This is a genomic window from Ercella succinigenes (genome assembly GCF_900002895.1).
The window spans coordinates 173,015-230,568 of sequence record NZ_CDHP01000008.1; the positions used below are offsets into that span (position 1 = coordinate 173,015).

The following is a 57,554-nucleotide window of genomic DNA, read 5'->3' on the forward strand; positions in this document are numbered from 1 at the left end:
TTTACAATATTGCAGTTGAAATACTGACAAGCTTGTCTCCTGATAAGCTTTTAAATATTTGTCAGCAGATTGAAAAACAGTTTCACCGTGAACGAAAAGTCAGATGGGGGCCAAGGACTATAGATATAGATATAATTACTTATGAAAATCTTAAGATAAATACTCCGGATTTGACAATTCCGCATCCTAGAATGTATGAACGTGAATTTGTTCTTCTTCCGATAAAGGAGCTCGAAACTGGCGAAATCCAGGTTTCTGAAAATGTCAGACCCATTTACAGTCACTGGTATTAGCCTTGATATAACATTTTGATTTAATATGATAACCATACTTTATTGATTTTTGACCGGGAGGTAGTTCTTGATGAATCAGGAAAATAATAATAAGACAGACGCAAAACCTGCTGACAATAAAACAGCGAAAAAACAACATTATAGGGAAGTGCTAGGCGATTCTTCAAATAATATGCCAAATGCACAAAATGGCAATCGTAATAATAAAACCAGATCTGCGGATGGCAGAAATAACCGTAATGATTTATCTGCCAATGGTACGAGGCAATATGCTAACAATCGTCAGAACACAAGGCATAAAAAACCTCGTGGCAGAAAACCTGTTCAAACTAATATTGGTTCAACCGGCCCGGTTGAAAGAAATAATCAAAAAAATGTAAGTGAAAATAAGAGAAATAATGAACGGGTAAATCAGCCTGCAGAAGCAAGCAAAAAAGCAAAAGACGTAGCAGTTGAACAGATCAGTGTAAAAAATAATTCTGATATTAATGCAAAGACACAGCCGAAACAAAACAGAAATGCAAGAACAAGAAATCATAATCCTAAAACTGCGCGTTGGGAGAAAAAAATAAGGGCAGAAGAAACCTACGAAGATATTCGCCGTGATAATGAAAGAATAGAGAAGGAAATATGGCTTGAAATAGCAAGTATCCATACAATAAAACTGGATTTTTGATTATGGTTTCTGATAGTAATCAAGCAGCCGACTTGCTAAGCATTGCAAAATCTCTGGAAAAGGAAATGCCTTTGTTGGCCGCTTTGTTGCATTTAAATGCTTCAGAGCGGCTGTCTTATCATATGCCCGGGCATCGGAACGGCAGACAGTGGCCTCAATGGTTGAGAGAAAATATAACATATTTAGATACTACGGAGCTTTTAGGAAGTGATGATTTGCTTGCCCCTTCTGGTCCTGCTCTTAAGTCGCTTGAAATGATTTCAAAAACATTTGGATCAGGATGGTCACGTTTCCTTACTGCAGGAACTACATCTGGCATATTGTCTTTGCTTGCCACCTGTCCCGGCAGAGGTGGCAGACTGATGATGAGTAAAGTTTGCCACCAGTCGGTGCTTCATGCAGTGGCTCTCCTTGATATAGAAGTTATTTATGTTAAGCCAACTCTTTTTGTTCAAAATAAATCTGATGGTTGTGATGATGTTTTATTGCCTCAGATTAGCTGTGCAGATATTCAAGCAGCTTTTAAAAAATATGGTGCATGTGATGCAGTTTTTATAACCTCTCCCGATTATTATGGCAGCTGTGCAGAATTAGAATTGATAGCATCTTTTGTTCACGACAAGGAGTCTATTTTGTTAGTAGACGAGGCCCATGGTGCCCATTTAAGTATAGATTCGTCTCACATGCCGGTATCAGCAATGGTTGCGGGTGCAGATGCCTGCGTGCAAAGTGTCCATAAAACCCTACCTGCTCTTACATCTGCCGCTCTTTTGCATGTATCAGCTGAAGCTATTGAAAAAAATAGACTTGATCTGGATAGGTTATCTTCAATGATCAAGGTGTTTCATACATCTAGCCCTTCCTTTGCGATTGCCGGTAGTATTGAATATTCTCGATTTTATTTGCAAAGCTATGGTTCTGATTTGATAGACAATTTACTAAAAAATATTGAATACTTAGCAAAAAATCTGCCCTGGCAATTACGAATGGTCAGATGCTTGGATAATAAAACAAATAATGAAAAATCCATTACAAGAGATCCTTTGCGAATAGTCCTTTGTCTTACAGACCCTCGATATAGTGCTGGGGAGTTAAGTTTGTGGCTGCAAAAAAAAGGAATAGATATTGAGATGGCGGATTTATGTAGATTGGTGCTGATTCCTTCTCTTGATCAACCCAGAGAAGATTTTGAAATTTTGTCATTCTGGTTAAGAGATTGGTTTACCTTATCTGACAATAAATTACACTATAGTATTAATTCTAAAGTAAATAAAAATTTATATGAACTGGATAAAGTCTGGAAAGATTATCTGACTGAATATCCTTCTTTAAGAGAAAGTTCTGGTGAGATTATTTTTAAAAAAAGCAAAAAAAAGCTTGTTAGCTTTGAACAGGCAGTAAATTGTATTGCTGCTCAGGCAATTATTCCATACCCTCCAGGGATTCCTTTGATTTGGCCTGGAGAAATTTTGACAAAGGAAAAGCTTGATTTTATAAGTTTAATAAGTGAAAATGGTTTAAATATTACCGGTATTACTAATAAATCTTTATTTGTTATCGGTTGATAAGTTTCCATCAGGAGAGGTTATGATGTATAATAATGAGTGTAAACCATTAGGTGATAAGTTTGAAAAAACTAAAAAAGGAGTTTTTCTAACACTTGAAGGGATTGATGGTAGCGGTAAAACCACTCAGATTCAGAGAATTATTGATTTTTTGCATCAGGCTGACAAGGAAGTAGTATCTTTAAGAGAACCTGGCGGAACAGTAATAGGAGAGAGCATACGAGAAATTTTACTTGATAAAAAAAACACTTGTATGTCTTCAGAAACTGAGCTTTTGCTTTTTGCAGCTGCTAGAGCCCAACTTGTAAAACAAGTCATTAAGCCGGCTCTGGAAAGGGGTGCCTGGGTTTTATGTGATCGTTTTATGGATTCTACTGTGGCATATCAAGGATATGGAAGAAACATAGAACTGGATATGATTGATAAGCTAAATAGGATTGCGGTAGGTAATTGTAGACCAGATATAACTTTGTTGTTTGATGTAGAAGTACCTTTAGCGGTAAAAAGACTCACAAGCAGGTGCGGTAAAGAAGACAGACTTGATTTAGAAGATAAAAGTTTTATGGAAAAGACCAGAAAAGGTTATTTGAATTTAGCGAAAAATGAACCGGAAAGATTTCGTCTGATAGATGCGAGTCGATCAGAAGAAGAAATACAATATCATATACAGTGTATTTTAAGGGAGGGCACAGACCTATGAAACTAATTTATGCGATCGTTCACGATGAAGACAGTCCGCGATTGATGGCTGAACTCAATCGCTCAGGTTATCGCGTAACTAAACTCAACTCAACAGGTGGTTTTTTAAGATCAGGCAATACCACTTTGATGATAGTGGTTGATGATGAACAACTGGAAGAAGTTTTAGGCATTGTTCGTAAATTCTCCAGTAGTCGTCAGGCTGCAATTAATACTAATGTTACGCCTTCTTCTATGGGAGGATCTTATATTCCTTACCCTGTGGAAGTAATGGTCGGCGGTGCTACTGTTTTTGTTCTTAATGTTGAACATTTCGAGAAGATGTAATATGCCTTTTCCCGAATTGGTTGGTCAGGGTCAATTAAAAAAAAGACTTGATATGGCTCTAAATGATTCACCAGGACATGCTTATCTTTTTTCAGGATCGGCAGGTTCAGGAAGACATTCTTTTGCCAAAGCTTTTGCTAAAGCTTTATTATGTCAACAAATTGATGATAAAGGTGCCTGTGGACAGTGTGATGCCTGCAGGCATTTTGAACTTGGAGTTCATCCTGATTTCAAAAAGTTGACAATGTCCGACAAAGAAAAAAATATCAAAGTTGAAAGAGTCCGACAATTGTGTTCTGATATACATCTGGCACCGCAATCCGGTAACAGAAAAATATATCTTATAGATGCTGACTTTTTGAATGAGCAGGGACAAAATGCATTGCTTAAATCTTTGGAAGAGCCTCCAGAGTATGTTGTTTTTTTGCTGACTGTAGCAGGTATTGAGCACTTGTTGCCGACTGTATTGTCTAGAGTCAGCGTTTTAACTATGCAAAGATATTGTGAGGAAGATTTGATCAAAATCCTGCAGTTTTCAGGATATGACAACACCAGTGATTTAGCTTTTCTGGTAAGATATGCAAATGGCCTTCCCGGTAAGGCTCTGGAGCTTGCGGGAGATGATCATTTTGGGGTTTTAAGAGAAACAGCAATAGATTTTTATCTGGAACTTGCGGAGAAAAGCCGTACCGAGCTTCTCAGTGCCGGGTATGCCTATTTTGATGAAAAAAAAGAAGATATTTCGTTTTTGCTTTCTGTTTTTGCAAGTCTGATTAGAGATCAATTGTTGATAGCTGCTACTGATAAAATGGATATAATTGTTAATCAGGATATGATTAGTCGTCTAAAAGAGGCTCTGCCGGCAAAAGATCCGCAAAAAAAATTGTGGAAATGTTATGATTCTATTCTTGCTGCAAATCGGGCTCTTTCACTTAATGCAAGTTTTGAAGTTCTGATTTGCCAATTATTGCTTTCTTTACGAAAGGAGCTAAATAATGCCTAAAGTCGTCTCAATTAGATTTCATGGTGCTGGTAAAGCCTATCATTTTGATCCTGTAAATTACGAGTTGCATCAAGGCGATGCAGTAATCGTAGAGACTGTACAGGGAATTGAATTAGGTATAGTGGCTGATGAAATAATGGAAATAGCAGAAGAGAAGTTAGTAGCTCCTCTGAAACCTGTTTTAAGAAAAGCAGATGAGGAAGATTTATCCCATTATGAGGAAAATCGTGTTAAAGAATCTGAGGCTTTTAAAATTGCTTCAGAAAAAATTGCTGCGCGTGATCTGGAAATGCATTTGGTTGACGTGGAGTATACTTTTGATAACCGTAAAATAATTTTTTATTTTACGGCAGATGGGCGTGTTGATTTTAGAGAATTGGTAAAAGATCTTGCTGCAATATTCCGAATAAGGATAGAGCTGCGACAGATAGGTGTTCGAGATGAAGCAAGGATGATCGGAGGCGTAGGCATCTGTGGTCGTGAATTATGCTGCTGTTCATTTCTAAATGATTTTGTTCCGGTTTCAATAAAAATGGCAAAAGAGCAAAGTCTTTCAATGAATCCTGTTAAAATATCAGGTATATGTGGACGTTTAATGTGCTGTTTAAAATATGAGCAAGAGGCTTATGAAGATGCTCATTCTCGTATGCCTAAACAAGGGCATCAAGTATCTACACCAGAAGGTATAGGGTATGTCGAATCGATAAATCTTTTAAAAGAAACAGTCACAGTAAGACTCGATCGGGGAGGAGAAAACGATCTGATCGTGTTCCCGAATGAACAGATAACTGTTATAGGTGGCAAAAATGCTAAAAAATGCCCGCATGGCGGTTGCTCCGCGCATCATCAGGATAAAAACAGAGGAAGGGCTGCTACTGCCCCTATGCTTGAACCTGAAGATGATTCAGCATGGCCAAAATTGGATGCTGATGGCAATATGCTCGCTGATGATGAAGCAAACAATACAATAGTTAAGCTTGATGAGCCTGAATTGTGTAATCTTGCCATTGCAGAGCCGGAAGATTTTTCTCCAGCTAATAAAGCTGAAGAAATTTCCTCAGAAAGTACAAATAAAGAAAAAAACAAATCTCAGATAAAACAAAATGACAGCAGAAGTAATAATGCAAGAAGAAGCAGGAAAAACCGAAAAAATCCCGGTAACAGAAGTGGTTTAAATAATAATAGGAAACAACAATTTTCTGAATCTGACCAGAGTCATGATGGCGATGCCGTAAGCAAAAAAAATCATCAAAGAGGGCGTAATTTCAAAAATAAATCTGCAGATGCGAAGCGCCGGGGAAATTTCGGGAAAAACAATCAGAACGAATCAAGCTCTGAAGGACAGGGGAGAAACCGACCTGTTGAACGTAAATAAATGGTAGTTATGATATAAAGACTTGCTCAGTTTGGCTGGTAGTGTTAGAATTAATTCAGCTTAAGACGCTAAATAAACCTAATAATGGAGGTGTGCACGATGGCATATGTCATTACCGATGCTTGCATTTCATGTGGAGCCTGTGAATCTGAGTGTCCTACAAGCGCAATATCAGCAGGCGATTCACTTTACGTAATCGACGCAGAAAGTTGTATTGATTGTGGAGCTTGTGAGCCAGTTTGCCCTACACAGGCAATTAAACCTAACTGATTTACAAAATCAAAAATCTTATACAAAAAGGGAAAGCGATAGCTTTCCCTTTTTGTATAAGATAAAAATAAATTCAGGAGTATACTAAGTGACACAAAAAAACACAATTAGCAGAGCAATAAAGCTATATTCAGACGAAACTGTTGAAGATCTGCAAAGATCAGGTTTCAGACTCATACAGCCTACATACGGATTTCGGTTTGGAGAAGATTCCGTGATGCTTGCAGCTATTGCTTCAGATATTTGCCAATCCAAATACAGAAGCAAGACGATAGCTGATCTTGGTGCTGGAAGTGGTGCAGTAAGTTTTTTAATGGCGGCTAGAAATCCGTTTTTTAATTTTGTTGCGGTAGAATACGATCAACACCGTTTTAATTGCCTTAGTAGAAATATAAAATTAAATAAACTTGAAGAAAGAATGATTGCTATTGAGGCCGATATTCATGATTTAGCATATAAAGCAGAAAATAAGCAAAAATGGCCTGAGTTACTGATTCCTAAAAGTTGCGATTTTGTAGTCATGAATCCACCATATCGGCTTGCTACAGACAAAAGCAAATTACAATGGGAAAAAGGAGATAGACGTATCTGCAGTAGTTTGCTTGCTGCGGAAGAAATTGGGTTGACTCTTGCTGATTTAATGAAGGTTACTGCCAGACTGCTTAAGCCTTATGGCATAATGGTAATGGTGCACCGGCCGCATCGATTGCCAGATATAATAGAATGTATGAGAAAATATAAAATTGAACCGATTGGTTTACAACCACTTGAATCGATATCTGGAAGAGTGCCTTCGCGAATTATTGTAACTGGAAGACTTCATGGCAAAAGCGGAGGATTCAAGTGGCAACAAGCGATTGTTATTTGCAATAAAGCTGGAGAATACACCGAAGAAGTTAAAAATATGTACGGTAATGAACCTGCTATGCCTGAAAAATATTTGTGGGAAGGCCTGGAAAATAAATCAGATAATTGGCAATAGACCAGTATGGAGGGAAATTTGTTGCAGTATGATTTTTCAAATCAGAATAAAGGGAATCTTTTTTTAGTAGCAACTCCAATAGGCAACGATGGAGATATATCACTAAGAGCTATTGAAATTCTAAAATCGGTAGATTTAGTGGCTGCAGAGGATACAAGGGTAACGGCTATACTTTTGTCAAAGCATAATATACATAAGTCACTGGAAAGTTACCATGAGCATAACAAAGCAGCAAAAGGCAGTAAATTGATTAACTTGTTAAAAGATGGATTAAATATAGCACTTGTTACCGATGCTGGAATGCCTTGCATTTCGGATCCTGGAGAAAGTCTTGTTCGTCTTTGCCATGAAAATGATGTTGCTGTTACAGTTGTCCCTGGAGCAAATGCTGCACTGACGGCTTTGTCAGCTTCTGGTTTAGATACTTCTCGTTTTGTTTTTGAAGGGTTTTTGCCTGTAGAGTCAAAGGATAGGAAACAACGCTTAACAGAAGTTTCTACTGAGAAAAAAACAATAATATTGTATGAAGCACCACATAGACTAAAAAGAACTTTGGATGACTTATCTGCCGTTGGACTGGAGGATCGTAAGATATTAATTGCCAGGGAATTAACAAAAAAGTATGAAGAATGGAAGCGCTTAAGCATTTCAGAAGCAAAAAAAATGTATAGTTCTGAGAAAACCCGCGGAGAATATGTAATTGTGATTGAAGGTGACGATGAATATCAACGCAGATGTCCTCCGGATAAAAATCAAATACTAAAAGAAGCTGAAGAGGAAATAAAAAAGATGTTGGAACAGGGTATTTCAGTAAGCAGAGCAGCAAAAATACTTGCAGAAACAAGTACAATGAAAAAAAATGAACTTTATCAACTTGGGCTTGATTTGCAGTCTCGATTAGATTAGATATAATAACAAGGATAGAGACCGGAATTTTTTCGGCAGCAGGAGGGAATGGAAATGAAAAAACAACCATATTATATTACAACACCAATTTATTATCCAAGCGATAAACTTCATATTGGTCATTCATATACAACGGTAGCAGCTGATGCCATGGCCAGGTACAAGCGGCTTAAAGGCTATGATGTGATGTTTCTGACAGGAACGGATGAACATGGTCAGAAAATTCAAAGAAAAGCCCAGGATTCCGGCGTATCTCCTCAGGAGTATGTTGATAACATAGTAGCAGGCATTAAGGATCTCTGGAAGCTTCTTGATATTTCGTATGACAGATTCATTAGAACAACCGACGCTAATCATGAGGCCGCTATACAACATATTTTCCAAAAATTATATGATAAAGGTGATATTTATAAAAGTGAATATGAAGGCTGGTATTGTACGCCCTGCGAATCATTTTGGACAGAAACACAACTTGAAAAAGGCAATTGTCCTGATTGCGGACAGGAAGTAGAAAAAACCAGAGAAGAAAGCTACTTTTTTCGTTTGTCTAAATACCAGCAAGCTTTAATTGATTTATTTGAAAATAACCCCGAATTTATACAACCTGCTTCAAGGGCGAATGAAATGTTAAATAATTTTCTGCGTCCCGGGCTTGAAGATCTTTGTGTTTCCCGCACTACTTTTGATTGGGGAATAAAAGTACCTTTTGATCCTAAGCATGTGGTGTATGTTTGGATAGACGCTTTATCGAACTATATTACCGCTATGGGTTATCCTGACACCACAGGCGATCTGGCTAGATACTGGCCTGCTGATGTACAGCTTGTAGGAAAAGAAATTGTGCGGTTTCATACAATAATCTGGCCTGCTATGCTGATGGCTTTGGATTTGCCTTTGCCTAAACAGGTTTATGGACATGGCTGGTTACTTTTCAGAGATGGGAAGATGTCAAAATCAAAGGGCAATGTTATAGACCCTGTAGTTTTATGTGAAAAATATGGCGTTGATGCAATCCGGTATTTTCTTTTGCGCGAAGTTCCTTTTGGTTCAGATGGCAATTTTTCAAATGAGGCGCTGATAAACAGGATAAACAGTGATCTTGCAAATGATCTGGGTAATTTGGGAAGCAGAACTGTCGCTATGATTGAAAAAAATTTCCCTGATGGATTGCCTCTGGAAAAAACGACCGGCGATTTTGATGAAAGTCTATTAAAAATGATTACAGAATTGCCTGATAAGGTTGAACAAGCAATGGAAAAATTGCAATTCAGTCTGGCTTTAAGTGAAATATGGCGTCTGGTTGCAAGAAGTAATAAATATATTGATGAAACACAGCCTTGGATTTTAGCAAGAAATGAAAGTGATAAGGGAAGATTGGCCGCTGTTTTATATAATCTTGCGGAAGCATTAAGAGTTATTTCTATTTTATTACAGCCTTTTATGCCTTCGACAAGTAAGAATATTCAAATGATTCTAGGAATTAAAGATGAGTCGGTATTAACTTGGGAAAACAGCAAAAAACTGGGACTTTACCAATCTGAAAACCTGGTTTGTAAAACACAGCCTTTATTCCCCAGAATTGATTTAGATAAGGAAATCGCTTCCTTAAATGATCTTTTAGAAGCACAAAAAAATATCGTGCCGGAGGAAAATACCACCGAACAAGAGGAGGTAGTTTCTGAAGCAAAACCTTTGATAGAATTTGATGATTTCCTCAAGATGGATTTAAAAATAGGAACTGTTAAAGCTTGCGAAAAAGTAAAAAAAGCAGATAAGCTTCTTTGCTCACAGATAGATATGGGAACGGAAGTAAGACAGGTAGTTTCCGGTATTGCACAATCATATACCCCAGAAGACATGATAGGAAAACAGGTTGTAGTCGTAACTAATCTTAAGCCAAGAAAAATAAGAGGACTTGAGTCACATGGCATGATTCTTTGCGCATTGACATCAGAAGGATATAAGGTTCTTATTCCAGATGATGAGGTTCCTGCAGGCTCAGAGGTAGGATAATGCGGTGGTTTGATACACATGCGCATCTTCAAGATGAAAAATTCAGTACCGATTTCGAAAAAATTATCAAAAGATCGCTCCAGGCAGATGTACTAAGAATACTTTTGCCTGGAGCAGACTTAGAGAGTTCGCAAAGAGCTGTCGAATTATCTGTTAAGTATCCAGATGTTTTGTGTTGCAGTGTTGGTATACATCCGCATGATGCATCACAGGCTGACGGTAATTCCATAGAGATAATAAAAAAACTTCTTGATGAAAAACAGAAAAATAGAATTGTTGCTGTAGGTGAAGTCGGGTTGGATTATCATTATGATTTTTCGCCAAGAGATATTCAAAAAAAAGTTTTTCAACAATTTATAGAGCTAGCCTCTGTATACGATCTTCCCTTAATTATACATAACAGAGAATCTACGGAGGATTGCATTAAGATTTTAAAAAAAATGAAAGACAATGGAATTTTAAGAAATATTCCCGGAGTTTTTCATTGTTTTTCTGGTAGTCCTCAGACTGCTGAGATTTTGCTGGATATGGGTTTTTATCTTGGTTTTGATGGGCCTATAACTTTTAAGAATGCAAAAAAGGCAGCAGAGGTGATCAAGCTTTGTCCTAAAGAAAGACTTCTTATTGAGACAGATAGCCCTTATTTGACACCTGAACCGTTTCGTGGCAGACGCAATGAACCCTCATATCTAAAGTATGTGGGAAACAAAATGGCAGACATACTACAGATGGAGCCTGAGCAAATTGCTGAATTGACTTTTAGAAATGCTCTTTGCTTATTTGATTTGCGATAATTTGTTTCTCAGTTTTTTGTTGATCTGTCATTTGTAAAAAGTGATTGATTTATTATTTAAAAAAATATTTGTATTTTTGAAAAAAGATTGTTGACAAGCTAGTCTGTTTCTATTATACTTTCACTTGCACTCAGGAAACGCGGTGCACACGAGAAATCGTGATTTATGGGAGCTTAGCTCAGCTGGGAGAGCATCTGCCTTACAAGCAGGGGGTCACAGGTTCAAGCCCTGTAGTTCCCACCATAAATGGCGCAGTAGTTCAGTTGGTTAGAATGCCAGCCTGTCACGCTGGAGGTCGAGGGTTCGAGCCCCTTCTGCGTCGCCATAATTGCCGGTCTTTATGAGGCCGGCAAACATATGCCCAGATAGCTCAGTCGGTAGAGCAGTGGACTGAAAATCCACGTGTCGCTGGTTCGATTCCGGCTCTGGGCACCACGATAGCAGTAGCTTTTTATTTCTAGAGTTATTGCTATCTTTTTTTGAAATTATATAGCTTGATTTATTATTTGCTGACTAATCAAACTAGCAGAAACACTTGCGAATAAGAGCCAGGTGTGATAAAATCTGTTTCACGTGTTTATGACGGAGGTAAAAAAATGCAAACAGTAACAATAATAGTTGCAATTATAGATATTCTTCTTTGCATAGGTCTTATTCTTCTTGTTATATTTCAGGAAGGTAACTCAAAAGGTCTGGGAGCCATAGGTGGTGGAGCTGATACTTTTTTTGGCAAAACAAAGGCTCGCAGCATGGATGCTTTGCTTAAAAAACTTACAACTGTTGTAGCTGTCGCTTTTGCTGGTTTCACGATTGCTTTATATCTGTTGACCGGACGTGGCCTTTGATTTTGACTAAGTTTTGATTTCTATATAGAATTATATTGAATTTTGATAAAGCGCTTCCTGTATTGTGCGGGGGCGTTTTGTTTTGCCCAAGAATCTTTTTGGCTGTGAAAATTATGCAGCAAATGCTATCATTAAAGAGGAGGTAACTATAATGCAAAATTATGTTGGAATTCTACAACAAAATAACAGAGATGGCCTATTAGTTTTGGATCGTCCTGATCAGGTTGTTGGTCGCGAACTTTTTATACCTTCACGGTTTTTGCATGGGGCTCCTTTTGGGATGAAAGTAGTTGCTCGTCTTGCAGGAGAAATGCCTGATAAAGGATTTTCTCAAATAGGCGAAATTGTCGAAGTTCTTGGTGATCCTCAAAGACCAGACATAGCAATTTTGGGTATAATAAGACAGCATGGATTGTCGGAAAATTTCCCTTCAAAAGTTCAAAAATTTGCAGAACAATTTGATATTAATCCAGATGCTTCTGAGATAAAAGCTGAAATTGAAAGAGGCAGAAAAGATTTAAGAAGTATAAATACAATTACAATCGATGGAGAAGATGCACGCGATTTAGATGATGCAGTTAATATTAAGAAAAAAGAAAATGGCGGATATATTTTAGGTGTTCATATTGCAGATGTCAGCCATTATGTAAAAGAGAACAGTTTGCTGGATAAGGAAGCCAGAGACAGAGCAACAAGTGTTTATCTTTCTGATCGAGTTTTACCAATGCTTCCACCTCGCCTTTCAAATGGAATTTGCAGTTTGAATCCTGAAGTCGATAGATTGACATTAAGTGCGATCATGGAATTTGATAATAATGGTGAAATTATTTCTGGTGAAATTATTGAGAGTGTTATTAATAGTAAAGCAAGGACTTCATATAATGAAGTAAAGCAAGCATTGGAAGATGGAACCGTCCTGCCTGGAAGATATCCAGGTTTTTTGGAAGACTTAAAAATTATGCGTGAGCTTTCAGATAAATTGTTAAAAATAAGAAAACAAAGAGGATCGATAGATTTTGAATTCCCTGAAACTCATGTTGAACTTGACTCTGAAGGTAAACCTGTAGATATATATCCTTACCCTATAAGCTTTGCAAACGGAATTATTGAGTCATTTATGATAGCAGCAAATGAGTTTGTTGCCTTAAAAGCGCATACTAATGATCTTCCTTTTTCGTATAGAGTGCATGAACTTCCAGATCCTGAAAAACTTGAAAAATTTGTAAAACTTGCGAATCTCTTTGGTGTACCGGTAAGGTTGCGCGGGAACCCGACACCAGGAATGCTTGCGGTTGCTTTGGATAAAGTGAAAAAAGAACCATTTGGACTTACTTTGTCACAGCTATTATTAAGATCACTTGCAAAAGCTCGTTATTCTTCGGATAATCTGGGACATTTTGGTTTGGCTTCAGAAAATTACTGCCACTTTACTTCGCCAATAAGAAGATACCCGGATTTATTTGTTCACAGAGTTTTAAAAGGTTGGATAAATAACAATCTTCCAAGGAAGAAATGGAACAGACTTGCAGATTCTATCAGTGATCACAGTTCAGATATGGAAAGAGTAGCTATGTTGGCAGAACGTGATTCGGTTGATCAGAAAGCAGCAGAATATTTGAGTGAACATCTAGGTATGTCTTTTGAAGGAGTAATATCTGGTTTTAATCCAGCAGGTTTTTTTGTTCAGCTTGAAAACACTGTTGAAGGAATGGTTCCGTACAGAACTTTGGATGGATATTATGAATACATTGAAGAACGCTTATGCGCAATAAATAAAAGAAGTGGTCGTCAACTACATTTGGGTGATCGTGTAACAGTGCAGGTTGCCCAGGTTGATATAATAAAACGCAGAATAGACTTTGAGTTATCAGATCACGAGGCTGCTCAGGGCAAGCATGTAACAAATCTTGCAGATAAAATTTCAAATGAGAAAAAAGAGAAAGGCGGAAGAAGGTCAGGAAGATCAGGATCGAGATCTTACAGACAACTTCCTGAAACAGAAAGAAAAAGCAGAAAATATAAAAACGGTGGAAAAGGCGGCTCAAAATCCGGCAAAAGAAAAACCAGACCTGATAAGAGGTCTGGAAAGTCGAAAAAGAAAAAATAGACTTTATGAAGGCAGTTCAAATACTTCAGCAACAAATTAAATCATGAACTGTTTAAGTTTATCTTCGAGATCCTGACCGTTACTGCTGTGTATCTCAACATCAATAGGTTTTGCCAGGTCGAGACTGAAAATACCCATGATCGACTTGGCATCAACTATATATCTGCCTGAAGCAAGATCAACATCATAGGGGAATTCGTTGACAATTCTTACAAATTCTTTTACATCGTTGATAGACTTTAGATGAACTGTAAATTTACGCATAGACTTTTCTCCTTTATAATCAGGTTTTATAAACCAGTATCGGTTGCTACAGTTTAGCTGTTCTAATTGTGCAATAATCGCACATGGAATGTCAACTAATAAACTGTATCATATTTTTAAAAAAATTTAATTAATCAGATAAGGTGAATGATGAAAAAATACAAAATTGCTTTTCATACTTTGGGTTGTAAAACAAACCACTATGAGACAGATGCAATAGCCAATCAGTTTATTATGCATGGGTATGAGAGAGTAGCCTTTCAGGAAAAAGCAGACGCCTACATAATTAATACATGTACTGTAACGGGGGAAGCTGATCGTAAATCAAGGCAAATGCTAAGAAGAGCATCTCAAAAAAATCCACAGGCGATTGTGGTTGCTATGGGTTGCCATGCAGAACTCTCGGATACTTCAAAATATGCTGATTTGTGTATAGGTACTCAAGGAAAAAGCCAGGCTGTTGCTATGATTACAAAAGCTCTAAAAGCTGGAAAATCAACGAATATTAATTTTGTTCAGGAGAATGAAGATAATGATAAGCATAGTTATGATGTTTTGACTGAGTATGAGGAATTGGGAATATCAGAAAAACAGTCAGAAACAAGAGCATATCTTAAAATTGAAGATGGTTGTAATGCGTTTTGCAGTTACTGTGCGATCCCTTTGGCTAGAGGAAGAGTAAGAAGTCGTGAAAGAGATCAGATTATTACTGAAGCAAGATCTCTTGTTAAAGCAGGATATAAAGAAATTGTTTTAACCGGTATACACCTTTGTTCTTACGGATTTGAAAGAGGAGAGCCTGAATATGCTGTAGCTTCTCTTGCATATGATTTAAGCAATATAGAAGGCTTGAAGCGAATCAGACTGGGTTCGTTAGAACCGCTATCAGTTACAGATAAGTTTTTAGAAATAATTAATAAATCAGATAAAATATGTCCCCATTTTCATCTTTCCCTTCAAAGCGGCAGTGATCGCATTTTAAAATTAATGAATAGAAGATATGATACAGAACAATTCAGAGCGGTTGTAAATAATATACGCTGTATTTGGCCGGAGGCTGGTATTACTACTGATCTGATAACTGCTTTTCCAGGTGAGTCTCAAACAGATTTTGATCAGACTTTGGATTTTTGTAGAGAAATGCAGTTTTCTCGTATGCATATATTTCAATATTCTGCGAGAGCAGGAACCCCTGCAGCATCTATGCCTGATAGAATTAGCCCGCATATATCTTCTGCCCGTAGCAAAAAGATGCAAAATTTGGCAGATGAGATGGCATTAAGCTTTCATAAATCGCAAATTGGAAAAAATACTTTGGTATTAACGGAACAGCAAAGAGATGATGATAAAATAACAGGATATACCGAAAGTTATATTCCTGTTCTAATAGATAATACAGATGATAAAATCAAAATAAATGATATCGTGAGAGTAAAGATTGTGTCAGCTGACAAGGATTATATGTATGCACACGCTATCAAACCTTAATAATTCATGATAAGATAATAGCATCGAAATTTCATTTGCAGGAGGTGTCGACATGGTTGGCAACGAAACTACACGTTTTGAATTAGGCGAGGATCATAGCCGGGAAGCTCGGGAAATTATGAGCCAGGTTTTAGCTTCGTTAAGGGAAAAAGGCTATAATCCAGTAAATCAACTGGTTGGCTATTTTCTGTCGGGAGATCCTACTTATATTACCAATCATCAGGGAGCCAGAGCTGTTATACGCAGAATGGAAAGAGATGAGCTTTTGGAGATAATGATAAAAGACTATATTTCTCGATTATAATTATTGATACTAAATAATAAAAATATGAGGTTCTGATTATTATGGATAATACTGGATTGCGTTGGTTGGCAGTCGACTATGGTGAGGTGCGAGTAGGTATAGCCATCAGCGATCCGCTTGGTTATACTGCCAGAGGGTTGGAAACAATCCGCTGGAATGGTAAAGACATGGATAAAGTTCTGGACAGAATTTGTGAATTGGTTTTACAGTATAATATAACAGGGTTGATCGTGGGAATACCTCGTAGAACTGATGGTAAAGCTGGTGTTTCAGAAGATAATGCTCGGAAACTAGCAATTTCTCTTAAAGAAAAAACAGGCATCGAGCCTGACCTGAGAGATGAACGATATACTACCGTTATGGCTTCAAGATTGATGAGAGAAGTTAATGTTGATAGAGGGAAACGAAAAGGTATAGTTGATCAGATTGCTGCTGAAATAATATTGCAGGAGTATCTGGAAAGTCGTCGCAAAGATTTCTAATGATATGGTATAATATCAGCAAGTTTATAATGAATTAAAAAGTATTTTTACTTATGATCAAAGATCTATTTAAGGAGGATCTGTTAATGTTTTATTACGATGAGAATTGTTGTTGCAGCTCTGACACTGAAGAAGATGTATGCTGCTGTGAAAGTGGCACTGAAGAGAATTGCAACTGTGATGATGAGGGCTGTGACTGTGGGCATGATCATGCTCCTGCCACAATTGTTATGACTGATGCAGAAACCGGTCAGGAATATTCTTTCATGATTGCGGATGATTTTCCTTTTGAAAATGAACATTATTGTGTTCTTATAACAACAGATGAAAATGATCCTGAAATGGTAATTACAAAAGTTGTTGCCATGGAAGATGGTTCAGAGGGTCTTATGAGTCTTGGTGAAGACGAATATGATAAAGTTTATGCAGAGTATGAAAGACTCTGCGAGGAAGAAGATTATGAAGACGAGGACGAAGAATAATAGAATTCCGTCCAGACCGGTTAAAGATGACCGTGCCTCTAATGAAGACGTTCTTGCTGTAATAGTTGATATTAACAGCGGCAGGGAATATTATATGTCATTTATTGATTCTTTCAGGTTTAAGGATCGGGACTATGTTGTTATGTACAATTATGAGCCAGATGACGGTAACCATAAGGATCCGGAAATAGCAATAATGAGATCTGAAAGGCACACCAGTGGAGAACAGTATTTTAAGTCTATCCGTAATAAGAAAGAACTTGATGCAGTTTTCAATGTTTTTTTTAACAGGTTTGAGAATAATTCTGAATAATTAAATACATCAGCAGATAATCAGGAGCCGGGTCGTTTTGCGGCCCGGTTTTACTGATATTATTGAAAGAGATTTTTATGACAGATAAAGAAAATAATTTTAATAAATATCAGAATGAAACAGACTCAACCATTCATCAGGAGCAGGAATATGTTTATGCACAGCCTGGTAATGTAATCAAAAGTGTTGGTGATAAACAAGGCAGAAAGTTCAGACCACGTACTGTTTTGATACCACTGGGGTTTATGATTTTACATGTTCTGATTATTAATATAGTCGCAATAATTTACCTTTTGGGATTTGTTTTTATCAAATCGATCATACAGGCAAATGGATTTAATTCTGAATTGCTTATGGACGCAGAATATCTTAATCAGATGCTTATGCAAAACACTTCGCAGATAGCAGTTTTTTATGCGTTGGCATTATTGCCGGTTTATTTGATATATCTTCATTTTGCCGGCAAAAAAAGAACCGATGTTGTCTGGTTGAATAAAACAAAAACTTCTAACTGGTTTGCTTCAATAGCATTAATAATAGGTGCAATGGGCTTAACAAATCTTTATTTTATTGTTCTGGATTGGGCAAGTTCAAAATCAAATTTTATATCTGGATTGATGAATGATTATATAGAACTTTCTTCTTCTGCTTTTTCAACCGAAACTAATTATATCTGGTTAATTCTCGGAATAGGAATAGCTGCACCTGTTGTTGAAGAATTATTGTTCAGGGGAATAATACAGGGAGAGTTAAGAAGAGCCATGCCTGAGTGGTTGGCTGTCGTTATACAGGCTCTGGCTTTTGCCATTTTCCATATGCAGCCGGTTCAGTCTGTTTATGTATTTATACCAGGATTGTTACTTGGTGCTGCATACTCTTGGACAAAATCCCTTTGGGTACCGATAGTAATGCATATTTTTTTCAATCTTCTGGGAAGCCTGGTACCCAGTCTGCTTCAGTCAGACGAAATGTTGCAGCAAATTGTTGTTATAACCGAGATGGCATTTATTCCTGTAGCTATTGCAGCAGGAGTGTTTATGTATTTGAATAGATTTAAAACAACACAGCCTAACAAAAGTGAAGGGGAGGTTTTATATGAATCTTCAATATAAAAATAATTTAATGCTGCCAGAAAAATATGAATCTCAGCTTAATCTTAGAGAAACAGAATTGGCAATTAAGCATATAAAAGATCATGTTGAAGGGCAACTTGCTGATACTCTTAATCTTACAAGAGTCTCTGCGCCTTTGTTCGTAAAAAGAGAAACCGGTTTAAATGATGATCTTAATGGTGTTGAAAGACCGGTTAGCTTTGATATAAAAGATATCAAAGCTAATGTAGAGATTGTTCATTCGCTTGCAAAGTGGAAGAGAATGGCTTTAGGAAGGTATAAATTCCATCCAGGTGAAGGTATTTATACAGATATGAATGCAATAAGGCGGGATGAAATTCTTGATAATCTTCACTCTGTTTATGTAGATCAGTGGGATTGGGAAAAAATTATTGCCAGAGAACAAAGAAACATTGATTACCTTAAAAATGTAGTAAAAGAAATTTTTTCATGCTTCAAAAGGGTAGAAAATCATTTATCCAGACAGTATTCTTGCCTAAAGCGTAAATTGCCTGAAGAAGTTTATTTTATAACAGCAGAAGAACTTGAGGAACTCTACCCGCAATTGTCAGCAAAAGAGCGAGAAGACAAGATTTGTGCAGAGAAAAAAGCTGTTTTTGTCATAGGTATAGGGGCTCCACTTAAATCTGGTAAAAAACACGACGGCAGAGCACCAGATTATGATGATTGGCAGCTTAATGGAGATCTTTTGTTCTGGTATCCTATGCTTAATCGTGCTTTTGAAATTTCTTCGATGGGTATTCGTGTTGATGAAAAAAGTATGCAGGAACAACTAGAAAAAGCGGGCTGTATTGAAAGAGCTGAATATGATTTTCACAAGCAGGTGCTTAATGGAACACTTCCGTATACAATAGGCGGAGGCATAGGTCAATCAAGACTATGTATGTTCTTTTTAGACAAGGCACATATTGGCGAAGTTCAGGCTTCGGTTTGGCCTGTTGATATGATAATGACCTGCGAAAAAAATGGCATTAATCTTTTATAATCTGCAAGGTTTGAGAAATGTCTGAATTATTTGCCGGCTATAGAGTTAAGAAGCGCACATTTGCAGTTGCAGGACTGGCTTTTCTTGTCAGTCTTGTTACTGCTGTTATGATAGGCTTTTATGCTTTTTCCCTGATAGGCTCAGATGTGCTTTTCCGTTTTCAGTTAAAAGAAGAGCAACAACCTATCAATCTGCCGGGCAGTGGTATAAATATAAGTGATTTTAAAAGCAGTAATATGATAGTAGACGGTTCTTTTGAGCCATTTTATTATCGGCATTTTCTAACTGCTTATGATGGTGATGAAAGTTCTTTAATAGTTTCCTCGGAAGATGCGAGCAGATACTTTTATAAAGATGAGTTTTTTACAGGTGCTGATATACGTGTTTATGGACAAACGACTGACGGATTACGTTTGAAAAAACAGGGTAAAGTAAGCAGTTATGGCTTAAATCAAGTAGGTGTTTTTCAATCTATTAGAATGCCTGCAGATATGCAGCAGGAGTTTTCTCTTAGTGCCTTAACCTCCTGGCAGAACAAGTTTTTGCTTGTCGGAGGAAGTGATGGTCTGGTATTAACGGTTGACAATAATCAGGTGATTGCACTTACAGATACAGGAATAAATGAAGAAATTACTGATATCTGTACTTTTGAAAATGAAATTTTAGTTAGCAGTGCTAATGGAACACTTGCATTTTCTAATGATAGTGTCAGCTGGCAGGAATGGTATCCAGGAGGAATAAACAACTTAAATTCCATAGCTGTAAATAGCAAAGGTATGTACACGGCTGTAGGAAATAATGGATTTGTTATTAGTGGTAGAGACGGTGTTTTTTTCAGGTCTTTCCCTAAAATTGATGACAATCTGGTATCAGTCGAAGCATTGGGTGACGGCTGGCTTGCCGTAGGCGAAGCAGGAACTATTATTTATTCTGAAAACGCAATATCATGGGAAATAGTCAATGAAAAAAGCAGTCAGCTTACCTGGAGTTCTATTAGCACCTTTGAAAATGGCGCTTTGATAGTTGGAGGCAATGGTAAATCTGCGATTTATAGAACAGATATGCAGAACAAATTACAGATAATTTCAGAAAACTTTTTTTCTCACGATTTAGTAGATATTATAAAAGTTACTGATGCACAATTTATTGCTATAGATAGTTCAGGATTATTTTACATAAGTAATGATGAAGGAGAAACCTGGACATCTTCAGATATAAATTTGGAAATAAAAGCTAAGCGTCTGGCAATTTTAGAAAACAAAATCTATTGTATTGATGGAAATAATAAGTTAGGCAATGCATCTCTAGTTGCCAAAATAAAAATTGATTCTCCACTTCAGGACGGTTTGTTTCAGGCTGGAGACTTAATCTTTATGGAGCTTGACCATTATCAGTTGAAGTCGACAGTAACCCATGACGATCTTATAACTTTTACTAATACAGATGATTCGTGGCATATCTCAGGGAATACAGAGATTGAAAGAATGAAAGACGAATCGGCACCTTCAGGCGAAGGATATTTAAGATTAACAATTGATAATGAGGGCTTTATATATCAAAGCCTTAATTCTTCAGATTTTATTGATCAATCCGATAATGTAATTTTTAATTTTAGTGGTTGGTTTAACAGTCAGGAAACTTCCAGAACAATTACTGTACAGATTACCGGACTAAAACAACCGGCAGAAATAACCCTTGAGATTGCGTCTGATGACTGGCGCAGATACTCTGGTAATTTTATTATACCTGCTAACTGGATTGATCCTGAAGCAGATATTTTTATTAATATCGGTTCAAAGGATCGCGGCGAAATATTAATAGATGAACTTTTACTTGTATCTGCTCTGGATGGGCAAAAAGCTTATACTTCTGATTTTATAAAAACTATAACCGGTATTAGTCCTCAGGTTATAAGATTTGCAGGTATACCTATTGGCAAAATTACTGCTCCACCTGAGTCATGGGCTATGCATGCAGGTCAGGACGGTTTTGTGCTTGCTCAAAATGGTTGGCATAAAAATCGCGAAAACTCCTTAACTGAAGCCCTAACGATAGCAAAAAACACTCATTCTGAACCATGGCTGGTTATAGATTCTTTTACTAGTGAAACTGAAATAAATAATTTGATGGAATATCTTGCCGCACCTGTTTCAGAAAAATATGGCAAACTGCGAATGGAACAAGGATCGGCTGTGGCCTGGACAGATTATTTCAGCAGGTTTTATATTGAGATTACTGATGAAAATAATTTATTTAAGGATGATAGGATAAAATCTTCTTATGTTGACTGGGTAATAAATCAAATATATGAATCTCCTTATTATTTGAAAATAAAAAACAGCCTTATTTTTATTGATGGTATGAAATATGATCAGGGAATAATGCTTTCATCCGCAGACTATTATGCAACCGACCTTCAGATATCAGAAAGAATTGATAAAGTTGATAAGTTAGAAAAGATCTATCTTGATTACTGGAGTAGATTGCCAAGAAATCCTGAAAAAAGCACACAGTCATGGCCATCAATGATAAAAACCGTTAATTATGACAAAATATTATCAATACAGAATAATAATATAAATTTGGCTTCTCTTGTTGGTATGCTTACTTATGATTTAGGACAGCAGACAAGTCTTATCATGAATGATTTAGATTCTAAATATCAGTCTGATAATCGTTTTGCACAAATTAATGAAAAGGCTGCAGAAATAATTTCTGCAGCTTCAACCGGGGAAGCATTCAGAGTAGAACGTCTTGCAGCCTCTGATGAGATTTATCTTTTTGCAACCAGAAAAAATAACTCTGTAAAGGTTGTAATTTGTAATGCAGGTGAACTACCTGCAAATTGTCAAATTGTAACGGATTTTGATATTTCTGGAGCTAATATAATAAAATACGATGCAGAAGGAAATGAAATAGGTACGGAAAAATTAAGAAAGAATGAAAGCCAGATAACCATTCTTCCAGGTGGAGTAGTGTATCTTGAAAAACTTGACAGTTGAATTTAGTATAGATATAATAATCAGGCGCTTGGGTGGTTAGCTCAGCTGGTTAGAGTACTTGCTTGACATGCAAGGGGTCGTTGGTTCGAGTCCAATACTACCCACCAAGTAAAAGTCCCTGAGACTGTGAGGTCTTGGGGGTTTTTTGATTATCAGGGAGATGTATTGCAATGTGTGCAACAATAAAAGAAAAATTTGAAAATAACGATGAGCAAACAGAAATAAGTTTTTTTGATATAGGCATGTCTGAGAACATGATTCAGGCTGTCTCTAAAATGGGATTCAAAAAACCTACCTCTGTTCAGATAAGAACTATACCGCCAATGCTTAACTGGAACGATATTATAGCTAAGGCTCCTACAGGTACGGGCAAAACCAGTGCTTTCGGAATACCTGTTCTAGAACATCTGGAAGATAATTCGCAGAATCCACAGGCTTTAATATTGGCACCAACCAGAGAGTTGGCAGTGCAAATAAGTCAGGAAATGCAAGATTTAGCCAGTGAAATTAAAAACTTCAGAATAGCTACTGTTTATGGTGGCCGAAGAATAGATCAGCAGATTGCTCAAGTTAGAAAAAATCCACATGTCATAGTTGCAACTCCAGGTCGTCTGATTGATTTAGTAAAACGTCAAGTTGTTAGACTTGGTTCTGTTCATACTGTTGTCCTTGATGAGGCTGACAGAATGTTGGATATGGGTTTTGTAAGTGATGTTAGATATATACTTGATAAAATGCCGCGAGTTTCGCAGATAGCTTTGTTCAGTGCTACTATGTCGAGGTCTGTTATGGATATAAGTTGGATATATCAGCGTGATCCTGTGGAAATTATAGTTGATCCCGAAAAAGATAATAGACCACAAATAAAACAATATCAGATTGAGGCAAATGGACCGGAAAGGCTTAGGACATCAGTCAAAATATTAAATAACAATGATTTTGAAAAAGTAATGGTTTTTTGTAATACAAAGCAAATGACAGAAGTAGTTGCTGAAAAATTGCAAAAATCAGGTATAAAAGCAGAGAGTATTCATGGCGATATCAGACAAGCTAATCGAGAAAGAATAATTAAAGGATTTAGAACAGGTAATATTAAGGTTCTTGTTTGTACTGATGTTGCAGCTCGTGGGATTGATGTTGATGGTGTTGAAGCTGTGATTAATTATGAAATTCCTAATGAAAATGAGCATTATACACATAGAATAGGAAGAACCGGCAGAGCTGGGCGGCAAGGCATAGCATATACTTTTACTTCTCCAGTGCATCAGGCACGATTAAATAGTATAATCAGATATACACGAACAGAGATGGAACTGTTGGATATTCAGGGAGGTAATGATGAGAGACGTTAAGTGCAGTAATTGTAATAAGGTTTTTCAAATAGATGAAAGTGCAGAAAAGGCATTTTGCGTATATTGCGGGCAGTCTAATGAAATTATTGATGCCGTAAATATTGAGTATGAAAATGTTACAGATGAAGTAAATGATGAGTTTTTTGAATGGAAAAAGCAGATTGAAGCTGCAAGATTCAAAGTTTATGATAAAAGAACCGGAGATCGTGGAGATACTTTCATTGGTTTTTGGACTATGCTAATGTTTCATGGCAGAAACAGTAGAGGTTTTTTTGGGCTAAAAAGAGCAAGGAAAGAAGCAGATAAATTTTGGCAGCAATCAGCTATGAGTAAAGTTATTGATGCAGCTGGTGATCAGGCAGAGAAACTTGTTTCAGAGCAATTATATGATTCGGCCAGAGTTTTTTACCAAACCTGCAGGGAAGACAGACATTATGGTTCAAAAATGCTTGATATGGTCAAACTAAAACCGGAACAGATTGCTGAAAAAGCCGCAGGCGAAGTATGTAATCTCATTTTTCAATATTGGCTCAATTTTGAGCCTATTATGTTTAGAGATCAAATTTTCAGGGCAGCATGGTACGCCTTTGCTCCTTCCTTCCCAGACAAGCCTTCAGCACTGGAGCAAAAAATAAAATCGCTTTCTGAGGAGGAACAGAGCACTTTAAGACAAATATTAAAATTGTAGTTTCAGACAGACAACAGTCAAATACTTCACAGCTTTGAATATCCGTAGCTGTTTACAATTGCTTCGAGTCTTTTGCCGGCTTTGCAAGACGTACAATCTATTGGCAGATGTGCTTCATAATCAGGGATATCCTGATTGCTGAAAAGTGAATGAACCGTTTGATTGTCTATATGTTCAACTGCACTGAAAACTGCTGCTATACTGCTTATTCTGCCATTGTAATAATGTGCACACTGAATTGCCTGCGCAAGAGTGTTACCAGTGGTAGCGGAGGCTGCCATAATAAGTATTTGTTTGTTGCTGATTTTCTTTTGAATATTGTCGCGAAAAATAAACTGACCGCTGCTGTTAAACTCAGGTATTATGACATTAATGCTGCTTCCTGACATCATGTGTTCATTGTCTGACTTACAAAGCTCAAGCGCCAGATAAGCTGCTATAATTTCTGTTCCATCAAGACATACGATTGTTTCTACAGGCGTGCTGTTTTTTAGTTGCTCAGCAAAAGCTGCACCGGCATCAAAAGACATAGTATGATTACACTTGATTTCTGTCATATCCAGATAATAATTAACATGCGAATGCCTTGTAGCGAAATGTCCGGGCATAATATCTAGATGCAAAGATGGATAGATAGACGAATAAATTGTTTTTATCTTTGTTTCCATGGTCTCACTCTCCTTATCATTATATACTTCAGGAAAATGTTCTGGCCTGTATTTTGTCGGAACCAAAGCTGCCTGATTTCAAGCAGGTTCAAAACACTTGTATAAAATCATTATACGATTTGAAGTCAATTTAGTGAAGAGTAAATATTATTTCAAATTCTGAATTTAGCAGCATTTTTACCAGCCAACCAGCCTGTTGAGAAAGCTGCCTGCAAATTATAACCGCCGGTATCGGCATCAATATCTATTACTTCTCCGGCAAAAAAAAGATCCTTAATAATTTTAGATTCCATTGATTTAGGATCTATCTGTTTGAGATTTATACCTCCGGCAGTAACCATTGCCGTTTTAAAACCTCTGCTTCCATAAATATTTACAGGTAATCCTGTTGTGATTTTGGCCAGATTTATTAACTGATCACTATTTATTGCTCCTGAACGTGATTTGGGATCAAGATTAGCAAGAATAATTAATACTTCCTGCAGACGAGAAGGTAGAGGGCCGCTCAAAGCATTGATAAGATTTTGATTGCTGGCAGCTTTTATATCTGCTGCCCATTTTTCTGCTAACTCGGAAACTGAAAACTGTGGGCAAAGATTTATTTTTAGCATGCACTCAGCATTTAATTTGTCTGTCTCTTTATTATATGGTAAATGTCTTGAAATTCTTAAAATTAACGGGCCTGACAGTCCAAAATGAGTAAAGAGTAATGCTCCTTTATCTCTTTTGATTCTTTTTTTGTTAACAAATAGCTGTAATTCTACATCTTCGACACTGATTCCCTGAAGATCTTTAATCCAGGATTCATTTGAAAGCAAAGGCACAAGAGCCGGTTTAACAGGTATAATCTGATGTCCCAGACTTTGTGCCAGAAAGAAACCATCTCCGGCAGAGCCTGTATTAGGGTAGGAACTGCCACCGGTTGCAATTATTAGAGCATCTCCTGAGATAGTTTGATTCTGTGAAGAAACAGCACAGAAACAATTGCTTTCCCTATGTACTTTTTTTACAGAAAAATCAGTCAATATCTTGACTCCTGCCTGGGTATTTAGAGAGATAAGTTTTGCCAGAATATCCGATGCATTTGACTGATCAGGAAATATTTTACCATTTTCTTCAGTTACGAATTTCATATTGAATCTGTAAAAAAGCTCTAGAAGATCGTTGCGAAAAAATTCATTAAATGCAGGATACAAAAATCTGCCATTATTACATTTTTGGATGAATGTCTCTATATCGGCACTGTTAGTGATATTACATCTGCCGGAACCCGTAATAAGCAATTTCCTACCAGGGGCTGCCATTTTTTCCAAAAGTGTAACTTGAGCTCCGTTCTGAGCTGCAGACAAGCCCGCAATAAGACCAGCAGGACCTGCTCCAATTATAATTATATGTTTTCCCATTTTATTCTCGATTCAAATAAGTTTTATTTAATGCCGTAAGAGAGTTTATCCAGACTGCTGTTTCATGAACTCTTGGAAAAGGTGTCATAAGAGCCTTGCAGATGTCATCTGCATTGATTATACTTGATGGCGAAAGACCATTTTCCACGCTGCTTATGAAAGAAACACTAAGATCTGTTCTTTTGGAGAGTTCAATCTGACTTATATGATACCTCTCCCTTAGCCTTTTGAGAAGACAACCGTAGGTTACAGCTGGAAAACTGGAATTTGAATCAGTTGATATTGGCTGCTGTTTTTGAATAGCTGGATTGTTCATAGAAGCACCTCTCCGAGCAATAACTTCCAAAATTATATGGTTATATTAGCTAGTAAATGTAATTATGGGTATTATAACATGTATTTGTGATTAGAATGAAATAGTATTTTAATATAAATAAATAAATTATAAAAGAATTATGATAAATAATTATTCTGAAAGGATAAAAATGAATACAGAGAATAAAGCATTACTGCAAGATGCAAAAAATGAAAAAGTAATAATTGTGGGATTGAACTGTCTTCAAGGTTCTGCTGCCGTGGAAGAAGCTGAGCTTTCGCTGACAGAGTTAGGTGAACTTGTTAATGCAGCAGGTGGAGAAGTGGTAGCCTCTGCTTTGCAGAGCAGGGAAAGTCCTGATTCTGCCTGGTTTATAGGTAAAGGTAAATTAGAAGAAATAAAAAATACTGCTTATGATTTAGAGGCAGATACGATAGTTTTTGATGATGAATTATCCGGCTCGCAGATTAGAAATATCGAAACAGATACAGGGTTGAAAGTTCTTGACAGAACCTTTGTTATTCTTGATATTTTCGCCAGACGTGCACAAACTAGAGAAGGTAAGCTTCAGGTTGAGCTTGCCCAACTGCAATACAGACTTAGTCGTCTTATTGGTACTGGTAAAGCCCTATCAAGACTAGGAGGAGGTATAGGAACCAGAGGACCGGGAGAGACTCAACTGGAAACTGATAGGAGACATATAGGACGCAGAATTGCGTATCTAAAAAAATCACTAAAAGAGATTGGTAAAAGAAGACAAAGAACAAGGCAGCATAGGCGCAATCAGGAAGCTGTTATAGCTGCAGTGGTAGGATATACAAATGCAGGTAAAACTTCCCTTATGAATGCTCTTTGTGATGTTGACCTAAATGCCATGGATCAAGTTTTTGCAACTCTGGATCCAGTTGCCAGAAAGTTGATTTTGCCTGATGGACAAACAATAGTTTTGGTTGATACTGTTGGGTTTATACGAAAATTACCCCACAATCTAATTGAAGCTTTTAAATCAACCTTAGAAGAAGTAACAGAAGCAGATATTATTATCCATGTTACTGATGCATCGGATAAACAGGCAGAAAAACAGATTGAAATTGTCCATGATCTTTTATCCCAGCTTGATGCCCTTAGCAAACCAAGAATTCACCTGCTTAATAAAGTTGATTTGCTCGATGAAGCACCTCGTAAAGTTCTTTTTGGCGACCACAATACTCAAAAAAATGAAAATACTATAGCTGTATCTGCTAAAACCGGCAAAGGACTGCAACAGGTTAGAGAAAAAATAGCTGCTATAGCTGGTGGTAATATGATTCCTGCTATAGTTTTTTTCCCTTATGATAAATCTGATTTACTAAGTTATATTCAAAACAATGGTATTATTGACCGCCTGTCTTATGAAGATAAAGGCATAAAAGTTGAGATTAGAATAAAATCCAGTCATTATACTTTTCTAGAACCATGGATTTATCTTGCGGAAAAACATTCATAGAGATAAAATGATGTGACAAGATGTTATTATTTATTATCAAGCTGGATTTTTCGTCAAACCTAAGTGACGGAAAGATTAGGAGGCTGCCGTCAGGCTGATTGCGATGCAAGAGTATGATCAAAAAGTCAATGAACTTATGTTGGATATATTTGACAAAATTCTCGTTACAGAAGAAAGAGCTTTAAGTAAAGGCTATTTTAAGGATTTATCTGTTGCTGAGATGCACACATTAGAAAGTATCGGTCTTTATGATTGTAAAACTATGAGTGAGACTGCTTCTACACTTGGCGTTACAACAGGTACACTTACAGTGGCTGTTGATCGGCTTGTTCGTAAAGGTTATGTCAAAAGAAAAAGAGATGACAAAGATAGAAGGGTAGTTCGTGTGCAGTTAACCAGACAGGGTAAGTTGGCTTATAGAATGCACCATAAATTTCATACACTTTTGGTGGATCGGTTAGTGGAACCGCTTGATAATGCACAGAAAGCTATCTTCCTTAGTACTTTGCAAAGTATATCTGATTTTGTAAATGAGCAAAGTCGAAAATACAATGAATTAGATAAGGCTAAAGAGGAGAAAATAAATGGCTGAATTTTCAAAAGACTTTATTAGCGAAAAAGTATATAATGCAGTAGCTGAATCTTCAGGAATTTCTAGAGACTCTTTGAGAGGGGAAACTGAACTTATTAAGACTCTTAATATGGACTCACTTGCTATTTTTGAGCTTGTTATCGAACTAGAAGAAACTTTTGATCTCAAAATTCCAGATGAGGACATAGATAATATTATTACAATTGATAATGCAATAGAGTATATTTGTAAGAGTTTTTCTTTGTGAGCGGAGGAAATATGCAGATAATAAAAGGCGAACAATATTTTCCTGTAAGGGATTTTGAAACTATTCCCCAGATGATTCGTCAGTGTGTTTCTTTGTTTGGTGATAAGCCTGCTGTTGTACATAGACTTTTGCCTGATATGCCTGCAGAAACCATCACATACAGACAACTATGGAATGATGCTCTTATATTATACAGTAACTTAAAAAAAATCGGAGCCACTGGTAGCAGAATAGCTATTGTTGGTGAAAACAGCTATCACTGGATTTTAGCGTATTTGGCTTCTGTTTTCGGTGCCGGCATAGTTGTTCCAATTGATCGGCTTTTGCCCGAATCAGAGATATTAGAATTATTATCAAGAGGAGAGGTCGAAACTGTTTTTTATGATTCGGCCTTTATTGATGTTTTTACGAATGCAGAGACTTTTCAAACTAATCAAGCAGATGAAAAGATTAAATGCCTGCCACACAATCGGATATGCATGAGATCAGGCAGATTAAAGCCTGATCAGAATGATAAATTAGCAAAGATGTTAATTGGCATAGATGATTTGACGTCTAACGAGGATAATAAAAAACCTGTTTTTATGGATATGTCGGATCTGCTTGATTCTTCTGAAAATATTTCTGCAATTGAGTTGCCCACGATAGATCCTGACAAGATAATGGCTCTTCTTTTTACTTCTGGAACTACAAGTATGGCTAAAGGTGTTATGCTTAGTCAACGAAATGTATGCTCGGATATAAAAGGCATAGCCGGAGTTGTCAAGTTGAACCCAGGATTACGTATGCTTTCAATTTTACCTCTGCACCATACCTTTGAAAATACATGTGGCCTGTTAATGGCTTTGTACGTCGGTGCTTGTATTCATATATGTGATGGCTTGAGATATATACAAAAAAATATGCAGGAATATAAGATAGAGATGATAATAGGTGTTCCTGCTGTTTTTGAAAGCTTTTATCAGAAGATTAATGATAAGCTGATTAAATCTGGTAAGGCTGCTCTTGTAAAGCGTTTAATAAAACCAGTAAAGTTATTGCGAAAAATCAAAATTGATGTTAGCAGGAAGATTTTCAAACAAATACATGAGGCTTTCGGTGGCTGCTTTTATATGGGGATTTGCGGAGCGGCGCCTATTGATCCTGCCGTAATAAGCTTTTTTGATGATATAGGTGTTAGAATTCTTCAGGGATATGGATTGACTGAAACATCACCTGTTGTAAGCGGTTGTAATAGTAAGATATTTGTTCCGGGAACTGTTGGAAGACCGGTTGATAATGTCACGGTAGCTATCGATTGTAATGTGCCGGGATCTCCTGGAGAGATATTGGTAAAAGGCCCTATTGTTATGCTGGGTTATTATAAAGATGAAGCAACCACCAGTGAAGTAATTGATGAAGACGGTTGGTTTCACACAGGAGATATCGGTATTATAGATCCTAAGACAAATTGTATAACAATAACAGGACGCAAAAAGTCTATGATTGTTCTCAGAAATGGCAAAAAAGTATTCCCTGAGGAAGTAGAGTATCTTATTAACCAGTTCGATTTCATAAAAGAATCCTTGGTTTTTGGTGATGAAACAGAAGAGGGAGATATTGTTGTCAGCGCAAAACTGGTAATAGATGAAAAAGCACTGGCCGATAAACATGGCTTGTCTGCAGAAGATCAGGAAGTTCAATCATTTTTGGAGAGAATGCTTAAAGAAGTTAATGCGAATATGCCTTCTTTTAAATCTATTCGTCAGCATGTTTTTTCTTTTAAGGACATGATTAAAACAACGACTTTAAAAGTTAAGAGGCAGATAGAAATAGACAACCTTAAAGACCTTATGGATCGGCAAAAACTAAAATGGCGTGAAATGAAGGGGTCGAATATTGATAAATATGGTAAAACTGATGGCAAAAACGATAATAAATCTGACGATGAAGAAGGCAGAAAATCAGATTTATGATTGCTGGCTGATTTGAACAAAATTATAAACACAGAACAAGCCTTAAAATTGACAGTATAATTGTTGTGGAGAAAAGAATGGATAAATTTATAAATGATTTACACTATTTGTTCATAATAAATCCTGTTGCCGGCAGAAAATACATAAAAAATCTGGCAAATTTAATCAAAAATGCTTTTGAAAATAATGGATTATCTCAGCAGTTCAGTATTGTAATGACTGATAGAAGAGGTCATGCATCAGAATTGGCTAAAACTTTTGGTGAGGAATATGGAGCTTCAGGTATTGTTATTGCCTGTGGAGGCGATGGCACAGCAAATGAAGTTGCTCAGGCTTTATATGGCTCTGAAACTATAATGTCGATCTTGCCAATAGGAACTGCAAATGACTTTGCCAGAGCCGCCTTTCCAACCTTGGTTCCTGAAATTATTATAGAGAAACTTTTGCAACCTCAAATCAAAGCTATTGATGTTTTTCTGGTCGATCAAAGTGTTTGTCTAAATATTATGTCGCTGGGGTTTGATACAAAAGTGCAAAAGACAGCGAGCCGCTTAAACTCAAAATACAGATGGCTGGGTGGATTTTCTTACCCTTTGGCTGTTTTTCTTAGTCTTTGGGGGCGTCGTGATTATAATATGTCCTACAGACTTAAAATTCTAAACAACAAAAACGAAACAGAAGATATTACAGGCAGTATAAATTACATCCTTGCTGCTGCTTGTAATGGCAAATATTACGGTGGCGGTTTTAACCCGGCACCCAATGCAAGTTTAACAGATGGAATACTTGATCTTTGTCTGGTTGAAAAAATGCCATTGTATCGAATGATAAGTTTAATTGGAAAATATAAGAAAGGTAAACACACAGACAGTGCAAAGATTCAAATGTACAGAGTTGTTTCTGGCGAAATAGCAGCAGATAAAGGTGAAAATTTTCTAGGAAACATAGATGGAGAACAATTCAGTAAAGAGAAGTTGTTTTTTGAAGTATTACCTCAATGTCTGCGTTTTGCTTTTATTGATAATATTGAATAAACGTATTTTTGTCCTATAAATATTGATCCTCCATTTTATGCATCCAATCACTTAATGCCGATGTCATTTCTTTGGCATTTTTGTAATTTTCAGGCATAAGCGGCTGTCCGAAATGTAAAATGACCTGCTTCTTTTTCTTAGTAACAGGATCTTTAGGTTCTGGCCATTTTTTATGTCTAGGGAAAACACTGTAACCTCCTTCAATGTAGACAGGAAGCAATGGTACTTTGCTTTTTTTAGCTATATAAGTAGCTCCGTCTTTTATCTCTGCTACTTTACCGTCATGACTTCTTGTTCCTTCAGGATGCACAAGGAGAATATTACCCTCATCGACTTTTTTCTTGGCAATAATCAATCCGCGGATAGGATTACCAAATCTATCTATTGCTATTGCTCTGCCTACACGAACAATTAACTTTCCTAAAAGGCCGTGTTTATCTTCAAGATCCTTACCTGCAATACAAGACATTTTTTTAAAATGTGCTTTTGGTAAACCTGCTCCTATCCACATACCATCTACATATGTTTGATGATTGGCAGCAATTACGTAAGGAATTTCTTTAGGAATATTAGATTGATTTTCGAATTTGAGTTTAATTAATAATCTGGTCATGGTCATACCAAAATAATAAGCACAATATCCAATAAAACCCCTGGGAATAGGATACTGTCTTTCTGCAGACTTCTGTTTTGCTGTTTGAATATCGCTGGTCAAATTAAAATCGCCTCCGAAACTTTTAATATACGGTTGTCATTCCACAATAATAAGCTGATTGACTATCTTGCAGAATACCACAAATTCTATCAAAAAACGATAGCAAAAATTTTATATAAGATAAAATCAGATAAAATATATTTTTGCTATATATTTTTTGTGATACAGCATACCTAAAAATTTCCCTCAAATAAATTTTCTTGCTGTATTTTATTCGATTGCCTTTTAAACTGGAAAAACTGTTTTAATTTTAGGCTGCTCTCATCAGCTAAAATACCGCCATAGCAAAATAAATAGTGGTGTAAAGGCAGGTCAAATGTTTTGATAACAGAATAGCATGCACCGGTTTTTGGATCTGAAGCTCCAAAAACAACACCATCTAATCTGGATTGAATGATCGCTCCAGCACACATAAGACAAGGCTCCAAAGTTACATACAAAGTACATCCAGTCAATCTCCATGTACCAAGCTTTCTGCAAGCTTGGCGGATTGCAATTATTTCTGCATGTAAAGTTGAATCTTGCCTGTTTTCTCTTAAATTATGTCCTCTGGCTATTATTCTTCCATCTTTAACAATAACTGCTCCAACAGGAACTTCGTCATTGGCAAAGGCCTTATCTGCCTGCCTTAGTGCTGCTTTCATATATTTTTCATGACACACAAAATCAAATCTTCCTGTAGTTTGGCAAGAAGATTTGATTTGGGTATTTTTTTTATTATTTTCTTTTATTATGTACATGTGATAATTATATCAGAAAGAAACTAATTAAGTTCAACCATACAAGAAGTTTTATTTCTGATATTAAGTTCGGAAACCTGATCATTACCAAAAACTTTTCTCATTTCGTATAAATAATTTTCCATAATATCAAGAGGAACAAAAGCTTGAATTGTTCCGGCAAAGCCGCCTCCGTGAACACGACAGGCGCCGCGTCCATCTAACAGATGTTTTGACAAAGATAAAGCAAGAGCAACAGGCTGTTCACTTACAGATTTTATGGACCAAACATTTTGCAGTTGAGTCCAGGAACTAATTCCAGAATTGTTTATTAGCGTCAAAAAAGAAATGAAATCCTCATTTTTGAGTGCGCTTACCTGTTCGACTACTCTTTGATTATCTTCAAAAAAGTGAATAGCTCGCAGCACCGCCCTTTCAGAAATATTGTTTTTTAATTCACCAAGTTTTTCCCAGAATAATTTCGGGTCTATTTCCCTCAATACACTTTTGCCAAAAAAAGATGCAACAGAACGCATTTCTGTCGGTATAGCTGCATATTCACCAGTTAAATCAGCGTGACTTCCCCCGGTATTGGTAATTACAAGGCCATAACCTGAACGGTTAAAATCTATATCAAGGGATTCAACCAAAGGTTTTTCTTTTTTGGCAAAATCAATCGAGATGATGCCTCCTACTGAACAGCCGCATTGATCCATTAATCCGCTTGGCTTACCAAAATATTCATTTTCTGCATACTGAGACATCATAGCTCGCTCAACCGGACTGACAGAATTATTATTATAGAAATAATCAATTATTGTAGAAACCAATATTTCAAAAGCTGCAGAAGAGCTGAGACCGGATCCTTTTGGAACACAACTTGTGGTGTAAATATCCAGACCACCAATCTTGTAGCCACGATTACAAAATGCAGCCGCAATGCCTCTGATCAAAGCTGCTGAGTGTTCCTTTTCTTCCGTTTTTATTCCCAGATCGCTAAGATTAATGACATCCATTTTTTCGAATTCTTCAGATTTAAGGCGGATAGTATTATCTTGATTTGGTGCTGCTAGAGCGAGTATATCAAGATTTACAGCTGCACAAAGAACTCTGCCATTCTGATGGTCAGTGTGATTGCCGCCGATTTCCGTACGTCCGGGAGTGCTAAAAAAAACACCTTTGCTATGCTCTGGGAACTGCGACTGGAATAAATCTTTCAGGCGAACAAAGCGCTTTTGCTGTTCATATAACATATTAGTATCGTTACCATATATTGATTTCAGAGATTCTATTGCTTTAAGAGAAATCATTTGTTCCGCTACTGATTTAAGTGAAATCATAATACTATCTCCTGTGTACTTAATGAATTTTTAAAACTTAAGCAGATGTAAATCATGCACATCTGAGTTAATTATATCCAAGATTTTATCTGTTTAAATGGTATAATGTTGACTGAATTGGTTAATTTGTTATAGAAAATACCTCAAGAAATCAGTTGTTGATTTTTAAAACAAACATTATGCCAGCTGATTTAGCTCCTTCTTGCTTAATTACAATGATAACATTATAATAGCTTCATGTTATTCTACTCAAATAATCAGTTTGAAATAATTATAGAACAGGATGGATAAAATGACTTTAAAAGATGGACGTTGCCCTAATTGCGGTTCGTTGTTAAGCCTTAACGAGAAAGCGGAGAAAGGACATTGCCTCTTTTGTGATGCAGTATTTGATAATAGCAGAGCTTTTGAGATTGCTGCTGACCCAGAAGGTGTGGAATTTCCAAATGAGGAACAGCCCAAATATGAAGGTCCTAATTTAGATCCTCAGTTGAATGTTCCAACGGGTGTAAAGGTTCCCGCATCTAAACCTGCAAAAAAGACTTCTTCAAGAAGAGCCCCTGAAAAAAAAGAGGCTTATGTGCATAAAGAGCCTATTAAGTTGCCCGAAATCAAGCTCACACCAAAGAAAAGAATACAGGTGGCTTTGGTTTTTGTGATAATTTTAGCTATAATAGCTGGTATTGGTGTACCTACTGTTATGAAACGTGATAATGACAGAACCGCCATAGTGAACTCTTTTGTGCAGAAAATAGAACACCAACTTAATCCTGATAATTCGGTTGCTATTAGATATACTGCCAATAATTATGCAATAATTGTTTTGCCGGAAAATATTGATCAGGATGAGGCAATAAATATTTTCCAGACCTATTGCAATGTGAGAGCCGAAGTAAGAAATGAAACTACGGCAGGATTTGATAAAATCTATGGCAGAGTGTCAATGAAAATCATGATGCCGGAAGGCGGTTATATGTTTGAACGACCTGAAAATGAAGCGCAGATTACTGCCGGAACTAATATAAAGAAGCTAAGTTGATCAACATTTTCAAGATAATGTTTGACATTTAGCTTTTTGCATGTAAACAAGCACAAAAAAACACCTGCAATTATAATATTGCAGGTGTTTTTGTCAGAAATATATCTAGTCAATTTTTGTTCACAATTGAGATTTAATTTTTTCAAAGACTTCTGCTAGACTTAGGTCAAGCAAGACAGGAATTGCTTACCTCCTTCTTTCATACTTTTCTCCTCCAATATAGAAAACAGCTTCAAGAGTGGTGCCTTGAAGCTGTTTTTTTGAGTGTGAACAAGTAATAGATATACTATCAAATTATAAAAGGTAATTATTTAATAAACTTTCCAATTACAATATTAATCATTATATCTTTTCAAAAACTGGCATGTTCGTTCATGTTTAGAATTAAATACTTGATCAGGGGTTCCCTGTTCAATAATATAGCCTTGATCCATAAAGATGATTCTGTCTGCCAGCTCCTTGGCAAAAGCCATCTCGTGAGTAACAACCACCATTGTCATTTTTTCTTCAGCAAGAGATCTGATAACTTTTAGCACCTCGCCTGTTAATTCTGGATCCAATGCCGATGTGGGTTCATCAAAAAAAATCATTTCTGGATTAAGGGCAAGTGCTCTGGCAATCGCCGCTCTTTGTTGCTGGCCGCCAGACAATTGCCATGGATAAGCATTTGCCTTATCTGCCAAACCAAGCTTTTCAAGAAGCTTATATGCTCTTTCCTCAACCTGCTTCCTTTTTTCACCCAGAACAACTGAAGGGGCTTCCGTTAAATTTCTAATTATACTGAAATGAGGAAATAAATTGAAATTTTGAAAAACAAGACCGATTTTCAAACGTATCTGCCTTAAGGTAGATACGTCTGAATAGGTAGCCTTGCCAGTTGAGTCATCTTTACACAATACTTGACCACAAACCTTTATTTCGCCGCCATCAGCTGTTTCCAGCTGGTTAATCAGACGCAGTAAAGTAGATTTGCCGGATCCTGAAGGGCCGATTATAGCGATAACCTCTCCATGACCGACTGAAAAACTTATATCCTCAAGAACCTTAACATCACCAAAGGATTTTCTTAGTTCTTTTACCTCTAAAACAGGTGCCGAATTTGTCTGCTCATATGAAATCATTTCCGCTTATCCTTTATAATAGCTTAATTTTTTTTCAGCTCGGTTAAAAACTGCCGCAACAACACTATTCATTATTAGATAAAAACCACCGGCTATAATGATAGGGATTATGGATACTTCTCGCGAAGTTGTATTCTGAGCAGCCCTGAACAGCTCGAAAACACCAATTGTTTGAGCTAGTGCCGTGTCTTTTACAAGTGTCATGCACTCGTTTGCGCTAGCCGGCAGAACACGCTTTATGACCTGAGGAAGAGTTATTTTATGAAATGTCTGCCATGCAGAAAACCCCAGAACTTTTGCTGCCTCAGATTGGCCAGCAGGTATGGAATCAATTCCCCCTCTGAAAATCTCAGCAAAATAGGCTGCATAATTAAGCCCAAATGCTATTATTGCCGCAACAAATCTATCTACATTAATATTTAAAACAAAAGGCGGAAAATACATAAAAAAGATAAGCTGCAACAAAAGAGGCGTGCCTCTCATTATAAGCAAATACAATCTTATTGGAAGATTAATCAGCGGATTTGAAATTCCTCTTAGCTTGGCTATTAGCAAGCCTAAAGGCACAGAAATCAGCAATGTCAGTGCAAAAAGCCTTATTGCTGTTACTGTGCCTTCAAGCATATATGGGATTATAACCCTGTAATTCATATCTGCTCCCTAGATTCTGAGAAGTTTATTTGCCGATAGTAGTGATGTCTTTACCAAACCACTGTACTGATATCTCTGCCAGTTTGCCGTCGGCAGCCATATCTTCAAGGTGTTTTTGGACTTCATCTCTCAAGGACTGATCTGCTACTCTAAAACCAATTCCATATTCCTCTTCGGCCAAATATTCTTCGAGAATTCTGAAACTGTCATCTTGTTTATCAATATAATAGCTTGCTACTGTTTCGTCTATAAGCAAAACATCAGAAGAACCACTTTTTAAATCAAGAAAAGCTGTTACATTATCTTTCAACTCTACTACACCTGAAAGTGAGCTTTTGAAATCAGCATCAGCATCTAATGCTTCAACAGCACTTGATTCTGCCTGAAGAACCAAAACCTTACCTTCAAGGTCTGCCTTTGTTTTATAAGGAGAGTCATCAAGAACAACAAGAACCTGGTGATTTGCCATATAAGCATCGGTGATATTTGTTTCAATTTTTCTGCTGTCAGTTATTGTATAACCATTCCACAGGCAGTCTATCTGTCCTGCATTCAGTTCATTTGTTTTTTGAGACCAATCAATAGCCTGAAGTTTTAATTCAATTCCCATACGTTTAGTTACTTCGGTTGCAAGGTCAACATCAAAACCTACCAATTCATTGTTATCATCTCTGAAACCCATTGGCGGGAAGTTATCATCCATGCCGAGTATAAGATACCCTTTATCTAGCACATCCTGAAGTGACGTATCTTCTCCATCTTTTTTCTGGCCGCAGGCAACTAATAGTGTTGATAACAACATTATTACTGCCATGATTACGAGCAATGTTTTTTTCATTATAATTTCCTCCTGAAGTATTATTCCCAAAGTATTTTACTGCATTAAAAGCTCTAAGTACATAGTTGGAAAATTACTAAATATCAAATAAGATCTTTTATTCAAAAAATATTCTGCTTTTATCTTAAAATATTGGCAATCTTGTGACTTGATAGTGCCTCTGCCAGGGCATATAATTAGATTAGTAACGAGTCTTTACTCGCTGCTTCATCCTCCTCTTGGATGAATCCCTTTAGATCTGTTATACTCACAGATTAGTGGCCTGTGAGTTGATCTGAAGGGATTTTTATTCTTTTACTCAAAATACTCAAGTGCTGCTTCCAGTAAACAGGCAGCTCCGCCGCTTGCTACTGACTCTTCAAAATCGCTTTTTTCAAAAGAAAGACATTTGAAATTTTTTTTTGTTTTTTTGCTCATATTTAAAAGCTGCATACTTATTTCCTCAGTCAGCATCGGTAAATCTTCAAGAAGTTGTCCTTCAAAATGCCAGTAATCGGCATCAATCAAATATGCTGTGTTATAAATTGTCATAGCAAAAGCAATGGCACATTCGTTAATTATTTGTTCGGCTTTTTTCTTTTTTTCCATAGCCGCAGTAACAAAATCAGACCAGCCTAAGTTTTTATCCTGTTTAAGGCGGCAAAACCTTTTTAATAATCCAGATTTTGTTGCATTTTTGTTTATCGGTACAGGTTTATCAGCTGAAATTGAAGGCACGAGCATGTTATTGGCAGATATTGTTTGTAGTTTATCTGCATGTCGCAAACCTTTATCAGCCACCCCAATATAGCTTATGTCATAATCTGCTGATAAAAAAACCATTGACTCATCAATATCTGTTTTAGCCTTCCATAATGCAGAATAGAACCTGCTGTCAGCAGAGCTTATGTTTTTTATTATAAAATTGTCTTGTTTTAGAGTTAAATTAAAATAGTCAACAATAAAGTTCAGATCGATATTTTCCTTGCCTTCGGAGTTCAAAATAAAACAAAGCCCTGCCATTTTGGAAAGGCATTCAGGGTTTTCTAATTCCATTTCAGAAATATTGTCTTCAAACAACTGGAGCCAGATTTCAGGATGTTTTTCATCATCATTATTTTTGCTGTCTGCTGCAATAACAGGCAAAATTGCTTTATATCTGACTTCCAGAGCGATATTTAATAAATATAGAGTTGTATGACGCTCCTCTGGCCAGATAATCAAAAAATATTTGGCATTATCATTTTGGCAATATAAATTTGGCCTTCGCCCGCCCGTAGAATCAGCAAGTCCTGATTCCTTGATCCAGCCATCTACCATCAATCTGTCAAGTACACGGTTAAGACTTGTAGAAGCAAGCCCTGTCATATCTGTTAAATATTGTCGGGTAGTATCTCCTTTATGTCTTATTAAGGAGAAAACTGTTCTGTATAAATCTCCCTTTAGTGGAGCATATGGTGATTTGGTCATAATGCCGCCTCCTCAATTACATCTTTCTTATCATTTAACTGATTAGATGTTTCTCCGTGTTTTACCATTAACATGCATATAAGAGCACCAACAAAAGAAATAACCGCATAAACAAATAGAACGCTGTAATCCTGAACGATATCTCTTATGATACCAAAGAGAATAGGACTTGCAATTGCCGCGCTAAAAGAAAAGAAATAATAATACCCTGTAAAACTGCCGATTCTTTCCTTGCTTGCCATTTCAACTACCATAGGAAGAGAATTTATGTTTATGCAGGCCCAACAAAAACCGCCTATAAACAGTAGTATTCTTAAAACAAGAACATCACTTACAAAAAGCATAGGGGTAAAAGCGATAATAATTCCGATCAAACCAATAACTATAACTTTTTTTCTGCCTGCTTTCCCTGCTATAATTCCTGCTGGTAAAGCAAAAGCTACAAAGGCGAGTGAAAAAATTGTTAAGGTCATGGTAGCGCTTCCTGCTGTTAGTCCTAATTCATTAGTTGCATATAATGTAAAAAAAGTTTCTACTGCATTATAACCGCAAAACCAGAAAAAAATTGCAAACAAAAGAGCAAATAAGCTTCTCTTTTCTCCTTTGCTCCAGACTTTAGGAGGCAAATTTTTATTATCCTGATGCGATTTTTTTATATTATTGAAAATGGCTCTAAAAATACCTGTTTTTTCATTCTCGATATTTTCATTAAGGCGGATTCTTCTACTGTCTGCTTCTCTAACAAAAAATACAAGCATCATTAATGCAAAAATCATTACGGCACCACCCATTAAAAAAGGGTAGTTATAACCACCTATATTTGCCAGAAGACCTCCCACAAAAAAAGCTATTATGCTGCCTACTCCACCCATTAGATTAATAACACCATTTGCCTTGCTTCTTAGTGGAGATGGTGTTACATCAGGCATTAAGGCAACTACAGGAGATCTCCATAAAGACATTATAAAGTTAAAAGCAATTACAATTGCCATCATTAATGCGAGTGATTCTGCTCTGGGAATTAAAATAAAGGCAACAGCACACAGAGGTATGCCAACTAATATCCACGGCATTCTTTTCCCTATTCTGGTATGTGTTCTGTCGCTTAACATACCAACCAGAGGTTGAAAAATAACACCAAAGAAATTGTCAATAGTCATAATTATTCCAATTATTGCCGTACTTAGCAAAAACCGTTCTTCGAGCATAACCGGAACAAAACTGTTATACAAGCTCCAGGCCAAGGAACTGGCAAAGAAACCAAAACCAATGAGAAAAGTTTTTTTGTAATCCAGCTTCATTTTTTTTTCCTCATACTTTCATGAAAATTTATTAAAGATCATATCTGGGAAAGAATATCTAAAGCTTTATCTGGTTGATCTGTGATGATCGCATTTACTCCTGCCTGAACAGCCTGCATAATCTGACGTTTTCCATTAACAGTCCAAGTGTTTACCTTTATTCCTTTTTCCTGACTGTTTTTTACCAAATCAGGAATCTGGAGATTTGCCCAATGCGGATGCAAAGCGTTGGCACCTACTCTAGTCGCATATATCCAAGGATCTATCAAACCACATTGATAAAGCAAACCACAATTTGCTTCAGGCGCATAGTCTAAAAGAAGTCTTAGGCTATAGTGATTGAAAGAAGAAAATACTATGCGATCCTGAATTTCAAAACTACTTACTAAATCCCATAGCTGCTTTTCAACACCGGGCATTTGAATAAGTCCATTTTTTATTTCGATATTCAGAATAAGATTTGTTGATTTGATAAGATCTAAAACTTCTTTAAGTTTTGGAATGCCAGCAGGTGCAATATCTTGCTTGAATGCCGCAGCATTAAGCTTTCTGAGGAATTCATAATTCTTTTCATATACCCACCCTGGCTCGCCTGTTGTCCTGTCGATTCTTTCATCATGAATTACTACAAGTTCCTGGTCTGCCGTTCTTTGCACATCAAGCTCAATACCATCAGCCTTTTGCTGTATTGCCATTTCAAAAGCCGGCATAGTATTCTCGGCAAGGACAGAACTAGCTCCACGATGTGCCCAGATCATAGGTTTTTTCATTGATTGCTCCTCCTGTACAAGATATACAGTCCATTATGTCCATGGAACATTATATCACGACATGATGTTTGCTGACTAATGTATAACTTTATGAAAGTTTTATTAACGCAAAGTTCTTCCAAACTGTATTGACGTTCGTGTGAACTCGTGTTAAGATAAGTAGAACCTAAAACAAGGAACATTGATAGTATATTTTGGAAAGGAGGTGTTTAGTGTGAAAATTAGCTGCCTGCCGGGTACGAACCTGACTATTGAAGACTATGAAAGAACTTCGGCTGAAAAAATTTTAAAAGGAATATTTTCCATGACCGGAGGAATCTACCTTTCACAGCTTTCTGAGTTAAGCGGAGTTCCTGCTGCAACTTTGCAAAACTGGGTAAAAAGAGGTTATGTATCGAGTCCTGTGGATCGAAAATATAGTATACGGCAGACAACAAGAATGATTATGATCGCTTTGCTTCGCAGAGCATTGCCCATGGAAGACATAGTTATGCTTCTGAGTAGACTTAATCATGATTTGGCTGATGAAAGCGATGATTTAATTGATGATAGTCAATTGTATCTCTATTTTTGCGACATTATCATGCAAATGCCAGAAGAATTATTCTTTGATGCAAAAAAACTGGAACGTGAAATTGATTTAAGAACATCGGATTTTGCTGTTGAAGATAAATTGCAGCGGGAATGTCTCAATACTGTTCTTGGAATAATGGTCAAAGCCTTCGGATCAACTATACTGCAGCAGCAGGTGCAGTCTGAATTAAACATAATGAAAGCGGGTGATTAAAATGACTGATTGGTGGCAGGGAATGACTGTTATCCAACAGATTTTGGCATTGATGGCAATTCCGGCAACGCTTGTACTAATTTTTCAAACAATAATGCTATTGTTTGGTTTAGGACAGGGCGATGGTTCTGAAATGCCTGACACAGGAGCTTCTGATTTTCCAGATTCTAATGGATTAGATTCAGATGAAGGTTGGGATATCCTCGAAGGAAGTGAAGAATCTGAAAGCTGGACTTCTGAAGGTGAAATTGATTATGATCCAGGACTAAGATTACTGACTGTTAGAGGTTTAGTAGCCTTCTTTGCTGTCGGCGGCTGGGTTGGTATTGCTGCAATTGACTTAGGTGCTTCGGCATTGCTGGCATCTGTTCTTGCTGTTCTTAGTGGACTTGCTTCACTGTGGCTTGTTGCAGTTATTTTCAGAATGCTCATGAAACTGCAAAGCAGTGGCAATGTTGAGCTAAAAAATGCTATCGGTAATACAGGTGAAGTATATCTTAGAATTCCGGCAAATATGAGTGGTAGTGGAAAAGTTACTGTATATGTTCAGGAAAGATTAATTGAAGCAAATGCGATGACAAACTCAAAGTCTGATTTGCCAACAGGAACACAGATAGAAGTTGTTGGCATTCGCGGTAATCGGCTTGTGGTTGAATCGACTATTGCAAAAGAAAATTAATATAATACTTTGAAACAGTATTTTAGTTAATGTAAAGCTGTAAAAAACGGCATGAAAGGAAAAATTATGAAAACATTTATTGCTTTGACATCATTGCCAACATCAGCTCTGATTACAGTAATTGTAATCTTTGTGCTTTTGTTTACAACCTTTTTGGTTTTGCTATCGCGTTACCGTAAATGTCCTTCTGATAAAATAATGGTAATTTACGGTAAAGTTGGCAGCAACAAAGATGGGTCTATTAGATCTGCCAGATGTATACACGGTGGTGCTTCGTTTATCTGGCCCGTAGTTCAGTCGTTCCAATATCTGGATCTGACACCTATATCCATAAGCGTAGATTTGAAAAATGCTCTTTCCAGACAGAACATAAGGATAGACGTTCCTTCAAGATTTACGGTAGGTATTTCAACAGAACAGGGTGTTATGCAAAATGCTGCTGAAAGATTACTTGGCTTAAAGCTTCCAGAAATACAAGAACTTGCAAAAGACATTATCTTTGGTCAGTTGCGTCTTATTATTGCAACTATGGATATTGAAGAGATAAATACCGATAGAGATAAATTTTTAGAAGCTGTATCAAGAAATGTCGAAACAGAACTCAAAAAAATTGGTCTCAGACTGATAAATGTAAATGTTACTGATATAAATGATGAGTCTGGATATATTGAAGCACTTGGTAAAGAAGCTGCAGCTAAAGCTATCAATGACGCTAAAAAATCTGTAGCAGAAAAAGACCGTGACGGCTCAATTGGTCAGGCAAATGCACAAAGAGATCAAAGAGTGCAGGTTGCTGCTGCTGAGTCAACTGCAATCGGCGGTGAAAACGAAGCTAAAGCAGATATTGCTGCTTCCAATGCAACTAGAAGAGAAAAAGAGGCAGATGCTCTAAGAAGAGCTACCGCAGCAGAGAAAACTATGGCAGCAAAAGCATTGGAAGAAGCTTACGATGCTGAGAAGAAAGCTGAGCTTGTACGTGCTGCCAGAGAAAAGGCTACCCTTGAAGCAGATATTCTTGTAAAAACAGAAATCAGCAAACGTCAGATTGAAATAGATGCTGAAGCTCAGGCTGAAAAAACAAGAAGAATAGCCAAAGGTGAAGCCGATGCTATTTTCGTAAGAAAAGAAGCAGAAGCCAGGGGTCAACAGGAAATACTTACCAGACAGGCTGCAGGACTTGCAGAAATTGTTAATGCTGCAGGTGGGGATGCAAAAGATGCACTCAGACTATTGCTTGCAGACAAAATGGAAGATCTTATTGCAATTCAGGTAGAAGCAATTAAAAATATTAAAATAGACAAAGTCACCGTATGGGATGGTGGAGGACAAGGCCAGGGAAAAACACAAGGAACTGCAGGATTTCTCTCAGGTTTGATGAAGTCTATACCTCCTATGAATGATTTATTTAACATGGCAGGAATGAATTTGCCAGAGTTTCTGGGAAAGGACGCAAGTAAAAATCTGTCTGATGTAGTGGAAGGTATGGGGTTGCCTGTTTCTGAAAAAACAACTGATGATGAGTTTAAAACAGAATAATGTAGCACAAAAGAATGTTTGTTATAATTGTAGCAAGATAACCTTTATATTACATTTACCTGCTATTCGTAAAGAGTAGCAGGTAATTAATATATATACAAAACTACTTTAAGTTTTAATTACAAGCGGAGGGACACCTGATGGCAGTTTTATCACAAATGAGAATAGTCAGTCTGGAAGATCTGGAGGCTAATCTGGGAGTTAATAAATTACCTGCATATATAGATCAATGTGAACAGGATTTTATTAATCGCACAGAGCGCATAGCTGCAAGAATTGCTTCTGACAAAAACATAAAGGCTATTTTTGTTTCAGGGCCTACATCATCGGGAAAGACAACTTTTTCAAATCGTTTAGCGATGACTTTAACAAAAGCTGGTTTTCATACACATCTAGTTTCTATGGATGATTATTATCAAATTAAAGAGATTCAATATGATCCAGAAGGACGGCCGGATTTTGAAAGTATAGAAACCTTGGATACATCTTTAATGCTGGAACATCTTTCGGCTCTTTTTGCTGGTAAACAGGTAAGTCTACCACAATTTGACTTTATTAGCAGAGATAGATTATGGCCTGAAGAAAAATTAATAAAGTTAGGTGAAAAAGATCTGCTGATTGTAGAAGGTTTACATGGATTGTCAGAACTTGTTTCCGGTCAACTGAATCATGATCAGTATTTTGGTATTTTTATTATGCCCTGGTGTACTTTTCTTGATGGAAGGCAGGTTCTCGGAAGCAGAGATCTAAGAGTGTTGCGCCGCATCAGCAGAGATGTTTTGCACAGAGGATCAACTGCTCTTTCAACTATAGATTATTGGCCAATGATAGAACAAAACGAACAGTCTTTTGTACCTAAATATCTGGCAAGAGCAGATGAATATGTTAATTCTTGTCTGCCCTATGAGTTTTGTATTATTGCACCTTTGGCAGCAAAGGAAATTCAGAGATCACTTCAGCAACATGTTGATAATACATTGCCAGCCTCTATTTATCTCAAAGACATATCTGGATACTATGCCGATCTTGAACAAGCCTTAATAGAAGCGCGCTGTTTATACAATGCCTGCGAAAGAATCCCTCAGATTGATAAATCAGTAATTCCCCAAATGTCAATTTTAAATGAATTTATTTGATTTTAAGATCAGCTGTCCGAGAGTTTTGAAATAACAATGTAACCATAATACTTGACAACAAAAGTTATGGCATGTTTAATATTTTAATCGGCATATCAGAAATTATTTCTGATATGCTTCAATTGTTTATTGGGGGGACTTACAATGCCAATCAAAATACCTGATCATTTACCTGCAGCTGAAATTCTTGAGCAGGAAAATGTTTTTGTAATGCATGATAACCGTGCTTATAGTCAGGACATTCGACCTTTGAGAATTTTAATTCTTAATCTAATGCCTACAAAAATTGTTACAGAAACTCAATTGCTTCGTCTTTTAAGTAACTCCCCTATACAGGTTGATGTCGATTTTCTTTATACTGCCTCATATAACCCCAGGAATACGCCTCTTGATCATCTGATTAAGTACTATGAGACGTTTGAGCAAGTTAAAGAACGTAGGTATGACGGAATGATAATAACAGGTGCTCCTGTAGAGCAAATGCCTTTTGAACAGGTTGCATACTGGCCGGAATTATGTGAAATAATGGAATGGTCAAAGCGCAATGTATATTCAACAATGCATATTTGTTGGGGGGCTCAAGCCGGACTTTACTATCATTATGGAATACCAAAGTATGATCTTGATAAAAAAGTTTTTGGTATATTTCCTCATTATCGCAGCTACACAAAGCCAGTTAAGCTTTTTAGAGGTTTTGATGATGTGTTTTTTGTTCCTCATTCAAGACATACTGAAATAAAAAAACAAGATATAGAAAAGACCGATCAGCTAAGGCTACTATCCGAATCGGAAATATCCGGTGTTTACGCAGTTTCAGATATGAAGGGGCGTCAGATTTTTCTTACCGGGCACCTTGAATATGATCCGCTTACTCTTAAGTATGAATATGAAAGAGATATAAATCGAGGATTGAATATAGAATTGCCTCGTAACTATTTCCCTAAGGATGATCCTGTTCAGACGCCACAGGTTCTTTGGCGGAGTGCTGCTTATTTGCTTTTTGCCAATTGGCTTAATTATTATGTTTATCAGGAAACACCATTTGACTTGACGGCAATTCCGCAAGATTAAAGTTATAAATGTTATGGAGGTAACTCCAGTTACTGCTAAAAAAGTCTATAATGAATTATCATCTCTTCTTAGGAAGAGTATATGAAAATCTATCAATAGATGTGAAATTTTTTGTTTACAAAAATAAGAGGAGGTCTCTTCATGGCTTTGACAATTACTTCTGAAAATTTTGACGAACTAGTATTAAAAAGTGACAAACCTGTATTACTTGATTTTTGGGCAGTATGGTGCGGCCCCTGCCGTATGGTTGCTCCAACGGTTGATAAACTGGCTGAAGAATATGAAGGTAAAGCGATAGTAGGTAAGGTAAATGTAGATGAGGAATCAGAACTTGCAGAAAAATTCAAGGTCATGAGTATTCCTACTTTATATGTCCTTAAAGATGGACAGGTTGTGGAGAGGCTTATAGGTGCCAGACCACAACAGGAGTTAGCAGCAGCGATTGATAAACATCTATAAGTCCTGTTTGCTGTTATTGCAGATTTTATATTAAAGTAATTCGATTATCTTTTATATTGATTGCTGTCCTTTTAACGAGGACAGCTTTTTATATGTTTAAAGTAAGAAAATATGCTTATATGATATACTTAAAATAAATTACAAGCATATTTAGCTTGAAGAAAGAGGTGTCATATGCTGGAAATAATTAATGATGGAAGAACTTATTTGCCTGTTCTGGATAGTAAAGCACAGTCAATTCTTGATAGTTCCTGGATTGAATTTACCGGTCTTTCTTACGACTCTCTTATTGAACAGGCTGGAATGTCAGTTGCTAGAATTATTGCCAATATAGACATTTCAGATTCGGAAAATGCAAAAGATATTACTTCTAAAACAGTGATTGTTCTTGGCGGAAAAGGAAATAATGGATCTGATGCATGGGTTTGTGCCAGACATTTGTATTCTTACGGCTACAATGTTATTTGTACCTACTCTTTGTCAGAAGATATAACTGATATTTCACAAAATAGACACTATCAGGCTTTAGTAAGACTTGGTGTAAATTTCATTCCCAGAAGTAAACTTGCGGAACTACCTGTGCCCGACTTTATTGTTGATGGAATATTAGGCACCGGTTATCATTTGGATCGTAAATTATCCCCAGAATTGATTGAGCTCTTTGATCTGATTGAAAAGTGGCGTCAGACTCGATCATATGTTATTGCAATTGATTTACCTTCAGGTGTAGATGCTGATACCGGAGCAGTTGATCAAAGTGCCGTTTATGCTGATTACACTGTAACTTTTATATCAATTAAACTTGGTATTGCAGCGGCTCCAGGTTGTACTTATGCAGGTAAAATTGTAGTTGAACCTCTAAGTATGCCTGCTAAATGGGTTAGTGATAATCTAGCGGAGATAAAATTACCACGTTTGATAGATAGAGACTACATAAAAAACCTAAAGCCTCTAAGGCCTGAAGATGGACATAAAGCCTTGTTCGGCAAAGCCCTACTTATTGGTGGGAATGAAGGTATGGCCGGCGCAATTGCCTTAGCCGGACAGGCTGCAGCCAGAGCTGGTGCAGGGTTAATAACCCTTGCAGTGAACAAATCAGCTTTTTTACCTGTGCTCTCCGCTTTCCCGGAAGGGCTTACACATGATATTTCTGAACATGAGGATGCCCTGGAGCTTCTTGAGGGACTTTCAAAAAATAAGCAGGTTACTGCAATCGGTCCAGGTATAGGAACACCGGAATGGCTGAAAGCCTATCTGGATTGGTTAATTTTAAATTCGTCTGAACTTGTTATTGATGCTGATGCATTAAATGAGATCAGCCGGCAGCCGGACAAATTAGCAGATTTATTTGTAAAACGTTCAGAAAAAGGAATGAGTCTGCCTGTTCTTACCCCCCATCCTGGTGAATTCAAGAGACTTGCACCTGAATTGACAGAATTACTTGGAAAAGACAGACAAAAAGCGGCTATTAGCCTTTCTGCTAAAATGAACTCTGTTATCGTATTAAAAGGAGCAGCTACAGTGGTTGCCTTACCGGATCAAACGTGTTTTATTAATACCAGTGGTAATGACGGCATGGCAAAGGGCGGTAGTGGAGATTGTTTGACCGGTATAATAACAGGTCTTTTAGCTCAAGGTATGACTTCTTCCTCGGCAGCATGTGCAGGTGTTTATCTGCATGGGCTGGCAGGTGATATAGCTGCTTCTGAAATGGGCAAGACAGTTATTCTTCCGCAGGATTTGCTGCATTTTATGGGCAAAGCCTGGTTTAAAGCTGGTTGGTTGGGAGATGCAAATAAATATAAAAGTCATGAAAGGCATGGATTAAAATTATGATGAATACTCTGCCAAACAGGTCGTGGGCAGAGATTGACCTGGATATAATGGCGGATAATGCCAAGTTGATAAGACAAAAAATACATAAAAGCTGCGAAATTATGGGTGTAGTAAAAGCTGATGCTTATGGTCATGGGGTTGATAAAGTAATACCTGTAATGCTGAACAACGGTATTAACAGGCTGGCTGTATCAATGCTTGATGAAGCAATACAGCTAAGAAGAAATGGAATAACTGTTCCTATATTAGTTCTTGGATATACTGACCCGAGAAGAGCTGAAGAACTATTGCAATACAGAATAACTCAAACTGTTTTCAGCTGTGATTTGGCACAGGCTCTTTCTGATGCTTCTGTTAGAACCGGTCAGTCAGCAAGAATACATGTTAAAGTAGATACAGGTATGGGCAGAGTTGGTTTTATGGCAGGGTATGGAGCCATTAAAGATATTATTTGGATCAGAAAACTTCCAGGATTGATAGTAGAGGGTTTATATACTCATTTTGCAACTGCAGATGAACCAGATACAAATTATACTGTGAAACAATTCGAACAGTTTATGGGAATCAGTACCGAACTTGACAGAATAGGTTTGCCAATACCGCTAAAACATGTATGTAACAGTGCTGCTGCTATGAGATTTCCTCAAATGCATCTTGATATGATACGGCCTGGTCTTATATTATATGGGATGATACCGCCTGGCTGTCCAGATTATTGGAATGGACTTGAACCTGCAATGTCACTAAAAGCTAATATTGTACATCACAAAAAAGTTCCTGCCGGTACGGGAATAAGTTATGGTAGAAGCTATATAACAGAAAAAGAAAGTCATATTATTACTATACCGATAGGATACGCAGATGGATATTCCAGAAGATTGGGCGGAAAGGCTGCTGCACTTGTACACGGTTATAGAGTGCCTGTTGTAGGTAAAATTTGCATGGATACCTGTATGGCTGATATAACTGCATTACCATCGGTTGATAGTATTAAGACCGGTGATGAGGTTGTACTTTTTGGAAAACAGTTTTATAGTGGTAAAAAACAATTTCTGCCTGTTGATGAAATTGCCGAGTGGCTTGGAACAATTAATTATGAAGTGACTTGTATTATTGGCAAAAGAGTGCCTAGAGCTTACATAAGAAATGGACAGTTGGAAAATATCAGAAATTATCTGATTTAATATTTTGATTGTTTGTATAAAAAGTTTTTAATATCTAAAAATAGGCGAAAGAAAGTAGGATAAAATGAGGCAGCTAAAAACAGACAAACCTTTTTCTAAAAATAGCAAAAGTATTGCACACTGGGTTGCAAAAACAGGGATACTTGCAGCTGTTGCGATTATACTGATGTATCTGGAATTTTCAATCCCTTTAATGCCCGCTTTTTTAAAATTTGACTTCAGTGAAGTAGCAGTCTTGCTTGCTGCTTTTTCTATGGGACCATGGACTGCCGTTCTTGTAGAATTGATAAAAAATTTAGCTCATCTTCCGTCGACTGCTACCAGCGGTGTGGGAGAATTAGCTAATTTTATTGTAGGTTCCTTTTTTGTAGCGACTGCTGGCATGTACTACCGATACAACAAAAACAGAATAGGTGCGTACAAGGCAATGCTTCTTGGAACAGTGGTTATGACTTTGGTGGCAAGCTTTGTAAACTTTTTCTTTCTGATTCCCTTTTACGTTAGAATTTTAAATCTGCCAATGGATATGATAATTGAGTGGAGCCGGGCTGCAGGCAACCGGCTTGTAACAGATCTGAACACTCTTATCTTATACGTTTTTGTCCCATTTAACCTTTTCAAAGGATTTGTCATATCTTTAGTAGTAGCTGTTCTTTACAAAAGAATTAGTCCGGTACTTCACAAATGAGAAAAATAAAACCTGACCCCTATGAATCAGACGCTTTTCCAAGGCCTTTAGTCATATGGGGCATACCGGCAATGATCTTAATTCCTCTGATCATAATGTTTTTCAGAAATCCAGGTACAGATGGTTTAATTCCATGTGTTTTTTTTCAAGCAACAGGAATCTATTGTGTAGGCTGTGGAACAACAAGAGCATTGCATGCTTTGCTCCACGGAAGATTTTTAGACGCCTTCAGTTATAATATTTTTTTAATATTGTGGATGTGGATTCCTGCTTATAGCTTGATTGAATACTGGTTAAAAAGGCTTTTTAGAAAACCTGTACTGCCTCCAATCCGTAGATGGCGTGTTATCCTGATAATTATGTTTTTATCAGCACTGATTTTCCTTGTTTTAAGAAACATACCTATTCAGCCATTTTCCTGGCTTGCGCCTTAAGAAAATTTTTTGTCTATCATTTAATATCTTTTTCAAAGCAGCCTCTGTCATAACCTCGACTATTTTCCTGGCTTATCAGACGAAAGCCTTTGGTTTGATAAAATTGTACAAGTGTTGAATTTTTTAGTGCTGTATGCAGCCGAATTGTTTTGATTCCGCTATTTCTCAGGTAGTCTTCTGCAGCCGCAAATAATATGCTTCCGGTTCCAGAGTGTTGTAGCTCTGGTTTTACGGCAAAACGGCTGAAATAGGCGACTTGAGATTGGCATTGAATATTATTTTCATTAGGCAGTATAAGGCGTACTGTACCAATCAAATCATCTTTATTTTCAGCCACAAGAACATAATTGTTTTCTATGCTTAATTTAATATCTTCGATACTTTCAGATAGAGAATCTAGAGTTCCAGGTATCCCTGATTTTTTCACATAAACAATCATGGCTCGTTGAATAAGAGCCATGATTGCTTTGGCATCGCATTGCTTAGCACGTCTGATTAACAAATCTGAATTGATCATAAGCTTTCTGAACTAAACCACGGCATCTTGGGACATAAGTTTAACAAGGACAGCTTTTTGTGCATGCAGCCTGTTTTCAGCTTCGTCAAAAATAACCGATTGTGGACCTTCCAAGACATCTTCAGTTACTTCAAGACCACGATATGCCGGCAGGCAGTGCATGAATATTGCCTGTTTATCAGCTTTTTGCATAAGTGAACTATTAACCTGATAGGGAGAAAAAATCTTTATTCTTTGTTCTTTTTCAGCCTCTTGTCCCATGCTTATCCACGTATCAGTATAGACTACATCTGCATCTGTAATTGCCTCAACAGCATCATTGGTAATTAGTACCTGACTGCCTGTTTTTTCAGCATTTTTACGTGCTTCATTTATACAATTCTCATCACAAGTATAATCAGGGGGAGTAGCAACGGCAATATTCATACCGACTTTAGATGCAGCATGCATCAAAGAATGAGCCATATTGTTTCCATCGCCCAGATATGCCATCTTTATCCCTTTTAAGGTTCCTTTGTATTCTCTTATTGTCATCAGGTCGGTTAATGCCTGACATGGATGCATAAGATCAGTTAATCCATTTATAATGGGAATAGTACCGAATATGGCTAGATCAACAACATCCTGATGATCAAAAGTACGTATCATTATACCATCCAGGTAGCGTGACATAACTCCTGCAGTATCTGAAATAGTCTCGCCACGACCAAGCTGTATATCTTGACTGCTCAAAAACAAAGCTTGTCCACCGAGCTGATACATCCCTACTTCAAAAGAAACACGTGTCCTGGTCGATGATTTGGCAAAAATCATTCCAAGTGTTTTGCCTGATAAAATATGGTGTTTCACACCTTTTTTGTTTTGGGTTTTGAGTTTATCTGCTAAATTAAGAAGATCGATTATTTCTTCAGAAGTGCAGTCCTGAATACTAATAAAATGTTTCATTTTTATGCCTCCTTCAAGATAAGAGCAAAATCTTTGATGAATAAATCTATTTCGTCCTCTTGTATTATAAGAGGCGGCAAAAGACGGATTGTTAATGAACCTACTGAGCCTACAAGATGACCTTTTTCAAATAATTTAGATTTAACAACTGCGGCATCTTTGTTTTTAAGCTCAATCCCTATCATAAGCCCCTGACCCCGAACTTCACTTATAAATTTACAACTCTCTGACAAAAAATTCAGTTTGTCTTTCAAATATCTTCCTGTCTGTTTGGTTTTTCTAATAAGATTATCTGATTCATATACTGATAAAACTGCTAAAGCAGCAGCACAAGCCATTGGATTCCCGCCAAAAGTACTGCCGTGGTCTCCTGGAGCAAAACCAGAAGAACTTTCTTCATCAGCAATAACTGCACCTATCGGAACTCCGCCCGCCAGCCCTTTTGCCAAAGTGACAATATTAGGTTTTATTCCATAGCCTTCATAAGCAAAAAAATGACCTGTACGTCCCATTCCTGTTTGGATTTCGTCAATAATAAGTCTGGCACCTGTTCGAGAACACAAATTTGCCGCAAGTTTTATATATTCGGTATCGGCTGGTCTAACGCCGCTCTCCCCCTGAATAATTTCTAATATAACCGCGCATGTATTTTTATCAACAGCCTTTTCCAAAGCAGAGTAATCATTAAAGTCTACATACTCAAAACCTTCTGGCAAAGGTGCAAAAGCCTCACTGTATTTAGGTTGGCCTGTTGCAGTTGCAGTTGCCAGAGTTCTTCCATGAAAAGAATTCACTGCACTAATTATCTTTGCCCTTGGGCTACCTTTTTTGAAAAAATAGCCGCGAGCAAGTTTTATTGCCGCTTCGTTTGCTTCGGCACCACTATTCCCGATAAAAACTTTGCCATTCCCAAAAATCTGAGCGAGTTTTTCAGCCAGCAAAGTCTGAGGTTCATTATAATAGTAGTTGCTGCAATGAATAACATTACCTGCTTGCCGACATATTGCCTGTGTTAAGACAGGATGTGCATGCCCAATAACATTAACTGCAATTCCTCCGATCATGTCCAGATATTTTTTTCCATCAGTTCCATATAACCAGCAGCCATCCCCGTGATCAGCACAAAAAGGTATTCTTTTTCCAAAAGTGTTCAGATAGTAGAGTTCATCCAGCGACATTATTTCTGCTAGTTTTTTATCATTCCCCTGCATATTTATTATCCTCCTGTATCTGAAATCAGATTTTTTCACCTTCAAAATACGGCTTGCGTTCTTGAGTAATCATAGTACCTATACCTTTGTTGGTAAATATTTCCAGCAGCAGGCAATGAGGAATACGTCCGTCAATTATGTGGGCACGTCCGACTCCACGTTTAACAGTATCAAGGCAACCAGTTACCTTAGGTATCATGCCGCCGCTTATTTCACCTTCTTCTATCAGTTGATTAATCTCTGCTTCACTCAATACAGAAACAACCGTACTTTCACCTGAGCCATCAGATATTTTAACTCCTTCAACATCTGTAAGTGTCATTAATTTTTCTGCTTTTAGTGCAGCTGCTATTTCACTTGCTACCGTATCTGCATTAATGTTATAGCTTTCTCCTTCATTTCCTATTCCTATTGGTGCAACAACTGGAATATACTCATCATTTGCAAGCATTTCCAGTACTTTAGTGTTAATTTTTGTAATTCTGCCAACATAACCAATATCCAATGGCTCTCCTGCTTCGTCAGCAGTGATTTTTTCGCATTCTATTAATTTGCCATCGATACCGCATATACCAATCGCTTTGGCTCCATGCCTGTTTAAACCTGATACTATTTCCTTATTCGTTTTTCCTACCAGAACCATTTGAGCAACTGACATAGTTTGAGCATCAGTTACTCTTAAACCTTTTCTGAATTCGGATTTTATTGACAGCTGAGTTAACATGGAACTTATATCAGGTCCACCACCATGTACAATAACAGGATTAATTCCTATATATTTAAGTAGTGTGATATCTTGCATAACATGATTCTTTAATGTGTCGTTTATCATAGCATTACCGCCATATTTTATGACAACCGTTTTTCCTGCAAGACTCTGTATATAAGGAAGGGCTTCAATAAGTATTTCTGCTTTAGCTATTATCGCATTCATATCCATTAATATAATATCTCCTTAAACTTTGCCAAAATAATCTCTTAATCTTAATCAGATAGATCCTCCTGCTGAAATCAAGCCGGTGATTTCGGGAAATCCGCACATGATATTTAAGGTTTGAAGTGCTTGTCCGGAGGCTCCCTTGCCAAGATTATCAATTGCAGACATTATTTTTACCTTTTGAGTTCTGTTATCGACTGCAATTGCAATGTCAGCGAAATTTGTGTATGCAACATTTCTTGTTTCGGGCATATTTCCTGAATCGAGAAAACGAACAAACTTCTCGGAGGAATATTGATTGCAATACATTTCTCTTATTTGTTTCTCAGTAACGCCTTCATTGATATCAGCATAGATTGTTGCCAACATACCCCTTTTAAAAGGCGCCAGATGAGGTGTAAAAGTGACTAATACTTCTTTGTCTGAATTTAGTGCTGTTAATTCCTGTTCGATTTCACTTGTATGCCTATGTCCAGTAACCGCATATGGTTTTATACTATCTTGAGACTCGCAGAAAGAAAAAACGAGATCTGCTTTTCGCCCGGCTCCGCTTATTCCCGAATATGCATCAATAACTATGCCACTGCTTCTGATCAATTTATTTTTCAACAAAGGCATAAGTCCTAAAATTGAACATGTAGGATAACAGCCAGGGTTTGCTGCCAGAGATGCAGTTTTAAGATCTTCTCTATAAATTTCAGGCAAGCCGTAAACAGCTTTGTCTAGTAATTCCGGCTTCGGATGCTCAAGTTTGTAAGCTGTTTCATAAACTTCAGCTTTTTTATATCTGAAATCACCGCTATGATCCAGAACTTTCAAACCACGATCCAGTAGTTTTGGAACAATATTAGAAGAAATTCCATGAGGCAGTGCCGTAATTACAATTTCACAAGCAGAAGCCAGATCGTTAATATCAAGCTCGGAAAGCTCCATATCAATTATTCCTCTAAAAGAAGGATAAACATCAGAAAAACGTCGGCCGACAAAGCTTTGCGAAACCAGTCTGGTTATCTCAAACTGGTCGTGTAAAACCAATAATCTCAAAAGTTCCATTCCCACATAGCCTGTTGCGCCAATAATACCAAGACGTTTTTTGTTTGCCATTTTTTGCTCCTTTGCATAAAACCCTTAATTAATATAATAAATATTCACTATAATGTATAAAGCAATGATTTGCAATATTGATTTGCTGTAATTCTGATTTCGAAGTGTTTTTTATGCTTTTTAACCATTATACAGGTTTTTGAAGAGCGATTAATAGTCACTTTGTAGTAATTGATAGTATTTAGCGTTTTCGACTATAGTTTTCTCGTTGGAATATAGCTATTATGACATAAAAATAAGATATTTTTCATCTTTTTGACAATGTTGTTGACACATTAGATAAATGTTGAGATGTAAAGTTGTAATTAATGTCAATCCCCTGCTACTCAATGGACAAATTGAGGCTGAAACATTTGTTGAAATTTGCGTATAGTCTGTTTTTTAGACGGTGTTATAGTTTTTATGCAGGTCAAAATAAATTTTCATGCACCTGTATAGTTAACTCGGAGGTAATAATTGTATGGCCAATGTTCTATTAAAAAATGTTTACAAACGGTATGAAGGTAATGTCGTAGCCGTCAGTGATTTTAATATTGATATCGCTGATAAGGAATTTATTATTCTTGTTGGACCTTCCGGTTGTGGTAAATCTACTACTTTAAGAATGATAGCAGGTCTCGAAGAGATCTCAGATGGAGAAATCTATATCGGTGACAAGCTTGTAAATGATGTTCAGCCAAAAGACAGAGATATTGCTATGGTTTTCCAGAACTATGCGCTTTATCCGCATATGACTGTATTTGACAATATGGCTTTCGGACTCAAACTGCGCAAGTTTGCCAAAGATGAGATCAAACGCCGTGTTAATGAAGCTGCTAAAATTCTTGAAATCGAACATCTTCTTGACAGAAAACCAAAAGCTTTATCTGGTGGTCAGAGACAGCGTGTTGCTCTGGGAAGAGCAATTGTGCGTGATCCTAAGGTTTTCCTTATGGATGAGCCTCTTTCTAATCTGGATGCTAAGTTACGTGTTCAGATGCGTGTTGAAATAACAAAATTGCATCACCGCTTGCAGACAACCATTATTTATGTTACTCA

The 57,554-nt window shown here is 37.0% G+C and carries 58 protein-coding genes, 4 tRNA genes and 1 pseudogene (2 of these 63 running past the window's edge); 45 read left to right on the forward strand and 18 right to left on the reverse strand.

All coding sequences use genetic code 11. From position 1 onward, the window contains the following. The 17 genes and pseudogenes from folK to rnr form a co-directional block, all read left to right on the forward strand. A protein-coding gene (folK, locus tag AC0KSB_RS02685) for a 2-amino-4-hydroxy-6-hydroxymethyldihydropteridine diphosphokinase (protein ID WP_472306461.1) crosses the window boundary here: on the forward strand, positions 1-293 show its 3' portion. The gene continues 226 nt to the left of window position 1, outside the view; 293 of the gene's 519 nt are visible here — the last part of the coding sequence; its start codon lies beyond the left edge, outside the window; its stop codon occupies positions 291-293. Positions 294-363: 70 nt separating this feature from the next. Further along, positions 364-969, forward strand: a complete 606-nt coding sequence (locus tag AC0KSB_RS02690; protein ID WP_472306463.1) for a hypothetical protein — start codon at positions 364-366, stop codon at positions 967-969. A gap of 2 nt (positions 970-971) precedes the next feature. After that, positions 972-2,534, forward strand: a complete 1,563-nt coding sequence (locus AC0KSB_RS02695) for an aminotransferase class I/II-fold pyridoxal phosphate-dependent enzyme (RefSeq protein WP_472306465.1) — start codon at positions 972-974, stop codon at positions 2,532-2,534. A gap of 22 nt (positions 2,535-2,556) precedes the next feature. Further along, positions 2,557-3,234: a dTMP kinase gene (gene tmk / locus AC0KSB_RS02700; RefSeq protein ID WP_472306467.1), complete on the forward strand. Its 678-nt coding sequence runs from the start codon at positions 2,557-2,559 to the stop codon at positions 3,232-3,234. Then, a complete protein-coding gene (locus AC0KSB_RS02705; protein ID WP_472306469.1) occupies positions 3,231-3,560 on the forward strand; it encodes a cyclic-di-AMP receptor in 330 nt (109 codons plus the stop codon). The genes tmk and AC0KSB_RS02705 overlap by 4 nt, the downstream gene beginning before the upstream one ends. 1 nt (position 3,561) lies before the next feature. Then, positions 3,562-4,563, forward strand: a complete 1,002-nt coding sequence (locus AC0KSB_RS02710; protein ID WP_472306471.1) for a DNA polymerase III subunit — start codon at positions 3,562-3,564, stop codon at positions 4,561-4,563. Beyond that, a pseudogene (locus tag AC0KSB_RS02715) lies at positions 4,556-5,359 on the forward strand (PSP1 domain-containing protein); the annotation flags it as partial. The gene AC0KSB_RS02710 and the pseudogene AC0KSB_RS02715, both read left to right, overlap by 8 nt. 678 nt (positions 5,360-6,037) lie before the next feature. Continuing rightward, a complete protein-coding gene (locus AC0KSB_RS02720) occupies positions 6,038-6,208 on the forward strand; it encodes a DUF362 domain-containing protein (protein ID WP_472306473.1) in 171 nt (56 codons plus the stop codon). An 88-nt stretch (positions 6,209-6,296) separates the two neighbouring features. Continuing rightward, a complete protein-coding gene (locus tag AC0KSB_RS02725) occupies positions 6,297-7,190 on the forward strand; it encodes a tRNA1(Val) (adenine(37)-N6)-methyltransferase (RefSeq protein ID WP_472306475.1) in 894 nt (297 codons plus the stop codon). Positions 7,191-7,211: 21 nt separating this feature from the next. After that, positions 7,212-8,096 (forward strand): 16S rRNA (cytidine(1402)-2'-O)-methyltransferase, encoded by an 885-nt coding sequence (gene rsmI / locus AC0KSB_RS02730; RefSeq protein WP_472306477.1) that lies wholly within the window; start codon positions 7,212-7,214, stop codon positions 8,094-8,096. Between the two features lie 54 nt (positions 8,097-8,150). Continuing rightward, positions 8,151-10,109 (forward strand): methionine--tRNA ligase, encoded by a 1,959-nt coding sequence (gene metG, locus AC0KSB_RS02735; RefSeq protein WP_472306479.1) that lies wholly within the window; start codon positions 8,151-8,153, stop codon positions 10,107-10,109. Continuing rightward, on the forward strand, positions 10,109-10,903 hold the full coding sequence (locus AC0KSB_RS02740) for a TatD family hydrolase (RefSeq protein ID WP_472306481.1): 795 nt from the start codon (positions 10,109-10,111) through the stop codon (positions 10,901-10,903). Before metG ends, AC0KSB_RS02740 begins: the two co-directional genes overlap by 1 nt. A gap of 167 nt (positions 10,904-11,070) precedes the next feature. Then, positions 11,071-11,146: transfer RNA gene (locus AC0KSB_RS02745), tRNA-Val, on the forward strand. 5 nt (positions 11,147-11,151) lie between these two features. Next, positions 11,152-11,228 (forward strand) — tRNA-Asp (locus AC0KSB_RS02750). A gap of 34 nt (positions 11,229-11,262) precedes the next feature. Next, positions 11,263-11,338, forward strand: a tRNA-Phe gene (locus AC0KSB_RS02755). Between the two features lie 161 nt (positions 11,339-11,499). Continuing rightward, positions 11,500-11,748, forward strand: a complete 249-nt coding sequence (secG, locus tag AC0KSB_RS02760; RefSeq protein ID WP_472306483.1) for a preprotein translocase subunit SecG — start codon at positions 11,500-11,502, stop codon at positions 11,746-11,748. A 64-nt stretch (positions 11,749-11,812) separates the two neighbouring features. Beyond that, complete coding sequence (gene rnr, locus AC0KSB_RS02765; RefSeq protein WP_472306485.1) at positions 11,813-13,855, forward strand: ribonuclease R; 2,043 nt, start codon at positions 11,813-11,815, stop codon at positions 13,853-13,855. A 36-nt stretch (positions 13,856-13,891) separates the two neighbouring features. Here rnr and AC0KSB_RS02770 read toward each other — a convergent pair whose 3' ends face one another. Next, entirely contained in the window at positions 13,892-14,119 is a 228-nt protein-coding gene (locus AC0KSB_RS02770) for an HPr family phosphocarrier protein (RefSeq protein ID WP_472306487.1), read from the reverse strand. Between the two features lie 150 nt (positions 14,120-14,269). On the opposite strand from AC0KSB_RS02770, the gene mtaB reads away from it, so the two are divergent. The 11 genes from mtaB to AC0KSB_RS02825 all read left to right on the forward strand — a co-directional run bounded on the left by mtaB (position 14,270) and on the right by AC0KSB_RS02825 (position 24,348). Further along, positions 14,270-15,607: a tRNA (N(6)-L-threonylcarbamoyladenosine(37)-C(2))-methylthiotransferase MtaB gene (gene mtaB / locus AC0KSB_RS02775; protein ID WP_472306489.1), complete on the forward strand. Its 1,338-nt coding sequence runs from the start codon at positions 14,270-14,272 to the stop codon at positions 15,605-15,607. A 52-nt stretch (positions 15,608-15,659) separates the two neighbouring features. Beyond that, the gene (locus AC0KSB_RS02780) at positions 15,660-15,911 is read left to right on the forward strand and encodes an IreB family regulatory phosphoprotein (protein WP_472306491.1); all 252 of its coding nucleotides are present in this window, start codon (positions 15,660-15,662) and stop codon (positions 15,909-15,911) included. Positions 15,912-15,952: 41 nt separating this feature from the next. After that, the gene (gene ruvX / locus AC0KSB_RS02785) at positions 15,953-16,393 is read left to right on the forward strand and encodes a Holliday junction resolvase RuvX (protein ID WP_472306493.1); all 441 of its coding nucleotides are present in this window, start codon (positions 15,953-15,955) and stop codon (positions 16,391-16,393) included. An 86-nt stretch (positions 16,394-16,479) separates the two neighbouring features. Further along, positions 16,480-16,875, forward strand: coding sequence for a DUF1292 domain-containing protein (locus tag AC0KSB_RS02790; RefSeq protein WP_472306495.1), 396 nt, complete (start codon positions 16,480-16,482; stop codon positions 16,873-16,875). After that, a complete protein-coding gene (locus AC0KSB_RS02795) occupies positions 16,853-17,188 on the forward strand; it encodes a DUF1292 domain-containing protein (protein WP_472306497.1) in 336 nt (111 codons plus the stop codon). The genes AC0KSB_RS02790 and AC0KSB_RS02795 overlap by 23 nt, the downstream gene beginning before the upstream one ends. Before the next feature lie 77 nt (positions 17,189-17,265). After that, positions 17,266-18,300, forward strand: a complete 1,035-nt coding sequence (locus AC0KSB_RS02800; protein WP_472306499.1) for a lysostaphin resistance A-like protein — start codon at positions 17,266-17,268, stop codon at positions 18,298-18,300. Beyond that, positions 18,284-19,306, forward strand: a complete 1,023-nt coding sequence (gene asnA, locus AC0KSB_RS02805) for an aspartate--ammonia ligase (protein WP_472306501.1) — start codon at positions 18,284-18,286, stop codon at positions 19,304-19,306. The genes AC0KSB_RS02800 and asnA overlap by 17 nt, the downstream gene beginning before the upstream one ends. Positions 19,307-19,323: 17 nt before the next feature. Continuing rightward, positions 19,324-22,308 (forward strand): WD40/YVTN/BNR-like repeat-containing protein, encoded by a 2,985-nt coding sequence (locus AC0KSB_RS02810; protein ID WP_472306503.1) that lies wholly within the window; start codon positions 19,324-19,326, stop codon positions 22,306-22,308. A gap of 30 nt (positions 22,309-22,338) precedes the next feature. Continuing rightward, a tRNA-Val gene (locus AC0KSB_RS02815) sits at positions 22,339-22,415 on the forward strand. A gap of 63 nt (positions 22,416-22,478) precedes the next feature. Then, entirely contained in the window at positions 22,479-23,660 is a 1,182-nt protein-coding gene (locus AC0KSB_RS02820; protein ID WP_472306505.1) for a DEAD/DEAH box helicase, read from the forward strand. Further along, a complete protein-coding gene (locus AC0KSB_RS02825; protein ID WP_472306507.1) occupies positions 23,647-24,348 on the forward strand; it encodes a DUF6553 family protein in 702 nt (233 codons plus the stop codon). The genes AC0KSB_RS02820 and AC0KSB_RS02825 overlap by 14 nt, the downstream gene beginning before the upstream one ends. A gap of 26 nt (positions 24,349-24,374) precedes the next feature. On the opposite strand, the gene AC0KSB_RS02830 is transcribed toward AC0KSB_RS02825, so the two are convergent. The 3 genes from AC0KSB_RS02830 to AC0KSB_RS02840 form a co-directional block, all read right to left on the reverse strand. Beyond that, positions 24,375-25,016 (reverse strand): phosphoribosyltransferase, encoded by a 642-nt coding sequence (locus tag AC0KSB_RS02830; RefSeq protein WP_472306509.1) that lies wholly within the window; start codon positions 25,014-25,016, stop codon positions 24,375-24,377. 152 nt (positions 25,017-25,168) lie between these two features. Further along, complete coding sequence (locus tag AC0KSB_RS02835; protein ID WP_472306511.1) at positions 25,169-26,419, reverse strand: BaiN/RdsA family NAD(P)/FAD-dependent oxidoreductase; 1,251 nt, start codon at positions 26,417-26,419, stop codon at positions 25,169-25,171. Between the two features lies 1 nt (position 26,420). Next, positions 26,421-26,735 (reverse strand): helix-turn-helix domain-containing protein, encoded by a 315-nt coding sequence (locus AC0KSB_RS02840; protein WP_472306513.1) that lies wholly within the window; start codon positions 26,733-26,735, stop codon positions 26,421-26,423. Positions 26,736-26,904: 169 nt separating this feature from the next. Here AC0KSB_RS02840 and hflX point away from each other — a divergent pair, with 169 nt between their 5' ends. The 5 genes from hflX to AC0KSB_RS02865 all read left to right on the forward strand — a co-directional run bounded on the left by hflX (position 26,905) and on the right by AC0KSB_RS02865 (position 32,049). Beyond that, a complete protein-coding gene (gene hflX, locus AC0KSB_RS02845) occupies positions 26,905-28,221 on the forward strand; it encodes a GTPase HflX (protein ID WP_472306515.1) in 1,317 nt (438 codons plus the stop codon). A 103-nt stretch (positions 28,222-28,324) separates the two neighbouring features. Next, a complete protein-coding gene (locus tag AC0KSB_RS02850) occupies positions 28,325-28,813 on the forward strand; it encodes a MarR family transcriptional regulator (protein WP_472306517.1) in 489 nt (162 codons plus the stop codon). Further along, positions 28,806-29,060 carry an acyl carrier protein gene (locus tag AC0KSB_RS02855; protein ID WP_472306519.1) on the forward strand — a complete coding sequence of 85 codons (255 nt, stop codon included), beginning with the start codon at positions 28,806-28,808 and terminating at the stop codon, positions 29,058-29,060. Before AC0KSB_RS02850 ends, AC0KSB_RS02855 begins: the two co-directional genes overlap by 8 nt. Before the next feature lie 11 nt (positions 29,061-29,071). Continuing rightward, positions 29,072-31,015: an AMP-dependent synthetase/ligase gene (locus AC0KSB_RS02860; protein ID WP_472306521.1), complete on the forward strand. Its 1,944-nt coding sequence runs from the start codon at positions 29,072-29,074 to the stop codon at positions 31,013-31,015. Positions 31,016-31,092: 77 nt separating this feature from the next. Continuing rightward, on the forward strand, positions 31,093-32,049 hold the full coding sequence (locus AC0KSB_RS02865) for a diacylglycerol/lipid kinase family protein (RefSeq protein ID WP_472306523.1): 957 nt from the start codon (positions 31,093-31,095) through the stop codon (positions 32,047-32,049). A gap of 13 nt (positions 32,050-32,062) precedes the next feature. Here AC0KSB_RS02865 and AC0KSB_RS02870 read toward each other — a convergent pair whose 3' ends face one another. The 3 genes from AC0KSB_RS02870 to AC0KSB_RS02880 all read right to left on the reverse strand — a co-directional run bounded on the left by AC0KSB_RS02870 (position 32,063) and on the right by AC0KSB_RS02880 (position 34,823). Further along, positions 32,063-32,764, reverse strand: a complete 702-nt coding sequence (locus AC0KSB_RS02870) for a lysophospholipid acyltransferase family protein (RefSeq protein WP_472306525.1) — start codon at positions 32,762-32,764, stop codon at positions 32,063-32,065. A gap of 173 nt (positions 32,765-32,937) precedes the next feature. Continuing rightward, on the reverse strand, positions 32,938-33,426 hold the full coding sequence (gene tadA / locus AC0KSB_RS02875) for a tRNA adenosine(34) deaminase TadA (RefSeq protein ID WP_472306527.1): 489 nt from the start codon (positions 33,424-33,426) through the stop codon (positions 32,938-32,940). A gap of 101 nt (positions 33,427-33,527) precedes the next feature. Next, positions 33,528-34,823: a galactokinase gene (locus tag AC0KSB_RS02880; RefSeq protein ID WP_472306529.1), complete on the reverse strand. Its 1,296-nt coding sequence runs from the start codon at positions 34,821-34,823 to the stop codon at positions 33,528-33,530. Positions 34,824-35,115: 292 nt separating this feature from the next. Here AC0KSB_RS02880 and AC0KSB_RS02885 point away from each other — a divergent pair, with 292 nt between their 5' ends. Beyond that, positions 35,116-35,862: a hypothetical protein gene (locus AC0KSB_RS02885; protein ID WP_472306531.1), complete on the forward strand. Its 747-nt coding sequence runs from the start codon at positions 35,116-35,118 to the stop codon at positions 35,860-35,862. Between the two features lie 335 nt (positions 35,863-36,197). On the opposite strand, the gene AC0KSB_RS02890 is transcribed toward AC0KSB_RS02885, so the two are convergent. From AC0KSB_RS02890 to AC0KSB_RS02915, 6 genes are all read right to left on the reverse strand, one after another. Next, positions 36,198-36,983 carry an amino acid ABC transporter ATP-binding protein gene (locus AC0KSB_RS02890; protein WP_472306533.1) on the reverse strand — a complete coding sequence of 262 codons (786 nt, stop codon included), beginning with the start codon at positions 36,981-36,983 and terminating at the stop codon, positions 36,198-36,200. A gap of 6 nt (positions 36,984-36,989) precedes the next feature. Then, complete coding sequence (locus AC0KSB_RS02895; protein ID WP_472306535.1) at positions 36,990-37,634, reverse strand: amino acid ABC transporter permease; 645 nt, start codon at positions 37,632-37,634, stop codon at positions 36,990-36,992. Positions 37,635-37,659: 25 nt separating this feature from the next. After that, positions 37,660-38,472, reverse strand: coding sequence for an amino acid ABC transporter substrate-binding protein (locus AC0KSB_RS02900; RefSeq protein WP_472306537.1), 813 nt, complete (start codon positions 38,470-38,472; stop codon positions 37,660-37,662). A gap of 294 nt (positions 38,473-38,766) precedes the next feature. Further along, complete coding sequence (locus AC0KSB_RS02905; RefSeq protein WP_472306539.1) at positions 38,767-39,921, reverse strand: MarR family transcriptional regulator; 1,155 nt, start codon at positions 39,919-39,921, stop codon at positions 38,767-38,769. After that, on the reverse strand, positions 39,918-41,222 hold the full coding sequence (locus AC0KSB_RS02910) for an MFS transporter (RefSeq protein WP_472306540.1): 1,305 nt from the start codon (positions 41,220-41,222) through the stop codon (positions 39,918-39,920). The genes AC0KSB_RS02905 and AC0KSB_RS02910 overlap by 4 nt, the downstream gene beginning before the upstream one ends. Before the next feature lie 38 nt (positions 41,223-41,260). After that, positions 41,261-41,992: a glycerophosphodiester phosphodiesterase gene (locus AC0KSB_RS02915; RefSeq protein WP_472306542.1), complete on the reverse strand. Its 732-nt coding sequence runs from the start codon at positions 41,990-41,992 to the stop codon at positions 41,261-41,263. Positions 41,993-42,206: 214 nt separating this feature from the next. Here AC0KSB_RS02915 and AC0KSB_RS02920 point away from each other — a divergent pair, with 214 nt between their 5' ends. The 10 genes from AC0KSB_RS02920 to AC0KSB_RS02965 all read left to right on the forward strand — a co-directional run bounded on the left by AC0KSB_RS02920 (position 42,207) and on the right by AC0KSB_RS02965 (position 51,802). After that, entirely contained in the window at positions 42,207-42,779 is a 573-nt protein-coding gene (locus AC0KSB_RS02920; RefSeq protein WP_472306544.1) for a DUF1836 domain-containing protein, read from the forward strand. A gap of 1 nt (position 42,780) precedes the next feature. Next, positions 42,781-43,458, forward strand: coding sequence for a hypothetical protein (locus AC0KSB_RS02925; protein ID WP_472306546.1), 678 nt, complete (start codon positions 42,781-42,783; stop codon positions 43,456-43,458). A gap of 66 nt (positions 43,459-43,524) precedes the next feature. Next, positions 43,525-44,994, forward strand: coding sequence for a flotillin family protein (locus tag AC0KSB_RS02930; RefSeq protein WP_472306548.1), 1,470 nt, complete (start codon positions 43,525-43,527; stop codon positions 44,992-44,994). 140 nt (positions 44,995-45,134) lie between these two features. After that, a complete protein-coding gene (locus AC0KSB_RS02935) occupies positions 45,135-46,130 on the forward strand; it encodes a uridine kinase family protein (RefSeq protein WP_472306550.1) in 996 nt (331 codons plus the stop codon). Between the two features lie 144 nt (positions 46,131-46,274). Beyond that, positions 46,275-47,201 carry a homoserine O-acetyltransferase MetA gene (gene metA, locus AC0KSB_RS02940; protein WP_472306552.1) on the forward strand — a complete coding sequence of 309 codons (927 nt, stop codon included), beginning with the start codon at positions 46,275-46,277 and terminating at the stop codon, positions 47,199-47,201. Positions 47,202-47,342: 141 nt separating this feature from the next. After that, positions 47,343-47,660, forward strand: a complete 318-nt coding sequence (trxA, locus tag AC0KSB_RS02945; protein ID WP_472306554.1) for a thioredoxin — start codon at positions 47,343-47,345, stop codon at positions 47,658-47,660. Between the two features lie 174 nt (positions 47,661-47,834). Then, complete coding sequence (locus AC0KSB_RS02950) at positions 47,835-49,496, forward strand: NAD(P)H-hydrate dehydratase (RefSeq protein ID WP_472306556.1); 1,662 nt, start codon at positions 47,835-47,837, stop codon at positions 49,494-49,496. Next, on the forward strand, positions 49,496-50,680 hold the full coding sequence (gene alr, locus AC0KSB_RS02955; protein ID WP_472306578.1) for an alanine racemase: 1,185 nt from the start codon (positions 49,496-49,498) through the stop codon (positions 50,678-50,680). The genes AC0KSB_RS02950 and alr overlap by 1 nt, the downstream gene beginning before the upstream one ends. A gap of 64 nt (positions 50,681-50,744) precedes the next feature. Continuing rightward, entirely contained in the window at positions 50,745-51,368 is a 624-nt protein-coding gene (locus AC0KSB_RS02960; RefSeq protein WP_472306558.1) for an ECF transporter S component, read from the forward strand. Continuing rightward, entirely contained in the window at positions 51,365-51,802 is a 438-nt protein-coding gene (locus tag AC0KSB_RS02965; protein WP_472306560.1) for a DUF2752 domain-containing protein, read from the forward strand. Before AC0KSB_RS02960 ends, AC0KSB_RS02965 begins: the two co-directional genes overlap by 4 nt. Positions 51,803-51,818: 16 nt before the next feature. On the opposite strand, the gene AC0KSB_RS02970 is transcribed toward AC0KSB_RS02965, so the two are convergent. From AC0KSB_RS02970 to argC, 5 genes are read right to left on the reverse strand one after another with little or no spacing between them, the layout of a single operon-like run. Next, the gene (locus AC0KSB_RS02970; protein WP_472306562.1) at positions 51,819-52,319 is read right to left on the reverse strand and encodes a GNAT family N-acetyltransferase; all 501 of its coding nucleotides are present in this window, start codon (positions 52,317-52,319) and stop codon (positions 51,819-51,821) included. A gap of 12 nt (positions 52,320-52,331) precedes the next feature. Then, on the reverse strand, positions 52,332-53,264 hold the full coding sequence (gene argF / locus AC0KSB_RS02975; RefSeq protein ID WP_472306564.1) for an ornithine carbamoyltransferase: 933 nt from the start codon (positions 53,262-53,264) through the stop codon (positions 52,332-52,334). 2 nt (positions 53,265-53,266) lie between these two features. Further along, positions 53,267-54,475: an acetylornithine transaminase gene (locus AC0KSB_RS02980; protein WP_472306566.1), complete on the reverse strand. Its 1,209-nt coding sequence runs from the start codon at positions 54,473-54,475 to the stop codon at positions 53,267-53,269. Positions 54,476-54,500: 25 nt separating this feature from the next. Continuing rightward, entirely contained in the window at positions 54,501-55,409 is a 909-nt protein-coding gene (argB, locus tag AC0KSB_RS02985) for an acetylglutamate kinase (protein WP_472306580.1), read from the reverse strand. Positions 55,410-55,463: 54 nt separating this feature from the next. Then, on the reverse strand, positions 55,464-56,516 hold the full coding sequence (argC, locus tag AC0KSB_RS02990) for an N-acetyl-gamma-glutamyl-phosphate reductase (protein ID WP_472306568.1): 1,053 nt from the start codon (positions 56,514-56,516) through the stop codon (positions 55,464-55,466). 460 nt (positions 56,517-56,976) lie between these two features. Between argC and AC0KSB_RS02995 the strand changes: the two genes are divergently transcribed. Then, positions 56,977-57,554, forward strand: the 5' portion of a protein-coding gene (locus AC0KSB_RS02995; protein ID WP_472306570.1) for an ABC transporter ATP-binding protein. Its footprint extends 538 nt past the window's final position; only the first 578 of its 1,116 coding nucleotides appear in the window; its start codon is at positions 56,977-56,979; its stop codon lies beyond the right edge, outside the window.

Excerpts from the sequence above, each read along its gene's own strand:
- AC0KSB_RS02690 (WP_472306463.1), top strand. The coding sequence starts at position 364 with ATGAATCAGGAAAATAATAATAAGACAGACGCAAAACCTGCTGACAAT.
- AC0KSB_RS02695 (WP_472306465.1), top strand. The coding sequence starts at position 972 with ATGGTTTCTGATAGTAATCAAGCAGCCGACTTGCTAAGCATTGCAAAA.
- tmk (WP_472306467.1), top strand. The coding sequence starts at position 2,557 with ATGATGTATAATAATGAGTGTAAACCATTAGGTGATAAGTTTGAAAAA.
- AC0KSB_RS02705 (WP_472306469.1), top strand. The coding sequence starts at position 3,231 with ATGAAACTAATTTATGCGATCGTTCACGATGAAGACAGTCCGCGATTG.
- AC0KSB_RS02710 (WP_472306471.1), top strand. The coding sequence starts at position 3,562 with ATGCCTTTTCCCGAATTGGTTGGTCAGGGTCAATTAAAAAAAAGACTT.
- AC0KSB_RS02720 (WP_472306473.1), top strand. The coding sequence starts at position 6,038 with ATGGCATATGTCATTACCGATGCTTGCATTTCATGTGGAGCCTGTGAA.
- metG (WP_472306479.1), top strand. The coding sequence starts at position 8,151 with ATGAAAAAACAACCATATTATATTACAACACCAATTTATTATCCAAGC.
- AC0KSB_RS02740 (WP_472306481.1), top strand. The coding sequence starts at position 10,109 with ATGCGGTGGTTTGATACACATGCGCATCTTCAAGATGAAAAATTCAGT.
- secG (WP_472306483.1), top strand. The coding sequence starts at position 11,500 with ATGCAAACAGTAACAATAATAGTTGCAATTATAGATATTCTTCTTTGC.
- AC0KSB_RS02770 (WP_472306487.1), bottom strand. The coding sequence starts at position 14,119 with ATGCGTAAATTTACAGTTCATCTAAAGTCTATCAACGATGTAAAAGAA.
- mtaB (WP_472306489.1), top strand. The coding sequence starts at position 14,270 with ATGAAAAAATACAAAATTGCTTTTCATACTTTGGGTTGTAAAACAAAC.
- AC0KSB_RS02780 (WP_472306491.1), top strand. The coding sequence starts at position 15,660 with ATGGTTGGCAACGAAACTACACGTTTTGAATTAGGCGAGGATCATAGC.
- ruvX (WP_472306493.1), top strand. The coding sequence starts at position 15,953 with ATGGATAATACTGGATTGCGTTGGTTGGCAGTCGACTATGGTGAGGTG.
- AC0KSB_RS02790 (WP_472306495.1), top strand. The coding sequence starts at position 16,480 with ATGTTTTATTACGATGAGAATTGTTGTTGCAGCTCTGACACTGAAGAA.
- AC0KSB_RS02795 (WP_472306497.1), top strand. The coding sequence starts at position 16,853 with ATGAAGACGAGGACGAAGAATAATAGAATTCCGTCCAGACCGGTTAAA.
- AC0KSB_RS02800 (WP_472306499.1), top strand. The coding sequence starts at position 17,266 with ATGACAGATAAAGAAAATAATTTTAATAAATATCAGAATGAAACAGAC.
- asnA (WP_472306501.1), top strand. The coding sequence starts at position 18,284 with ATGAATCTTCAATATAAAAATAATTTAATGCTGCCAGAAAAATATGAA.
- AC0KSB_RS02810 (WP_472306503.1), top strand. The coding sequence starts at position 19,324 with ATGTCTGAATTATTTGCCGGCTATAGAGTTAAGAAGCGCACATTTGCA.
- AC0KSB_RS02820 (WP_472306505.1), top strand. The coding sequence starts at position 22,479 with ATGTGTGCAACAATAAAAGAAAAATTTGAAAATAACGATGAGCAAACA.
- AC0KSB_RS02825 (WP_472306507.1), top strand. The coding sequence starts at position 23,647 with ATGAGAGACGTTAAGTGCAGTAATTGTAATAAGGTTTTTCAAATAGAT.
- AC0KSB_RS02830 (WP_472306509.1), bottom strand. The coding sequence starts at position 25,016 with ATGGAAACAAAGATAAAAACAATTTATTCGTCTATCTATCCATCTTTG.
- AC0KSB_RS02835 (WP_472306511.1), bottom strand. The coding sequence starts at position 26,419 with ATGGGAAAACATATAATTATAATTGGAGCAGGTCCTGCTGGTCTTATT.
- AC0KSB_RS02840 (WP_472306513.1), bottom strand. The coding sequence starts at position 26,735 with ATGAACAATCCAGCTATTCAAAAACAGCAGCCAATATCAACTGATTCA.
- hflX (WP_472306515.1), top strand. The coding sequence starts at position 26,905 with ATGAATACAGAGAATAAAGCATTACTGCAAGATGCAAAAAATGAAAAA.
- AC0KSB_RS02850 (WP_472306517.1), top strand. The coding sequence starts at position 28,325 with ATGCAAGAGTATGATCAAAAAGTCAATGAACTTATGTTGGATATATTT.
- AC0KSB_RS02855 (WP_472306519.1), top strand. The coding sequence starts at position 28,806 with ATGGCTGAATTTTCAAAAGACTTTATTAGCGAAAAAGTATATAATGCA.
- AC0KSB_RS02860 (WP_472306521.1), top strand. The coding sequence starts at position 29,072 with ATGCAGATAATAAAAGGCGAACAATATTTTCCTGTAAGGGATTTTGAA.
- AC0KSB_RS02865 (WP_472306523.1), top strand. The coding sequence starts at position 31,093 with ATGGATAAATTTATAAATGATTTACACTATTTGTTCATAATAAATCCT.
- AC0KSB_RS02880 (WP_472306529.1), bottom strand. The coding sequence starts at position 34,823 with ATGATTTCACTTAAATCAGTAGCGGAACAAATGATTTCTCTTAAAGCA.
- AC0KSB_RS02885 (WP_472306531.1), top strand. The coding sequence starts at position 35,116 with ATGACTTTAAAAGATGGACGTTGCCCTAATTGCGGTTCGTTGTTAAGC.
- AC0KSB_RS02890 (WP_472306533.1), bottom strand. The coding sequence starts at position 36,983 with ATGATTTCATATGAGCAGACAAATTCGGCACCTGTTTTAGAGGTAAAA.
- AC0KSB_RS02895 (WP_472306535.1), bottom strand. The coding sequence starts at position 37,634 with ATGAATTACAGGGTTATAATCCCATATATGCTTGAAGGCACAGTAACA.
- AC0KSB_RS02900 (WP_472306537.1), bottom strand. The coding sequence starts at position 38,472 with ATGAAAAAAACATTGCTCGTAATCATGGCAGTAATAATGTTGTTATCA.
- AC0KSB_RS02905 (WP_472306539.1), bottom strand. The coding sequence starts at position 39,921 with ATGACCAAATCACCATATGCTCCACTAAAGGGAGATTTATACAGAACA.
- AC0KSB_RS02910 (WP_472306540.1), bottom strand. The coding sequence starts at position 41,222 with ATGAAGCTGGATTACAAAAAAACTTTTCTCATTGGTTTTGGTTTCTTT.
- AC0KSB_RS02915 (WP_472306542.1), bottom strand. The coding sequence starts at position 41,992 with ATGAAAAAACCTATGATCTGGGCACATCGTGGAGCTAGTTCTGTCCTT.
- AC0KSB_RS02925 (WP_472306546.1), top strand. The coding sequence starts at position 42,781 with ATGACTGATTGGTGGCAGGGAATGACTGTTATCCAACAGATTTTGGCA.
- AC0KSB_RS02930 (WP_472306548.1), top strand. The coding sequence starts at position 43,525 with ATGAAAACATTTATTGCTTTGACATCATTGCCAACATCAGCTCTGATT.
- AC0KSB_RS02935 (WP_472306550.1), top strand. The coding sequence starts at position 45,135 with ATGGCAGTTTTATCACAAATGAGAATAGTCAGTCTGGAAGATCTGGAG.
- metA (WP_472306552.1), top strand. The coding sequence starts at position 46,275 with ATGCCAATCAAAATACCTGATCATTTACCTGCAGCTGAAATTCTTGAG.
- trxA (WP_472306554.1), top strand. The coding sequence starts at position 47,343 with ATGGCTTTGACAATTACTTCTGAAAATTTTGACGAACTAGTATTAAAA.
- AC0KSB_RS02950 (WP_472306556.1), top strand. The coding sequence starts at position 47,835 with ATGCTGGAAATAATTAATGATGGAAGAACTTATTTGCCTGTTCTGGAT.
- alr (WP_472306578.1), top strand. The coding sequence starts at position 49,496 with ATGAATACTCTGCCAAACAGGTCGTGGGCAGAGATTGACCTGGATATA.
- AC0KSB_RS02960 (WP_472306558.1), top strand. The coding sequence starts at position 50,745 with ATGAGGCAGCTAAAAACAGACAAACCTTTTTCTAAAAATAGCAAAAGT.
- AC0KSB_RS02965 (WP_472306560.1), top strand. The coding sequence starts at position 51,365 with ATGAGAAAAATAAAACCTGACCCCTATGAATCAGACGCTTTTCCAAGG.
- AC0KSB_RS02970 (WP_472306562.1), bottom strand. The coding sequence starts at position 52,319 with ATGATCAATTCAGATTTGTTAATCAGACGTGCTAAGCAATGCGATGCC.
- argF (WP_472306564.1), bottom strand. The coding sequence starts at position 53,264 with ATGAAACATTTTATTAGTATTCAGGACTGCACTTCTGAAGAAATAATC.
- AC0KSB_RS02980 (WP_472306566.1), bottom strand. The coding sequence starts at position 54,475 with ATGCAGGGGAATGATAAAAAACTAGCAGAAATAATGTCGCTGGATGAA.
- argB (WP_472306580.1), bottom strand. The coding sequence starts at position 55,409 with ATGAATGCGATAATAGCTAAAGCAGAAATACTTATTGAAGCCCTTCCT.
- argC (WP_472306568.1), bottom strand. The coding sequence starts at position 56,516 with ATGGCAAACAAAAAACGTCTTGGTATTATTGGCGCAACAGGCTATGTG.